The following is a 46791-nucleotide window of genomic DNA, read 5'->3' on the forward strand; positions in this document are numbered from 1 at the left end:
AGATGGCGTCGGCGTGGTGCGCGAGCTCGCCGCCTCGGCCGGCCAGCACCTCGGTCATCGCGAACCGGTTGATGCCTCCCGCGAACATCGCGAGCACGAGATCCGACGTCGGGTCGGTCCGACCTTCCTCGCGGCAGGCCAAGTCGTCGACCAGGCGAACCAGCGAGTGGAAGCGGTCGACGGTCGCAAGGTAACGGTCCCGCGCCGCCCGGCCCGCCGCGAGCACTTCGACGAGCGCGAACTGGCTGAACGCCGGCTCGGCCGCCAGCACCTCGAGATAGGTCCTGACCAGCGAGCGCAACGTCTCCCGCCAGCCGACATCGGAGGGCAGCTCCGCGAGGGCGGACGCGATGATCTCGCTGAGCGCCTCGACCCCTCGGTCGTAGGTCGCGAGGAAGCAGTCCTCGAGGTTGTCGAAGAACTCGTAGAACGTGCGCCGTGACACTCCGGCTCGGGAGATGACGTCGGCGACGCGCGTGTTCGCGTAGCCGGTGTCGACGCACGCATCTGCCATGGCGACCAGCAGCCGGTCGCGTTGCGAGGCGGCGGCCTGCGCCCGCCAGGTTGCGGTTTCGTGTCGCGGAAGCAGTGTCGGCGCCACGACCGAGACGCTATCGTACCGACGATAAACATCTATGTCTCTGAATGGCGCGCCCGACTCGTCGCCATGCCGGCCCTGCCGATGGTGCTTGCGCTGCTCACGGCCGCCTGGGTGGTCCCGGCCGCCGCAGCGCCGCCCCGCGCGCTCAGCGCATCCGGGCTGGCAAACTGCTTGCTGCCCGACGTCACCGCGTCCTCGACGTCGGTGGGGGAGCGTCGCCCGCTGACCTTCGGCGTCACCGACAACCACCCGACCGCCGCGACGCTGCCGTTGCTCGAGCGGCTGAAGGGGACGCTCGAGCACCTCGGGGTGCATGACTACACCGGACCCGGCCGCAGTGCGGCGTACTTGCGCCAGGTCTACCCGCAGCTTCACAGGCTGGCCCGACACGGGTACCCGGTGACCCTGGACATCGGGGTCGGCAGCAGTCCGCACGAGTCACCACAGGCGTTCGTCGGATTCGTCCGGCGGGTGGTGCGGACCGACGGACCATGGCTGCACGCGGTGGAGATCACCAACGAGCCGGATGTCCCGAGCCCGACGACCAGCGACGGCGCCGACCCGCAGATCGTGGCCTCACTGGTCGAAGGAGTGGTCGCCGCGAAGTCCCTGGCGAGGGCCCTTGGCCTTCGGTTGCGGGTCGGGTTCAACGTCGCGTACGCCTACGGCGCTGATGCGTCGTTCTGGGCGCGTCTCGCTCTGCAGGCGAGCGCTGCCTTCCGCCACGACGTCGACTGGGTGGGGCTGCACACCTATCCGAATCTGCTGAGTACGGACACGCCCGTCAACGGGACCGACCAGTCGATCGAACGGCTCGCGATGGCCACGACGCGGGCCTGCATGACGGCTGTGGGTCTCGGTGCGCGGGTGCCGATCGTGATCACCGAGGTGGGCTATCCCACCAGTCGAGGTCCGGCGGAGTACGACGCGCAGCGCGACTATTGGCGACGAGTGCTGACCACCGTCGGCAGGTACGGACCGCGCTATGGCGTGACCGGGTTGTTCGCGTTTCTGTTGCAGGACGCGCCCTCGACCGCCGCCGTCGGTGGGGGATACGGCCTGTTCGACCAGCACGGGCGGCCCAAGCCCGCGCAGCCGACCGTTACGAGACTGTTCGAGCGATACGGCAGCGCAAACGGCGGCCGAAGGCATCCGCCACCGTTCGTTCCGGTCAGCTACCGGCGCATCGACCTGCCGCACCGGGTCCAGCCGTGGGGCATGACCTGGACGCCTGACGGACGGCACATCCTGTTCGAGAACCAGCTCGACGGCTATCAGGCGTGGGTGGTGCGCGCCGACGGCAGCCGGCTTCGATGCATCACCTGCGGCATGTCCGACGCACCGAGGATCGGTGGCGACGTCGGGGCGATGATGTACGCCTTCCCCGGCGACCGGCGACTGTTCATCTCTGACGACACCGGGTCGACGCCGCCCGCCGACCCGCCGTTCGGCGCGAGTGCCTACGTCGTCGAGTGCCGCCCGAGCATCTTCCGCTGTCATCGCCACGACGAACTGCCGGTCGACATGTCAGCCGACGAGGTCGGCGTGCACCCAGTCCTGCTGCGTCGTACCTGGCATCTCGCTCCCGACGGCGTCCACCTCGGCTGGATGGACGTGCGAACCGACGGGACGATGCTCGTCGTCGGGCGTCTGGTGCGGGAGCGCTCGCAGTACGACGTCACGGACCTGCGCGTCGTCAACCCGGCGGCGCCGGCTGGCCTCACCGACGACGACGCCGCGCGACGGGCGGCGTCGGACGAGGTGTTCGAGCTCAAGTCGTTCGCCGACGGTGGGCGTGACGTCGTCGTGGTCGGCGAACCCGACGCGATCAATCCCGACCAGGAGCTCGTCGATCTGCGTACCGGCAAGGTCACCCGGCTGACCGCGAACGTCGACTGGGACGAGGACGGCGGGCTCTCGCCGGACGGCCGGTACGACCTGGATGCCTCCTACCGAGGCATGCACGGCACCGACGTGTTCGGGGCCCTGCCCGAGATCCACCCGTTCATCGACTTCCCGGTGACCGCCGGGCTCGCCGGCTACTACGTCGGGGGCCACGAAGGCTTCCAGTGCGACCTCACCCCGTGGTTGCTGCCGGCGGCGGGTGACGACGGCGGCCGGCTGATGGGACAGCCGCTCGGCCCGTATCGCGGCGGCCCGTCCTACGTCGCCAACGACTTCCTGGGCCAGCAGGTGTGGAGCCCGGACAGCACAGAGGTCCTCCTCCAGCAGCGGGTCTACGGACCAGCCCGTGGCACCACCCAGCAGGCGGACATGGGAACCTCGCCGTCCCAGATCCTCATCGCCCACCTGCGCATCCCGCCCAGGCGACCGATTCCGGTGGTGTCATCCGTGGTCGGTTCCTGGGCGAAGCCGCCGCTGACCTTCGACAGCGGGATGGACCAACCGGGTGGGTACGTCGTTCACGGCGCGGGTCGCGGGACCGCGACCGTGACCTCCGTCGCGACCGTGCTCAGCAGCGTCGCCAGCCTGACGTACCGGCACTACTCGGATGACGGCAAGAGCTTCGTGTCCGGGACAGAGACGGTGTCCAACCCGTTCTACGTGGGCGCGCCGGTCCACTGGACGATGCACGTCACGCTCAGCGGTGCGCAAACCGGGTCCGAAGACGTCGACCTCGACATCGACGGCACCAAGACGCACGGCAGCGCGACGACGGTGGTCGACGGTGCGACGCTGCACGGCCCGCCGCGGCTCGGCGCGTGCCCGCGGCGGATGCCGCATGCGACTCCACTTCGGGTGCGGGTGCGCCGGGTGGTGACGAGACAGGGCCGGAGGCTCGTCGTGGCCGTGACGGCGAGCATCCCCGGCGCCGGGCGCACCGAGCGGCTCGTCGACACCCGGCCGGTCGAGGGAGCGCTCGTCGAGGCCGCCGGCGTGCGCGCCCGCACCGGCCGTCGCGGGGTTGCCAGGTTGCCGCTCGCCGTACGCAATCCCGGTGTCGTGCGGGTCAGCGCCGGGGCGACCTTCAGCGCACGAACGATCCGGTTGCCGCGGTCGTGGACTGCCCGCGCAACCGGCACAGGTGGTCGCAGCGTCCGCAGCGAACGTCTTCCTACCGACGACAGGGAACCCACGGGATGAGAACCAGCCGGCACCGATTCACTTCGCGACCTGCCACGCGGTCAGGCGCCCGTCATCTCGGCGCCGTCGGCGTCTCGGTCCTCGCCCTCGTCGCGGCAACCGGAGCGTCGGCCGCCTCCGCCGCGGCGCGCGTGCCGTCCGGTGACCCGATCGGATCGATCCGGGTGAGCAGCGGTCACGGCATCGTGGTCCAGGCCGTCAAGGTGGTGGGGCCGCGGCAGCTGCAAGCGACGATCCGGCCGGCGGCGCTCGCACCGAAGACGATCGACGTCCAGATCCTGCTGCCGGTCGGCTACACGCCGGACGCCGACCCGCGCTACCCGGTGCTCTACCTGTTCCCCGGCACCAGCGGGCACAGCACGGACTGGATGACCGCCGGCAAGGCGCCCCAGACCATGAAGCCCTATCGGGTGATCACCGTCAGCTCCGACATCGGTTTCGACGGCGACGGTGGCGGCTGGTTCACCGACTGGGTCGACCAGCACACCGCCCTCGGGAAGTCGCAGTGGGAGACCTACGACATCCACGAGCTCATCCCGTGGATCGACGCCAACTTCGACACGATCCGCTCGCGATCCGGCCGTGCGGTCGCGGGACTGTCGCAAGGTGGCTACGGCTCGACGGAGCTTGCCGCGCGCCATCCCGACCTGTTCGTCCAGCAGGCGTCGTTCTCCGGAGCGCCCGAGATCGACCGCGACGTCGAGGCCCGGCTCGGTGCGGAGGCCATCATCGGCGCGACCATGGTCGGTCTCAACGGGGTCGAGGCCAACGCGCCGTTCGGCAACCACATCAGCGACGAGATCAACTGGGAAGGCCACGACCCGGCTCGCCTGATCTCGAACCTGCGCCCGGTCAAGCTCTGGTTCGCCACTGCGGACGGGCTGCCGGGCCAGTACGACGACCCGGTGACGAACCCGGTCGGCTACGTGGCGGGCGGCGGCATCGAGAGCATGACGCACATCTCCACCGACCTGTTCCTCCAGCACCTGCACGCTGCGCACATGACGGCCACGGTCTACGACTACGGCAGCGGCACCCACATCTGGCCGTACTGGGCGCGCGACCTCCAGAAGTTCGCGCCCGCGATGATGCGGACCTTCGCGGATCCGCCGGCGGCGCCGAAGCGGACCAGCTACCTGACGATCAACCCGCAGTGGCGTCAGTGGGGGTGGACGGTGCGCATCAGCCGCCCCGAGGCACTGGCGTTCGCCAGGATCAGCCGCGCCGACGACACCGGCTTCGACCTCAGCGGCGACGGGGTCGCGACGGTGGTCACGCCGCGCTACTTCGCCCCGAAGGCGTCGTTGGCGGTGACGACGGCAGGCGTCACGCGGACCGTCGTGAGCGACCGGCAGGGCCGGCTGCATCTGACGGTTCCGCTGGGCGCGAAACCTCGCACCGTCGCGGTGCGCATCAAGGCAATATTCGCTGGCGCGGCAGGGTGACGCGGGTAGCGTGACCGGGGCGATCGAACGGGGTTCCTTTGGCACGGGCACGCAAGGCGCCGGCGGCCGAGCCGGCGGTCACGGTACGCGGGTTGGAAAAGCGCTACGGCGACCTCGAGGCGGTCCGTGGGATCGACCTGGACGTCACGGCGGGAGAGCTGTTCGGCTTCCTCGGCCCCAACGGCGCCGGCAAGTCGACGACGATCAAGATGCTCTGCACCCTGGTCAAGCCGACCGCAGGCAGTGCGAGCATCGCCGGCCTCGACGTCGACAAGGAGCGCACCGCGGTACGCCGTCACATCGGGTTGGTCTTCCAGGAGACCACCCTCGACGACTACCTGACCGCTGAGCAGAACCTGCGCTTCCACGCCGCGATCTACGGCATGTCTCGTCGCACCGTGGGCGCCCGCATCGACGCCGTCCTCGAGCTGGTCGGCCTTGCCGAACGCAAGACGTCGGCGGTTCGCACGTTCTCCGGTGGCATGAAGCGCCGGCTGGAGATCGCGCGCGGTCTGCTCCACTCGCCTCGGGTGCTGTTCCTCGACGAGCCGACGATCGGTCTGGACCCTGAGTCCCGCCAGGTGCTGTGGCGCTACGTCGACGAGCTCCGCCGCCGCGAGGACATCACCGTGTTCCTCACCACGCACTACATGGATGAGGCCGAACGCTGCGACCGGATCGCCTTCATCAACAGTGGCGAGATCGTCGCGCTCGGTACGCCGGCGGAGCTCAAGGGCGGCGTCGGGGACGACCAGGTCAAGGTCGTCACCGCCGACAACGACGCGGCGATCCTGGCCATCAAGCGGAAGCTGAAGATCGACGCGGTGCCCGACGGCAACGCGCTGCTGATCGGCGTACCCGACGGTGAGGCCTTCGTTCCGAAGCTGTTCGGGATCGGGATCGCCGTCCATTCGGTCAGCGTGTCGCGGCCGACGCTGGATGACGTGTTCCTGGCGCACGCGGGTCGCCGGATCGGCGACGACGGACCGGCCGCACCGAGGCGCTGGATGGGGATGGGGCGATGACGGCACAGACGTTCTCGGGCGGCCTCGAGGTCGTCCCGGTGAGCTCCCCGATCGGTGGCTTCGCGCACGAGGTCCGCGCGGTCAGCATCGTGTGGCAGCGAGAGATGACACGGATGCTCGGCGACAAGGCGCGGATGATCTCCACGCTGCTTCAGCCCCTGCTGTTCCTGTTCGTGCTCGGCGCGGGCCTGTCGGCTGCGGTGAGCGGGTCGTCCGGCGGAGCGAACTTCAAGACGTTCCTGTTCCCCGGGGTGCTGGTCACCGGGATCTTGTTCACCGCGGTGTTCTCGGCGATCTCGATCGTTTGGGACCGCGAGTTCGGCTTCATGCGGGAGATGCTCGTCGCCCCGATCTCCTCGTCGAGCATCGTCGTCGGCAAGTGTCTCGGCGGCGCCACGATCGCCACGATCCAGAGCGTGCTGATCATCGCGCTGGCGGGCGCAGTGCACGTGCCCTACCGGGCGTTGCTGATGCTCGGCCTGCTCGGCGTCGTGTTCATCACGTCGTTCACGATGACCGCGGTCGGGTTGGTGCTCGCAGCACGGGTGAAGAGCGTGCAGACGCTCATGCCGCTGGTGAACATGATGCTGATGCCGCTGATGTTCATGTCCGGCTCGCTCTACCCGCTCGGTCCGCAGTCCCCACGCTGGCTCGACCTGGTGTCGCGCTTCAACCCGCTGACCTATGCGGTCGCCTCGGCCCGGTCGTTGGTGATCCACAGCCTGGCGGCTGACAACCCCACGAGGCACCTGTTCTTCCCGCCGACCTGGGACGGGTGGGCGGTCCCGGCTTGGCTCGACGTGCTGGTGGTGTTCGGCGTCGGCGTCACGCTGCTCACGGCCGCCTGCCTGATGTTCGCCCGCACCGAGTAACGGCGCGTGTCAGAATCCAGGCGTGGCGATCGCTGAGATCCGCACCGCCGGCAACCCGCCGGCGACCCCCGTGGGGCAGTCCGCGGACTACTCCGCGGCCGGCCTGACGCTCGGTGGCGCCGCCCGGATCTTCTGGCGGACGTTCAACGCCCGAGTGCTCGCGCTCGCCTTCCTGGCCTCGCTGGTCTGCCGCGTCGTACTCGGCGGCTGGCGGTGGTGGGATCTCGCCATTGCGGGGATCGTCCTCGGGGTCCAGCCGTTCACCGAATGGCTGATCCACGTGTTCGTCCTGCACGCCAAGCCGCGTCACGTCGGCTCGGTCACCTTCGACGGACTGCTCGCCCGCAAGCACCGCGCTCATCACGCCAGCCCGAAGGTGATCGCCCTGGTGCTCGTGCCCCGGCGGGCGCTCGTCACGTCGGTCGTCGTCGCCGTACCGCTCTACTGGCTGATCGTCGGGATGAACTGGCGGCTGGCGCTGAGCTGGCTGGTCGTCGCGTACGGGATGTTCCTGACCTATGAGTGGGTGCACTTCCTGATCCACTCCAGCTACAAGCCGAAGCGGGCCTACTACCGCTACGTCTACAAGGCGCACCGGCTGCACCACTTCCGCAACGAGAACTACTGGTACGGCGTGACGGTGCACCTCGCCGACCACGTGCTGCACACCTTCCCGGACAAAGACGACGTGCCGGTCTCGCAGACCGCGTTCACCCTCGGGGTGGACGTGGCCGGCATCGAACCCGCCGCATAGGAGCGCCCCGTGACCGAAGCCACCGTCAGCACCACCTGGAAGCATCCGGACAAGATCCGGCCGGCGGCGCTGCCGGGCGCCGGGCGGCTCGGCGCGGCCCTCGACCGGCTGCAACGCCCGCGCCCGCTCGCCGTACCGCCGGCCGGCTCGGGACTCCAGCCGGTGCCCGGCAACAAGGGATTCCCGCTGGTCGGCTCGACGTTCAGCTTCATGTTCAGCGGCCCGGACTTCTCCCGCCGGATGTACGACCGCTACGGACCGGTGACGTGGATCAAGTCGCTGGGGCTGGATCTGCTGATGGCGCTCGGGCCGGACGCGACGCAGTCGGTGCTCGTCAACGCCGACAAGGCGTACTCGCAGTCGGGCTGGGAGTGGTTCATCGGCCCGTTCTTCCGGCGCGGGCTGATGCTGCTGGACTTCGACGAGCACCTGCTGCACCGCCGGATCATGCAGGAGGCCTTCACCCGGCCGCGGCTCACCGGCTATCTGGAGCGCACCGACGAGCTCGTGGCCAAGGACGTCGCCGGCTGGCCGGCGGCGGGCAAGATGTTCGCGTACCCGACGCTGAAGCGGCTCTCGCTCGACATCGCCACCCACATCTTCATGGGTGACTCCACCGGCGAGGACGACGCGAAGCTGCAGACCGCCTTCATCGACACGGTGCGTGCCGGCACGTCGATGATCCGGGCGGACGTCCCCGGCCTGCGGTGGCACCGCGGCCTGGTCGGCCGACGGGTGCTCGAGGAGTACTTCCGGGCGAAGCTGCCCGCCAAGCGGGCGACGGAGACCGAGGACCTGTTCTCGGCGCTGTGTCACGTGGAGACCGACACCGGTCAGACGTTCACCGACGACGACGTCGTGAACCACATGATCTTCCTGATGATGGCGGCGCACGACACCTCGACGATCACCACCTCCGCCGTCCTCGCCGCCCTGGCGGCGCATCCGGAATGGCAGGAGAAGGCGCGCGAGCAGTCGTTCGCCCTCGACGAGCTCTCCATCGACGCGCTGGACGAGCTCACGGTGCTCGATCTGGTCATCAAGGAGGCGTTGCGGCTGACCGCGCCGGTGCCGTCGATGGTCCGCAAGACGATCAAGGACACCGAGCTGCTCGGCCACTACGTGCCGGCGAACACGTTCGTGTCGGTCTCGCCGTGGTTCAGCCACTACATGCCGGAGGTGTGGTCCAACCCGCAGGCCTTCGACCCGGAGCGCTTCTCCGAGGAGCGGCACGAGGACAAGGTGCACCGCTACGCGTGGGTGCCGTTCGGCGGCGGGGCGCACAAGTGCATCGGCATGTACTTCGGCACCCAGGAGGTCAAGATCCTGGTGCACCACCTGCTGCGCCGCTACCGGTGGACCACGCCTGCCGGCTACGTCGTGCCGTGGGACCTGCTGTCGCTGCCCATGCCGGCGGACGGCCTGCCGTTGGAGCTTCATCCGCTGACCTAGTGGTAGGCCCGTTGATCTTTGGGCATAGCGTCAGCACCGGGGACCGACGAGGGAGTCCGAGTGAAGGCGTGCACGGTAAAGCCAGGCGATGTCTCGACGGCGGGCGTCGAGGAGATCCCGGAACCGCCGGAGTCCGACGGCGAGGTGCTCGTCGAAGGCCTGTACGTCGGGATCTGCGGCACGGACGTCGAGGTGTCCGTCGACGGCTACGGCGAGGCCCCGCCCGGACACGAGCGGCTGGTGCTCTTCCACGAGTCGCTCGGTCGCGTGCTGGAGGCACCCGACGGGTCGGGGCTGGCCAAGGGTGACCTCGTCGCGGGCGTGGTACGCCGCCCGGATCCGGTGCCGTGCGAGCCGTGTTCGAAAGACCAGTGGGACTTCTGCCGCAACGGGAAGTTCACCGAGCGGGGAATCAAGCAGCACGACGGCTACGGCTCGCAGCGCTGGCGCGTCGCGCCGAAGTTCGCGATCAAGCTCGACGCCTCGCTGGACCGCCTCGGGGTCCTGCTCGAGCCGACGTCGGTCGTCGCGAAGGCGTGGGACCAGGTCGGCAAGATCGCGGCGCGTTCCAGCTGGACACCCGCGACCGCGCTCGTCACCGGGGCCGGACCGATCGGCCTGCTCGCCGCGATGATCGGCCGGCAGAAGGGTCTGGACGTCACCGTCCTCGACCGGGTCACCGAGGGTCCGAAGCCGGGCATGGTCGCAGAGCTCGGCGCGTCGTACGTCACCTCGCTCGACGACCTGGCCAGCCCGCCGGACATCGTGATCGAGGCGACCGGGATCGGGCAGGTCGTGTTCGACGTGGTGGGTCGTGCCGCGCCGGATGCGATCGTGTGCCTCACCGGCATCTCCTCCGGCACCCGCGAGATGTCGCTGGCGGCCGACGCGGTCAACAAGGCGATCGTGCTGTCCAACGAGGTCGTGTTCGGCTCGGTCAACGCCGGGCTCGCGAACTACCAGCAGGCGGCGCAGGCGCTGGCGGCGGCCGACAACGACTGGCTGGCGAAGATCATCACGCGCACGGTCCCGATGGCGGAGTGGGCCCAGGCCCTCGAGCGAAAGCCTGACGACATCAAGGTCGTCGTGGACCTGCAAGCGGCCTGACCGTCGCGGTGTCGCTCGCCCTGCTCGACTGGCGGCGTCGGGTCGCCGCGCTCTATCGCGACGTCCGCGCCACTGCCGACCCGGTGGCCGCCCATCGCCTCTGGAGCGAAGGGCGGCAGTGGCTGTTCTCCGCTCATCCCGAGTCGGCGGACCGCGCCGCCGTTCTGAGGGTCGCCGACTACGACCCGGTCTGGTGCTTCGAGGTCGAGATCGCACCCGCCCCGGTGCAGCGGATCGAGATCGCGACCTCGACCGACGGCGTCGTGCCGTTCACCCGCATCGGGCGGGCGGAGCTCGCCGGCCTCGGCGCCCTCGACGTGTGGTGGCTCGACTCCTACGGCGGCGGCGTCTGGCTGCCCATGCGCGACGCCTCGGCGGACACCTACGGTGGCGGGCGCTACGTCCTCGACACCGTCAAAGGCGCCGACCTCGGCGGGACCTATGACCCGGTCACCGGCGCCGGCCGGCTGGTGATCGACCTCAACTTCGCTTACAACCCGTCCTGCGCCTACGACGAGCGGTGGGCCTGCCCGCTCGCTCCCGAGGGCAACCGGCTCCCAACCGCGATCGAGGCCGGCGAGCTGCTGCCGGCGTAGCCCGCTAGTGCCGCGGGTCGTGCGACGTCGGCGGCGTGATGCCCTGGGCGGCGGTCGGAGTGGCGGTGGGCAGCGCGGGAGCAGTGGCCGAGGCGGTGGGGCGCGGGTGGTGCGACGGCGCGCTGCTGGGCTTGCCCGACGGCTTGGGCGATGCGGTCTGCGGCGGCGAAGGAGTGGCGACCGAGGTCGGCACGTAGGGGCCGGTGACCGTCACCAGCGTGCCGTAGTCGATCAGCCCGTAGACGGTCTTCGCCGTGTCGATCGGCAGCTCCAGGCAGCCGACGGACTGCGGGAAGCCGTACGACGCCCGCGGGAAGCCGTGCACCGCCGAGCCGCCGGAGAAGTAGTTGACCCACGGCACGCCCGGGTCCTTGTACTTGGAGCCGTCGGGGTTCGTGCCCTGCATCGTCGTGGCGGTGTAGCGCAGGTAGACCGGGTAGGTGCCGAGTGGCGTCGGGGCGCCGGCGACGCCGCCGTTGACCGGCGAGGTCAGGACCGTCTTGCCGTCGACCCAGACGCTGAGGGTCTGCGGCTCGTAGAGGTTCGCCGAGACGTAGCTGTACTTGTCCGGGTCGACGGTGTGCGCGAGGTCGGCCGCCTCGAGCTTGCGCCACGTCGCCGGCCCGATCGCGCCGTCCTGGGTCAGGTGTGACTGGTGCTGGAAGGCGATGACCGCACCGCGCAGCACGACGTTGTCCCGGCCGGTCTTCCAGTCCTTCTTGATCGTCGCCGGGGTGTCGTGGAAGCGCCACGTCAACCGTCCCGGCGGCGGGTCGTAGACGGCGGCTGCCTCGGCGGCCGCGTCGGCCGGGGCAGCCGCAGCCGACGTCAGTGGCAGATAGCCCAGCCGGGCGAGGATCTGGTCGGCGAAGCGCAGCGAACCGTTGACCGACGTCGGTCGCGCGATGGTCGCGGCCGGGTGCCCGCTGCGGCGTACCAGCTGGACCTTGAACTTCGTGCTCGGCGGGTACGCCTGCGACGGGACGAACGTCGCGGTGCTTCCGCTGCGGGTCCACGTGCCGGGTACGGCGGGGGTGAGGGTCGGCAGTGCCGAGTCGCTCGGCAGCGCGCTGCGGAAGGTCACGACGAGCGGGGTGGTGCCGGTCAGCGTTGCGGGCAGCACCGACACGACATGCAGTGGTGCGGCGGGGGTGCCGGCCGAGCCGGGGGAGTCGGGGCTCGAGCCGCCGCTGCAGGCGGCGAGCAGGCCGGCGATGAGGGCGAGCGCGGTGAGCCGAAGGGCCCGACTCCCGTGCATTGCCGCCTCTCGCTCCGTGACCGGTCCCCGCAGATCCACTGTATGCGAGGCGGCCGGTTGATCTGCGCGGTTACATCACCACTACAGACCGAAGCACACCTCCATCGCTCATCTTGGTGAACGCGGCCTCGACGTCGGCGATCCCGATCCGTTCGGAGACGAACCGGTCGAGCGGGAGCCGCCCGGCCAGGTAGGCGTCGACGAGCAACGGGAAGTCGCGGCTGGGCAGGCAGTCGCCGTACCACGACGACTTGAGGGCGCCGCCGCGGCCGAAGACGTCGATCAGCGGAAGCTCGATGGTCATGTCCGGGGTGGGCACCCCGACCAGCACGACGCGGCCGGCCAGATCCCTGGCGTAGAAAGCGGCGCGGTAGGTCTCGGGCCGGCCCACCGCCTCGATCACGACGTCGGTCCCGAGCCCGCCGGTCAGTTCCCGGACCGCGGCGACGATGTCGGTGTCTCGCGAGTTGACCGTGTGCGTCGCGCCGAACGTCTTCGCCCATTCCAGCTTGCGGTCGTCGACGTCGATCGCGATGACCAGCCGCGCCCCGGCGATGCTCGCGCCGAGGATCGCCGCGTCGCCCACGCCGCCGCAGCCGATCACCGCGACGGTCTCGCCGCGGCGCACCGCGGCGGTGTTCAGCGCCGCTCCCAGCCCGGCCATCACCCCGCAACCGAGCAGGCCGGCGACCGCGGGGTCGGCGGCGGAGTCCACCTTGGTGCACTGACCTGCGGCGACCAGGGTCTTCTCAGCGAACGCGCCGATGCCGAGGGCGGGCGAGAGCGGTGTGCCGTCCTCCAGCGTCATCCGCTGCGTCGCGTTGTGGGTGGCGAAGCAGTACCAGGGCTCACCGCGCGAACAGGCGCGGCACTGCCCGCACACCGCCCGCCAGTTGAGGATGACGAAGTCACCGGGAGCGACATCGGTGACCCCGGGCCCGACCGCCGCGACGGTCCCCGCCGCCTCGTGGCCGAGCAGGAACGGGAACTCGTCGTTGATGCCGCCTTCGCGGTAGTGCAGATCGGTGTGACAGACGCCGCACGCCTGCACGTCGACGAGCGCCTCGCCGGGACCCGGATCCGGCACGACGACCGTGGCGAGCTCGACGGGGGCGCCCTTGCCGCGGGCGATCACTCCCTGGACCGTGCTTGCCATCGACGTCTCCTTCGTGTGGTCGTCCCTGCGCGAATACCACTCGGATCGTCGGTCGAGGCCGCGTTACGATCAAGCGTGAGCGAGCAGACCGGCCCGGTCGAGGACGACGCAGTCGGGTACGACCCGATCGGCGTGGTCGACAAGTGGCTGCCGGTCTGGGACGAGCTTCGGGTCCACGAGGCGCGCGACGACGGCCGGCCACGCACCTACGTCGTCGACATGTTCCCGTATCCGAGCGGCGACCTGCACATGGGTCACGCGGAGGCGTTCAGCATCGGCGACGCGGTCGCCCGGTTCGCTCGGGCGCGTGGCAACGACGTGCTGCACCCGATCGGCTGGGACTCCTTCGGCCTGCCGGCCGAGAACGCCGCGCTGTCGCGCAACCTGGACCCGCGAGACTGGACCTACGCCAACATCGAGGTGCAGGCCGAGTCGTTCCGGCGGATGGGGATGTCGTTCGACTGGCGTACCCGGCTGCACACCTCCGATCCGGAGTACTACCGCTGGACGCAGTGGCTGTTCCTGCGCTTCTACGAGAAGGGCCTGGCCTACCGCAAGTCCGCACCGGTCAACTGGTGTCCCAAGGACCAGACCGTGCTGGCGAACGAGCAGGTCATCCAGGGCAAGTGCGAGCGGTGCGGCAGCGAGGTCACCAAGAAGAACCTGACGCAGTGGTTCTTCAAGATCACCGACTACGCCGAGCGGTTGCTCGACGACATGGCCGACCTCGAAGGCGTGTGGCCGACGCCGGTCCTGACGATGCAGCGCAACTGGATCGGCCGCTCGACCGGCGCCTACGTCGACTTCGAAGTCGTCGGGCGCGAGGAGCCGGTGCGGGTCTTCACCACCCGGCCCGACACGTTGTTCGGCGCGACGTTCTTCGTCGTCGCCGCCGACTCCGCGCTGGCTGACGAGCTGTGTGCCTCGCAACAGCGCGAAGCCTTTTCGGCGTACCTGGACGAGGTCCGCAAGGCCACCGACATCGAGCGGCTCGCGGAGGCGCGCCCGAAGACCGGCGTGCCGCTGGGCCGGACCGCGATCAACCCGGTCAACGGCGAGGAGATCCCGATCTGGGCGGCGGACTACGTGCTCGCCGACTACGGCACCGGGGCGATCATGGCGGTGCCCGCCCACGACCAGCGTGACCTGGACTTCGCGCGTCGCCACGGACTGCCGGTGCGCATCGTGGTGGACACGGGTGGGCCGGACCCGGTCGAAACCGGGATCGCTACGCCCGGCGAGGGCACGATCGTCAACAGCGGCAAGTACGACGGCATGACGAAGGCCGATGCGATCCCTGCGATCGCGGCCGACCTGGCGGCTGCCGGCACCGGCGAGCTGGCGGTCACCTACCGGCTGCGCGACTGGCTGCTGTCCCGGCAGCGCTACTGGGGTTGCCCGATCCCGATCGTCCACTGTCCGGCCTGCGGCGAGGTGGCGGTCCCGGACCAGGCACTGCCGGTCGAGCTGCCGACATCGGGTTACGAGCTGCGGCCGGAGGGTGGCAAGTCGCCCCTGGAGTCGGCGACCGACTGGGTGGCGGTGGCCTGCCCGCAGTGTGGCGGTGACGCGCGACGCGACACCGACACGATGGACACCTTCGTCGACTCGTCCTGGTACTACCTGCGCTACCCGTCCTCGACCAGGGACGACGTGGCGTTCGACCCGGCGTCGACAGCGCAGTGGCTGCCGGTCGACGAGTACATCGGTGGTGTCGAGCACGCGATCCTGCACCTGCTCTACTCGCGGTTCTTCACCAAAGCGCTGCACGACATGGGCCTGCTGACGTTCACCGAGCCCTTCACCCGCCTGACCAACCAGGGGCAGGTGATCATGAACGGCTCGGCGATGTCGAAGTCGAAGGGCAACCTGGTCAACCTCCAGGCGGAGCTCGCGAAGTACGGCCCGGACGCGGTCCGGATCACGATGCTGTTCGCCGGTCCGCCCGAGGACGACATCGACTGGGCCGACGTCTCGCCGACCGGCGCGGTGAAGTGGCTGGCCCGGGTGTGGCGGCTCTGCCATGACATCGCTACGACGGGCCTGGGCAGCGACCCGACCACCGCCGAACCGGGACTGCGCGCGGCGGTCCACCGGCTCATCGCCGATGCGACGAGCCAGACCGAGAGCAAGCGGTTCAACGTCACGATCGCTCGGCTGATGGAGCTGACCTCGCTGCTGCGCAAGGCGGTGGACGGCGCAGCGCTCGACCGGCCCGCCGGCGCTGCCGCGGTGCGCGAAGGCGCTGAGGCCCTCGCCGCGATGCTGTCGATCTTCGCGCCGTTCACCGCGGAGGAGGTCTGGTCGCTGCTCGGCCGGGAGGCTTCGGTGGTGTTCGCCGGTTGGCCGTGCCACGACGAGGCGCTGTTGGTCGAGGACACGGTGACCTGCGTCGTACAGGTCGCCGGCAAGCTGCGGGACCGGCTCGAGGTGTCGGTCGACATCGGTGAGGACGAGCTGCGGGAGCTGGCGCTCGCCAGCGACGGCGTCGTCCGGGCGCTCGACGGGCGCGGCATTCGTACCGTCATCGTGCGTGCGCCGAAACTGGTCAACGTCGTCCCTGCCTAGTCCACACCGGACCCGGCAGGCACGCCGCCTCCACATGGTGGGTGCGGCCCCGGTCGCGACGATGGCAGGTTCCTAGCGTCGCGGCGTGCCAGGCCACGGCGAGGAGACTGCGCGCGCAGCCGCCGACCGGCTGAGCGCGATGGGCCTGGCGGCCAGGCCCTCCGGATGGGTGCCGGACCAGCCGCCGGAGCTGCGTCGGCCCGACGGCTTCGCCGGCGAGCCACCGGCAGCGCTTGCGGTCCCGGCCGACGCACCACGCTTGCCGAGCCGGCTCGATCTGGTGCGGCTCGCGGCCGCGGATCGGCTGCCGGCTGCCCTCGGCGACCGGTTGCGGGCGATGTCGTCGCAGAGCCTGGTGAGTCTCCTCGTCGCGGTCGTCGCGGTGGCGATCTCGGTCGGGCTCGTCGTCCACGACCATCGGCGGCCGGCGTCATATGCCCAGAGCTATCCGGCGCCGCAGGAGGACGTGTCCCCGTCGACGGTCGGCGCCACGGTCGAGGACGGCAGCTCGATCGTCGTCGACGTCGCGGGTGCGGTGCGCCATCCCGGACTGGTCACGCTGCCGGTCGGCGCGCGGGTCGACGACGCCATCACCGCCGCGGGCGGACCCACCCGCCCGGCGGTCCTCGCGCGGACGAACCTTGCCGCGAGGGTCAGCGACGGCGAGCTGCTCGTCGTCGGGCGCGCCGCCCGGCACGGCGGCTCGGCCTCGGGTGGGTTGATCTCGCTCAGCACCGCGTCCATGGCGAAGCTGGAGACGTTGCCGGGCGTCGGTCCGGTGACCGCGCAGAAGATCGTCGACTGGCGCAACGCCCACGGCGGGTTCAGCAGCGTCGAGCAGCTGCAGCAGGTGTCCGGCATCGGGCCGACGCGCTATGCCGAGCTCTCACCGCTCGTCTCACCGTAGCGGCGTGCGGCCGCCGCCCATGCTCGTCGCTGCGACCGCCGCCTGGTCGGCGGCCGCGGCCGGAACCCTGCTGCTGGTCCCGCTGACTGCGGCCTGCGCCGTGGTGGCAGCCGCGGTTGCGGTCGCGGTCGCAGTCGCGGGCGGCCGCCGGCGCGGTGTGCTCGCCGCCATCGGCGTCGGGGTGGCGCTGGCCGCGACGTCGGCCGCGCTGCACGTGCGATCGCTGCACTCAAGCCCGCTTGCCCGCCTCGCCGCTCATCACGCCGCCGTCGACGTGGTCGCCCGGCTGGTGCGTGATCCGCAGCCGGCCGACACGGCGAGCGGCGCCTCGTTGACGATCGTCGACGCCACGGTCGTGGAGCTGCTGGGAGCACACCCGCGACGTCTCGCCACGCCGGTGCTGCTCTTGTCGTTCGATCCCGGGTGGAGCGGGCTCCTGCCCGGTCAGCGCGTCGAGATCACGGGCCGCAGCGAACCGGCGCGCCCGCACGACGACGTCGCGGCGGTGATCGACGTGCGCGGCACGCCTCGGCTGCTCGGCGTCCCGTCCTGGGAGGAGCGCGCGGCAGGACACGTCCGGGCCGCGCTGCTCGCCGCGAGCTCTGGCCTGCCGCGCGACCCGCGCGGCCTGCTGCCGGGTCTGGTTGACGGGGACACCTCGCGGGTGCCGGGCAAGCTGCAGGACGACATGCGCGCCACCGGCCTGACCCACCTGGAGGCGGTGTCGGGAGAGAACCTTACGATCGTGCTCGGCGTCGCGATGGCGGTGGTGCGCGCCGCCGGCATCCGTCGTCGCGGCCGGGTGGTGCTCGCCGGGTTCGTCGTACTCGGCTTCGTCTGGCTGGCTCGCCCATCGCCGAGCGTGCTGCGCGCCGCCGTGATGAGTGCGGTGTCGTTGCTCGCGATGTTCACCGGCCGGCGCGCCTCGGCGATGCCGACGCTGGCGCTCGCGGTGCTCGTCCTCGTCGTTGTCGACCCGTTCCTCGCGCGGTCGGTCGGGTTCGTTCTGTCGGTCGTCGCGACCGCTGGGATCGTCGTCATCGCACCCGCCTGGACCCGCCGCCTCGAACGCTCGATGCCGCGACCGGTCGCCGTCTCGCTCGCGGTTCCGGCGGCGGCTCAGCTCGCGTGCACGCCGGTGCTGCTCCTCGCGTTCGGGCAGCTGACGCCCTACGCGGTCGCGGCGAACCTGCTGGCCGCGCCTGCCGTCGCCCCGGCCACCGTGCTCGGCCTCGCCGGGGCTGCCGTGGCCTCGGCATCGGTCCCGCTGGCACGTCCGGTCGTGTGGTTCGCCGCCGTGCCGACGGCTGCTGTCGCGTGGACGGCGCACGGGTTCGCCGCCTTGCCCGGCGCGGCCGTCGTGGTGTCCCGACCGGTTGCCGCGGTGCTCGCCGTCGGCGTGAGCGCGTGGTTGTGGCGAATCGTCAAGCGCGGTCTTCGCACGAGCTCCCGTGAGATTCTGTAGCCGTGCCCAGCGCAACTGTTGCCGTCGGAGAAGACGGCCTGCTCGCCGACCGTGCGGTCGCCCGGGCGGTTGCCGCGGTGGGACCCGGCACGTCGATCCACGACACCACCGGCGCCGAGCTGACGCCGGACCTGCTCGCCGAGCTCGCCTCGCCGTCGTTGTTCGCTGAACCGCGGGTGGTGGTCGTGCGCGGGCTGCAGGATCTCGCCAAGGATGTGTGGGACCCGCTCGCCCGCACCCTCGAAGACGACTCGGTCGAGCTCACGCTGGTCGGCCATCACCTAGGCGGTGTGAAGGGCAAGGCGCTGCTCGACCTGCTCGAGGGGGTCGGTGCGGCGATCGTGCGGCTACCCCGGATCTCCTCGGTCCGCGACCGGGAGCAGTTCGTCGTCGACGAGGTGAAGGCCGCCGGCGGACGCATCGACCGGGACGCGGCGGTCGAGCTGGTCGCGGCGATCGGCAACGACCTGCGCGAGATCGCGACCGCGTGCGGTCAGCTCGTGGCTGACGTCGGGCCCGCGATCGGGCTCAGCGACGTCGCGACGTACTACCGCGGCCGGGCGGAGTCGAGTGGCTTCGCGGTCGCCGACCGTGCCGTCGAGGGCAACGCGGCGGCGGCGATCGAGACGCTTCGGTGGGCCTACGCGACGGGGCTCGACCCGATCCTGGTGAGCAGCTCGCTTGCGGCCAACCTCCGGCTGATCGCCCAGGTCGGCGCTGCGGGCGCCGGGTCACCCGACGCCGTGGCGGGTCGGCTCGGCCTGCCGGCGTGGAAGGTGCGCCGTGCCCAGGACTGGCTGCGCCGGTGGCGTCCCGACGCGCTCGCCCGTGCGGTCCGTGCCGTAGCGGCGGCCGACGCCGACCTCAAAGGAGCCGCCGACGATGCGGCGTACGCCGTCGAGCGGGCCGTCCTCGCCGTCGCGGCAGCCGCGAACTCACCGGCATGAGCGACCGGCCGACCGACCAGCCGAGCGACGTGCCGCCCGCGCATCCGCCGTTCCGGATGCGCTCGCGCAGCCGGCTGCTGCTGCCCGACCTCGCGCCGCCCACCAGAGCGGAGCTTCGCTGGGCGGCCGAGCAACGGCGGGTGAACCGGGCGGCGCGTGAGGCGGCTCGACGAGCCGAACGCGAGCAGCGCAAGGCGAAGGGCGAGGCCCAGTCCGCTCAGCGCGCCGCCGACCAAGCGGCCATCGCGCGGCTGGCCACCGAGGCGCTGGAGCCGGTCCCGGAGCTCGCGCAGCCGATCGCCGACGTTGCGGTGCCGGTCGACCAGGACTGGCTGACCGCTCCCGAGGTCGGACCCCTCGCCGTCGCGGCGGAACCCGCTCCCGAGGCAGAGCCCGAGCCGGAACCAGAGCCCGAGCCGGAACCCGAGCCCGAAGCCGAAGCTGTCGCCGAGCCCGAGCCGGAACCAGAGCCTGAACCGGAACCAGAGTCCGAGCCGGAACCGGCCAAGCCGCGGGCCCTGGACCCGGTCGAGGACGTCGCAGTGCCGACCTTCGCGCGGTTGCGCTCGCCGCGGGTCGCCACACCGCGGCCACAGTGGCTCGACCGCGGTCCGCTCTTCGACGACGCCGACGAGGTCGAGCTGGTCGAGGTCGAGCCCGATCTGGACCTGGACTTCCACGATCTCGACCCGGCGGTCCCGGTGCGTGACGCGGTCGAGTTCGTCGACGTCTGGGAGGACGTCGCCCGCACCGACTTCGACCCGACGCCGCGTGTCGAGACGGCCTCGGAGGCGGTGTACGACCAGGCCGCCGTCGACCTGGCGCCGTGGCGGCCCGAGGGCGAAACGGTCGAGACCGCCGTCGTGCCGAGGGCCTTCGAGCCGGTCGAGGACCGACTGCCCGAGCTCGACGACTACTTCATCGAGCATTCCGTGCTCGACGCCGAGGATGTCGACCTCACCGAGGACGTCGAAGAGCTCGACGACGACGCCGACGTGGCGCCCACGGCCCCGACGCCGGGTCCGGTCGGGGTGCTGCCGGAGTGGGACGCAGTGCCGTCGAGCGCTCGGACCCCCGTCGTCGCGACGCTGCCACCGGAGCTCGAGCAGCGCTACGAGCCGGCCCCCGCCGTACCGAAGATCTGGGACGGCCGTCCGGCGCCGATGTTCTGGCGAGTGCTACGGCTGCGCTACGTCCGCCCCAACGGCTGGCTTCGAGCGCTGTTCTTCGAAGGGTCGGTGGCGCTCGCCGTCGTCCTCGTGCTCGCGGGTGCGGCGAGCGTCTGGACGATCGTCGTGTTGCCGTTGGTCGTCGCGATCATCGTCAAGGCCAACGACGTCCTGGTCGGCAGCCTGCGGCGAAACCTTGGGCCGCCCGCGTTCGAGCCAGCTCCGGAATGGCCGGAAGAGGAGGTCGCGGCGATCCGCGACGACGAGCTGGCGAGTGTGGGCGACTAGCTCGACTTGTTGGCGCGAAGCGCCATGGCCGACTTGCGGTTGGCCGCCTGGTTGGCGTGGATGACGCCCTTGCTCACGGCCTTGTCGAGCAGCCGCGACGCGCTGCGAAGGGCGGTGCCGGTCTGCTCCGCGTCACCCGCGTCGGCGGCGTCGCGGAAGCGGCGTACCGCGGTCTTGAGCTCCGACTTGACGGCCTTGTTGCGCAGCCGGGCAGCCTCGTTCTGCTTGTTGCGCTTGATCTGGCTCTTGATGTTGGCCACGCGGGGACTACCTCGGCAAAGTCGGATTGGCGGAAACGTGCGTCGATCAGGCTAGCAGCCGGGCCGCGACGACGACCAACTCGCGATCTCGTCGTGCGACGATGGAACGTGCCCACGCCGGACGCGACGGATCCGAAGCGGATCCGCAACTTCTGCATCATCGCGCACATCGACCACGGCAAGTCGACGCTCGCCGATCGGATGCTCGAGCTCACCGGCCTCGTCGACTCGCGGCAGATGCGCGCTCAGTACCTCGACAAGATGGACATCGAGCGCGAGCGCGGTATCACGATCAAGGCCCAGAACGTGCGCCTGCCGTGGACCGTCGACGGCGACGACCACGTGCTGCACCTGATCGACACCCCCGGCCACGTCGACTTCTCCTACGAGGTCAGCCGCAGCCTCGCCGCCTGTGAGGGCGCGATCCTGCTGGTCGATGCGGCGCAAGGGATCGAGGCACAGACGCTTGCCAACCTCTACCTCGCGATCGAGAACGACCTGACGCTGATCCCGGTGCTCAACAAGATCGACCTGCCGGCGGCGCAGCCCGACAAGTACGCCGAGGAGATCTCGCGGATCATCGGCTGCGAGCCCGGTGACGTGTTGCGGGTCAGCGCCAAGACGGGGGAGGGGGTACGCGACCTGCTCGACCAGGTCGTGGCCCAGGTGCCGCCGCCGGTGGGCGATCCGGACGCACCGGCCCGTGCGCTGATCTTCGACTCGGTCTACGACATCTATCGCGGCGTGATCAGCTACGTCCGGGTGGTCGACGGCCGGCTCACCACCCGCGAACGCTGCCTGATGATGTCGACCGGCGCCTCTCACGAGACGTTGGAGGTCGGGGTCGCGGTGCCCGACCCGACCCCGACGGCAAGCCTCGGGGTGGGTGAGGTCGGCTACGTGATCTCGGGTGTGAAGGACGTCCGGCAGGCCCGGGTCGGCGACACCATCACGAGCGCCGCGCGGCCGGCGACCGAGTCGCTGGGCGGCTACCGCAGCCCGAAGCCGATGGTCTACTCCGGGCTCTACCCGATCGACGGCAGCGACTACCCGCTGCTGCGCGACGCACTGGACAAGCTGCAGCTCAACGACGCCGCGCTGGTCTACGAGCCGGAGACCTCGACCGCGCTCGGCTTCGGCTTCCGCTGCGGCTTCCTCGGCCTGCTGCACCTGGAGATCGTTCGCGAGCGCCTGGAGCGGGAGTTCGACCTGGCGTTGATCTCCACCGCACCCAACGTGGTCTACCGGGTCGATCTCGAAGACGGCGGCGAGGCCATCGTCACCAACCCGGCGGACTGGCCGAGCGCGAAGATCGGCGAGGTCTACGAGCCGGTCGTGGACGCGATGCTGTTGCTTCCCAACGACTACGTCGGCGCGGTGATGGAGCTCTGCCAGGCGCGGCGCGGCTCGCTCAAGGGGATGGACTACCTCTCCGAGGACCGCGTCGAGCTGAAGTACACGCTGCCGCTCGGTGAGATCATCTTCGACTTCTTCGACCAGCTGAAGTCACGGACTCGCGGTTACGCGTCGCTGGACTACGAGCCCGCGGGGGAGCAGGTCGGCGACCTGGTGAAGGTCGACATCCTGCTGCAGGGCGAGGCGGTCGACGCCTTCAGCGCGATCGTGCACAAGGACAAGGCCTACGCCTATGGCACGTCGATGGCGACGAAGCTGCGCGAGCTCATCCCGCGCCAGCAGTTCGAGGTCCCGATCCAGGCGGCGATCGGCTCACGGGTGATCGCGCGCGAGAACATTCGCGCGATGCGCAAGGACGTGCTCGCGAAGTGCTACGGCGGTGACATCACCCGCAAGCGCAAGCTGCTCGAGAAGCAGAAGGAAGGCAAGCGGCGCATGAAGATGGTCGGCCGGGTCGAGGTCCCGCAGGAGGCCTTCATCGCCGCGCTGTCCACCAACGCCACCAACGACTGACCCGCCGTACCCGCCGTACCCCCCCTCTTCGCCCCCATTTTTGCCCGAAGTAGCACACAACCCGGCTCGAAATGTGCAAGTTGTCGCACGGTGTCCGGTTTCCCGGGGCGGTTGTGTGCTACTTCGGAAGACGGGCCGGGGCGAGCGGGGCGAGAGGGCTCGAGGGTTCGCTGCCGCAGACTTGACGGGTGCCGTCATCGCTGCCTGAGGGGGAGCCTGCGCCGGCTGACGGCATGCTGCCGGCCGCCGCGTACGACGAGCTCGCGAGCCGGCCATTCGGGGTGTACCTGCACGTGCCGTTCTGCGCATCACGGTGCGGGTACTGCGACTTCAACACCTATACCGCGGCTGAGCTCGGCGGCGGCGCGTCCCAGCGGGACTACCCGGACACCGCGGCACGTGAGATGGAGCTTGCGGCACGAGTGCTCGGCCGGGATCGGCCACGCGCCTCGACGGTGTTCTTCGGTGGCGGTACGCCGACCCTGCTGCCTGCCGCCGATCTCAACGCGCTCCTCGGCTGCGTCCGCACGATGTTCGGCCTGGACTCCGACGTCGAGGTCACGACCGAAGCGAACCCGGAGTCCGTCGACCGCGCCTACCTCGACGAGCTGCGAGCCGGCGGTTTCACCCGGATCAGCTTCGGCATGCAGTCGGTCGCGTCCGGCGTGCTCGCCGTGCTCGGCCGTCGCCACACCCCGGGCCGGGCGGCGCAAGCCGTCGCGGAGGCCAAGGCGGCCGGCTTCGAGCACGTCAACGTCGACCTGATCTACGGCACGCCGGGAGAGACGGACGCCGACTGGCGGGCCTCGCTGGATGCCGCCGTCGACAGCGGAGCCGACCACGTGTCGGCGTACTCGCTGATCGTCGAGGCCGGCACCAGGTTGGCGGCGCGGATCGGTCGCGGGGAGCTGCCCGCGCCCGACGACGACGTGCTTGCGGATCGCTACGCGATCGCCGACGAGCGGCTGGCTGCGGCCGGCTTCGAGTGGTACGAGGTCTCGAACTGGGCTCGCACGCCCGAGGCCCGGTCGCGGCACAACTTGCTCTACTGGACTGACGCGAACTGGTGGGGGATCGGGCCGGGCGCGCACAGCCACGTCGGCGGGGTTCGCTGGTGGAACGTGAAGCATCCGCGTGACTACGCCGCTCGGCTCCTCGGCGGCGCCTCACCCGCTGCGGCGCGCGAACGGCTCACCGCGCAGGACCGCCGGGTCGAGCGGATCATGCTCGCGATCCGGCTGCGCAGCGGTCTGCCGCTGAGCGACCTGGACGCGCACGCGCGCGGCGCGGCGGCGGACGCGGCGGACGACGGGCTGCTGGACGCGGCGGCGCTCGGTGACGGCACGGCGGTGTTGACCTTCCGCGGTCGGTTGCTCGCCGACGCCGTGGTCCGTGCAATGGTCGGTACGTGAAGCGGGCGCTCGCACTCGGCATCGTCGCGGTTCTCGCTGCGCTCGGCGCTCCGGCGGCCGGTGCAGCCGGCGGTGCCGGCGAGCGCCCGGCCCCGCCGCGGTCGGCGTACGCCGCGACCGGTGACCGGCCGATGAGCTTCCTGCACGTCGGCGGTGTCGGCAGCAACGGGCTGCGCCAGATCGTCGACTCGCACGGCCGGACGGTGCTGCTCCGGGGCGTGAACATCGACGGTCTGGTCGACTACTGGCAGCCCTCTCTCGAACCGCCGTACCCGACCTCTCCTGCCGCCTACCGCGACCATCGCTGTCCTCGCGACGACCCGCACGTCGAGGGCGTGCCGATCTGCTGGTTCGACCTGCCGCAGATGCGCCGGCTCGGCTACGACAACATCCGGCTCAACGTGTCGTGGTCGCTGCTCGAGCCGCGACCGAGCCACATCGACCGTCGTTACATCGCGCGCATCGCTCAGGTCGTCGGGTGGGCACGCCGCCAGGGGATCTGGGTGACGATCGACATGCACCAGGACGCCTGGAGCAAGTACGTCTTCACACCGGCCGGCGCCAAGTGCCCGCCGCCGACCGGCCCTACGGTCGGGTACGACGGGGCGCCGAAGTGGGCGACCCGCTCCGCGCTCCCGGCGTGCACGGTCGACAACATCCGTGAACTCGACCCTGCGGTGATCGGTGACGCGCAGGCGTTCTGGTCGGACTTCACCGCACCCGACGGCGTCGGCCTGCAGGAGCACTACGCGCGCGTGCTGGCGGTGCTCGCCAAACGGTTCGCCGACGATCCGGCCGTGGCGGGCTACGACCTGATGAACGAACCCGAGCCCGGCACGTTGCCCGAGGCCGAGAACACCGTCGAGATGCTGCCGTTCTGGGCCAAGGTCGCGCGCACCATCCGCAAGGCGGTCCCCACCTTCCGGCAACTGCTGTTCTTCGAGCCGGGCGTCGAGCGCAACACCACGTCACAGCGCGCCTACTTCACCCCTTGGTCGGCGGTGTCGAGCTACCCGAACGCCGTCTACGCGCCCCACATCTACACCGACGTGTTCAGCCTCGGCGCGGAGACCGGACTGCCGGAGATCGCAACGTTCGCCTCGGACTACGCCGCGGCGATGGGGGATGCGAAGGCGCTCGGGTTGCCGTTGTGGGTGGGGGAGTTCGGCGGTCCGCCGGCGAGCGACGGGACGGTCCTTGCTCAGCAGTACGCGCAGCAGGAACAGCACCTGCTCGGCGGCACGATGTGGCTGTGGAAGGAGAACGCCAACGACACCGAGCCGAACACGTTCTGGGGCGTGTACGGCCCGCCGTTCTACGGCAGGTCGATCCGCGGCACGGCCCAGCCGAAGCGGGTGCGTCGTACGTCGCGGGTCTATCCGGTGCTGACCGACGGGACGCTGCTGACGGCGACCAGCGACCCGTTCACCGGTACGGCGAAGGTCGTCGCGACCGCCCGCCACGCCGTCACGGCCGGCGACCGTACGGCGGCAACCCTGGTCGAGGTCCCGGCGGTCTTTCGGGGGGCGATCTCGGTGAGCGGGGCGTCCTACCGGGTCCAGCGCCGGGGGGCCGACCGGGAAGTCTGGCTCTTCCCGCGAGGTGGCCGGTATTCGCTTCGCGTCAGCACGCCAGGGCCGGGATGATGCGGCCATGAGCGAGCGCGTGGCCCAGCGTGAGGAGGCGATCAGGGGCGCGCTCGCGGCACAACGCCGTCTTGTCGCTGACATCAAGGGTCTGACCGACGAGCAGGCCCGCTCGGCGTCGCTGCTGCCCGACTGGTCGGTGGGTCACGTGCTGACGCACATCGCGCGGAACGGCGATGCGTTCGTCCGGATGATGAGCGCGGCGATCGACGGCCGCGCAGTGACGCAGTACGAAGGCGGTCTCGAAGGTCGCGCCGCCGCGATCGAGGAAGGGTCGTCTCACTCCGCGGCCGACCTCATCGCCGATGTCACCGCGAGCTGCGCAGCCGTCTCGCAGGTGTGGTCGCGGATGACGCCCGAGGCCTGGGATGGTCACGGCCTCACCGCGTCGGGGACGACGTGGCCGTGCGACGCGATGCCGTTCCATCGTTGGCGTGAGGTGATCGTCCATCACGTCGATCTCGGCTTGGGATTCACGACGGCGGACTGGCCCGAGGACTACGTGGCGCGAGAGCTTGCGGTCGTCCTTCGGTCGCTGCCGGAACGGCTCAGCGCCGACGAGCGGCTGCGCGCGCTCACCTGGCTGCTCGGTCGCGGCCCGCAGCCGACCCACCTGGCGCCCTCGTCCTGGAAGTCACGGTCGGATCACTACCTGCGCTGACCGAGCGCCTCGCGAACTTCGTCGGCGGCGCGCTCGCCGGAGCGGACCGCGCCGTCCATGTAGCCGGTCCAGACGGTCGCGGTCTCGGTACCGGCCCAGTGGATCCGGCCGACCGGTGCGCGCAGGGCACGGCCGTAGTCCGACCAGACGCCCGGCCCGAAGTAGCCCGCGTAGCAGCCGCGGGTCCACTGTTCGGCGGCCCACGACTTCTCGACGTACGCCGTCGGCTTGCGGGCCTTCTCGCCGTAGTAACGGGCGAAGCTGTCGATGACGCCGCGCCGGCGGTCCTCGATGGTGGTGCTCAACGCCCGTCGGCCCTCGGACCCTTCGATGAACCCCATCAGGACCCCCGGGCCGTGCGAGTCGGTTGCATCGGGCGGTGAGTTGTCGAACGTGATCTTCACCGGACCGGTGTCCGAGGTCGCCTGCCCGGCCAGGCCGGCTGAGCGCCAGAACGGCTCGTCGTACACGCACTGCACCTTGATGACGGTTCCCATCGGCATGCGTTGCGTGAGCTGGTCGCGCAACGCGGGCATCGCCGGCGAGTAGTCGATCCGGCCGGCCAGCGTGGGCGGGATCGCGACGATGACACGCGCCGCGCGCACCTCGAAGTCGGCGCCGCGCACGGTCACGCCGTGCGCCGTCTGCTCGATCGCGTGCACCGGTGAGGACAGTCGCAGCCGCTCGCCGAGCGCACGTGCGGCGCGGATCGCGATGAGCTGTGAACCGCCGTGCAGCCGGTACATCTGCGCGCCGTTGTCGGTGTTGACGAGCGAGCCGAAGCTGCCTGCAGCGTGGGTGTAGAACAGCGCGTGCAACATGGAGATGTCGCGTGGCTCGGCGGAGAAGACCGACTCGACGGCCAGCTCGACCAGCTGCCGCCCGTCCTTGGTGACGAGGCCGGCGAACGGCTGCCCGGCGAACGTGTCGCCGTGGTCCATCCAGGACTGGATCGTCATCGCGTCCCACTCGGCGGCGTTGGGCGCGTGCCACGGTTCGTCGAGCGGAACGGTGAGGCACCGCTGGTCGATCGCGAGGATCGCCTCGGCGGCCTCGACCGCGCCGGTTGGCGTGTCGAGCGGGATCCGGCCGGAATAGGTGGCGCGGCGGCCGTTGCGGTAGTCGACGTACTTGCCGTCGTTGTACGTCGGGTACGCCGCGACGCCCACCGTGCGCGCCAGCTGCCAGATGTGGCTCTGGCCGGTGACCGCGTCGTCGGTCGGGTAGTCGGCAGGATCCGACAGCCCGCGGTTCGGCAGGTTCACCTCGGGTCCGAGCCATTGCCCGCCGACCTCGACGATGTGTGTCGAGTCGATCGGGTGGTTCAGCGTCCGGCCGCCGACGCGGTCGCGGGCTTCGACAACGACGACATCGACGCCGTGCGACATCAGGTGTCGGGCGGCGCTGATCCCGGCGAAGCCGGCTCCGACGACGACGACGTCCGCGTGGCTCGTCCCGCGCGCCGGCGCGGCAGCGAGTGGTTGTTCGGCGGTCCACGGCATCACCGTCGCGGCCGCTCCGACCGCTGCGCCGGTCAGCAGATGCCGTCGGGTGAGCTCGGTCATCTGGGTTCCTTTGCGGGTGCGAGGTCGGCGTAGACCGCGGTCTCGACGTAGTCGTCTTCCTGCGACGACCCGGATCCGGCGGCGAGTCTCGCACCTTCCGTGCGCAACGCTGCTCGCGAACCGCCCGCTTGCACCCAGGGCGCGAGCGCCATGAACTGCCGCTTCGCGCCGGCGTACACCGCCGCGGAGGCGGGATCGCCGTCGTCGCGATCGAGGCGCGCGTCCCCGACGTAGTGACGTGGCGGCCCGCGGTAGCCGCGGGCGAGGATGGCGGACTGGCCGTCGAAGTCGAGATCCAGCAGGTTGCCGACCAGCATCGGGTTCACGGCGTACCGGAACCGCACCGTCGGATCGGCGACGGCGCGCCATGCCGACCCCATCCAGTCCAGCGGCTGCCAGTCACCGGCGCCGCCGTTGCCGGCCCACCGTCCCGGGTTGGCCTCGGCCTGGATGACGGTGTCGACACCGAGCTTGCTCATGCACGCCATGTAGGAGACGGCCAGATCGGCGCACGGCCGGAAGTGCCGTGGCCGCCTGCCGAACGGGTAGCCGTAGGCGAAGGCAGGCAGGCTCGTCGCGAACCCGAGCCGGTGCCCCGCGACGACGTACCCGGCGGCGTTGCGGATCGCCGCGGGTCCGCTCGACGGGCCGGGGTCGAGATCGAGGATGCTCGACTCGAGGCTGGTCAGCGGGACCTTCTCGTTGCGGAACAGCAGGTTGCGCTCGCCGGCCGGCGCGTGAGGATGCACGTCGTGCGGCCCCCACAGGAAGGTCGTGTTGTAGACCTTCGAGCTCGTCGCGACGTAAGCCGTGCGCAATCCGGGAATCGCCGGATCGCCGAAGAGCCGGACCAGCGCCGGGGAGTGGGTCTCGCGATAGGGCGCCTGGTTGTTCGACGCGACGAGGTAGACCCCGAAGCGCTTCGCGATGGCGCTGAAGGTCAGGTCGAAGGCGCGCACCATCGTGTCGGTCTCCGCGACGAGCACCTCTTTGCGCGGGTCGATCGGCCCGAACATCGCCTGGTAGGCGGCGACCTGCGGCGCGTACGCCGCGTTGAGCTCGCCGAGCGCGACCGCGGCCCCCACGGGTTCGGTGTCGCCGGCCGGCGCCCGCAGCGGTGTCGCCTCCTGCGCCCGGACGAGCGCGCCGCGGCTGCCGGTGGCAAGCGTCATCAGCCCGATGTCTTCGTTGAAGACCACGAGCGTCGGCTCGCCCGGTCGCTCGTGGGGTACGACGAACTCGCGCATGAGGCAGGTCATCGCGTGGCGGAAGGTCGCGTAGCTCGTGACGTCGGCGACCTGCTGGTCGTACTGGATGCCGATGACCCGAAGATCGCCGTGCTGCGTCGTACCGGTCGCCGGATGGAACCGATGCGGCCGCAGGCATTCGCTCGCCGAGGTGACCGCGCCCGCCGGCACCTCGCCCGCGATCGCACCCGCGAGCGAAGCGGGCGAGACAAACGAAACGAGTAAAGCCAGCGAAGCCAGCGAGGCGAGCCAAGCCAGCGAGGCGAGCCAAGCGAGCCGACGCACCCGCAAACCGTACGCAAGGACACACAAACGTTGCAGGAATCACGTTCTCGGTACGCCGGGCGGTGCCGGAAGGCGGCTTCCGCAACGTTTGTGTGTCGTTAAGGACGCTGTCAGGTCGGTGGCGTCCTTGGTGTCGCGGAGGGCGACGAGGGTACGCAGCGCCAGGGCTATGACGGTTTCGGCGTGACGCAGCTCGGGACGCAGGAACGGCGGGCCGCCGTCGCGGCCGATGACGAGTACCATCCCCAACGCCGCGAGCGGGAACTGCGCCCAGGCAACCTCTCCGGCGCTGCCCGCCATCGCCCGCACCGGCATCCGGTCCGGCGCGAGCTCGTCGTGTGCGGGTACGCCCTCCGGGTAGCGCGCCGGTGACGACCGGTCCGGCTCCCGCAGCTGCGCCCAGTCGGCGTCCAGCGCCGCCGGCGCCATGTCGACGAGGGTCTCGACGCCGCGCCCGGGCGCGGTCAGCAGATAGCCGAGCAGATCGAGGTCCGCCCGCTCCGCCATCAGGCGCCGCGAGCTCCGGCAGCTGATCACCTCGATTCCGCGTTCGGCCGCGACCGCCTCGAGCAGCGGCTGGAAGTCGGTGTCGTCCGGCCAGCGCAGCCCGAAGTCGTCGATCGCCCGGCCGCCTTCGGACTCCAGCACGCAGACCCACAGCACGTCGGCCCCGCTCGCGGCGATCGCTCGGCTGATGCGTGCCAACGTGCCCGGCTGATCCGGCAGGCTGACGCGCAGCTGGACGCCCATCGGGTCCTCCCTTCGGTGGCGGCATGCCCGAGGTCAGACTCGCGCGGCTGCGTTACGCCGCTGTGTCGGCCGTGTCACGGTCGGCACGAGCGGTCGGCACGAGCGGTCGGTACGCCGTACACTTGGCACTCGACCGCCGTGAGTGCCAGACGGGTGAGGAGGCGCGCACCGTGATCGAGGACCGCAAGCTCGACGTGCTGCGCGCGATCGTCGAGGACTACGTCGCGACCAACGAGCCGGTCGGCTCGAAGGCGCTCGTCGAGCGGCACCCGCTGGGCGTCTCGCCCGCGACGATCCGCAACGACATGGCGTCGCTGGAAGAGGACGGCTACATCACCCAGCCGCACACCAGCGCCGGCCGGGTCCCCACCGACAAGGGGTACCGGCTGTTCGTCGACAAGCTGTCGACGGTCAAGCCGCTGAGCGGTCCCGAGCGCCGCGCGATCGAAGGGTTCCTTGCCGGCGCGGTCGGGCTCGACGACGTGGTCAACCGCACGGTGCGGCTGCTTGCCCAGCTCACCCGCCAGGTCGCCGTCGTGCAGTACCCGTCGCTGACCCGCTCCGCCGTGCGCCACCTCGAGATGGTGCGGCTGTCCGAGACGCGCCTGATGGTCGTGTTGATCACCGACACCGGCCGGGTGGAGCAGCGGGTCGTGGAGCTGCCCGGCGCGCTCAGCGAGAACGACGTCGCCGAGCTGCGGGCCCGGATCAACTCCCTCATCGCCGGCCATCAGCTGGCGGAGGCGCCGACGTTGATGGCCGACCTGCCCGACTCGTTCGCGCCGGACGACCGCGCCAACGTCAGCACGGTGGTCGCGACCGTCCTCGAGACGCTGGTCGAGCAGGTCGACGAGCGGGTCGTGATGGCGGGCACCGCCAACCTCGCCCGCGGCAGCGCGCTGGACTTCGCAGGGTCGATCCGCCCGGTGCTCGAGGCGCTGGAGGAGCACGTGGTGCTGCTGCGGCTGTTCGGCGAGACCGCCGAACCCCAGACGGTCCACGTCAGCATCGGCGAGGAGAACCCGCACGAGGGCCTGCGGACCGCGTCGGTCGTCTCGACCGGCTACGGCCTCGACGGGGTCGGCGCGTTCGCCTCGCTCGGCATCGTCGGCCCGACGCGCATGGACTACCCCGGCGCGATGGGCGCGGTGCGCGCCGTCGCCCGCTACGTCGGTCACGTGCTGGCAGAGGGCTGAGCGCACCGTGCCACCGACGCGCGACTACTACGCGATCCTCGGGGTGTCCCGCACCGCGACGCCGGAGGAGATCAAGAAGGCCTACCGCAAGCTCGCCCGTGAGCTTCACCCGGACGTCAACCCCAGCCCTGAGGCGCAGGACCGGTTCAAGGACGTCACCGCCGCCTACGAGGTGCTCTCCGACCCGCAGAAGCGGCAGCTGCACGATCTTGGCGGTGACCCGCTGTCGACGAGTGGTGGTGCGGGGCCGGCCGGACCGTTCGGCGGTTTCGCCGACATCATGGACGCGTTCTTCGGCGGCGCGGGTGGCATGGGCTCGCGCGGACCGCGCTCGCGGATCCAGCCCGGAGCCGACGCGCTGATCAGGATCGAGCTCGACCTCGCGGACACCGCATTCGGTACGACGCGCGACCTCACGCTCGACACCGCGGTGCGGTGCAGCAAGTGCAACGGCGCGGGCACCGCGCCGGGCACTCATCCCGAGACCTGCCAGACCTGTAGCGGTCGCGGCGAGGTGCAGTCGGTGCAACGGTCGCTGTTGGGGCAGATCGTGACGGCTCGGCCGTGCCCGGACTGCGGGGGCTTCGGGACGAAGATCCGCAACCCGTGCCCGGACTGCGGCGGCGACGGCCGGGTGCGGGCGCGTCGGACCGTCACGGTGAAGGTGCCGGCCGGAGTCGAGGACGGGATGCGACTGCGGCTGGCCGGCGAGGGCGAGGTGGGCCCGGGTGGCGGTCCGGCCGGAAGCCTCTACGTCGAGATCCACGAGCGCACCCATCCGTCGTTCGTCCGCGACGGCGACGACCTGCACTGCAAGGTCGAGGTCCCGATGACCGCGGCGGCGCTCGGCACCGAGGTCAAGCTGACGACCCTCGACGGCGAGGAGCGGCTCGTCGTCAAGCCGGGCACGCAGTCCGGAAGCGTCACAACGCTACGCGGTCGCGGCGTACCGCATCTCAACCGGGGCGTCGGGCGAGGTGACATCCACGTCCACTACGAGGTCGTCACGCCCACGAAGCTCGACGCGGAACAGGAACGGCTGCTCCGCGAGCTGGCGAAGGCACGCGGTGAGGAGCACCCGGAGATCACGGTGAGCAACCCGGCGGCCGGCAACGGCGGCGGGCTGTTCTCCCGGCTCCGTGACGCGTTCAAGTAGTCAGCCATGATCGAGGGGTGACCCCTCCTGTCTTCCGCGTACCGGACGGTACGGCCGGCGCGGATGGCCAGGGCGTTCTCACCCTGCGCGGCGCCGAGGGGCATCACGCCGCCGACGTACGCCGGCTGCGGGTCGGTGAACCGGTGTGGCTGACCGACGGGGCCGGCTCCCGCTGGGAGTGTGCCGTGTCGGGCGTGCGGCGCGGCGAGCTCGACCTGGCGGTCGGCCGCGTCGTGCACGTCCCGCGTCCGCAGCCGCGGCTGGTCGTCGTCCAGGCGCTGGCGAAGGGCGGCCGTGACGAGGACGCCGTCGAGGCGATGACGGAGGTCGGGGTCGACGAGATTCTGGGCTGGTCGGCCTCGCGCAGCGTCGCGAAGTGGACCGACCGTACGGCGGGGAAGTGGGAGGCGACGGCGGCCGCAGCCGCCCGGCAGTCCCGCCGCACCTGGTGGCCGACGGTCGCGGGTCCGTTGTCGACGGCGCAGGTGGCGGCGCGACTCATGACCGCGTCGCGGGCGCTCGTCCTGCACGAGTCGGCCGTGCACCCGCTGACCGTGGACGCGGCCGCGGCGAGTGGCCAGGAGGTCGTCGTCGTGGTCGGGCCCGAAGGCGGCATCGCGGACGACGAGCTAGCCGCGTTTGCCGCGGCAGGCGCGCAACCGGTCCGGCTGGGGGACGCCGTCCTTCGCAGCTCCACGGCAGGAGTGGCGGCGCTGGCCGCGATCTGTTCGCAAACCCGCTGGCGCTGACCCGTACGCTCGCGCCATGAGCGATCCGGATTGCATCTTCTGCAAGATCGTCGCGCGTGAGATCCCGGCCGACATCGTGGCCGAGTCGGACACGGCGATCGCGTTTCGCGACATCGCGCCGCAGGCACCGGTCCACGTTCAGGTCATCCCGAAAGACCACCATCGCAACGTGGCCGAGGTGGCGGCGGCCGGCGACGTCGATGTTGGCGACCTGTTCCGGCTGGCCGTCGAAGTCGCGCAGGTCGAAGGCGTGGCCGACGGCGGCTACCGGCTGGTGGCCAACACGGGCGAGGCGGCGTTCCAGACGGTGTTCCACTGCCATATCCATGTGCTCGGTGGCCGCCCGATGGGTTGGCCGCCCGGCTAGCCTGGAGTGCAGACATGGCAACCCGGCCACAGGCAAGTACGACGACGACGCGCATCGTCGTGCCCGGCGCTCGCAGCATGGTGTCGCTGCTCGGCTCGAGCGACGAGCTGCTCCACCTCATCGAGCAGTCCCTCAGCTGCGACGTCCACGTCCGCGGCAACGAGATCACGCTGTCCGGCCCGCCCGAAGAGGTTGAGCTCGGTGCGCACCTGTTCGAGGAGCTGCTGACGCTGCTCGATCGCGGCGGCGTGCTGACCTCCGACGCGGTGTCGCGATCGCTGGCGATGCTGCGCCAGGAGACCGACGAGCGACCCGCCGAGGTGCTCAGCCTCAACATCCTGTCCAGCCGCGGGAAGACGATTCGGCCCAAGACGCTGAACCAGAAGCGCTACGTGGACGCGATCGACGCCCACACGATCGTGTTCGGCATCGGCCCGGCCGGGACCGGCAAGACCTATCTGGCGATGGCGAAGGCCGTCCAGGCGTTGCAGGCCAAGCGGGTCAACCGAATCATCCTGACCCGGCCGGCGGTCGAGGCGGGGGAGCGGCTCGGGTTCCTGCCGGGCACGCTCAGCGAGAAGATCGACCCGTACCTGCGGCCGCTCTACGACGCGCTGCACGACATGGTCGACCCGGAGTCGATCCCGCGGCTGCTGGCGTCGGGTGTGGTGGAGGTCGCGCCGCTGGCGTACATGCGAGGCCGGTCCCTCAACGACTCCTTCATCGTCCTCGACGAGGCGCAGAACACCAGCGCCGAGCAGATGAAGATGTTCCTCACCCGGCTCGGCTTCGGGTCGAAGATGGTGGTCACCGGAGACGTCACCCAGGTCGACCTGCCGACCGGCACGCAGAGCGGTCTGCGGACCGTCCAGCAGATCCTCGACGGCATCGACGACGTCGACTTCTGCCGGCTGACCTCGCAAGACGTGGTTCGCCACAAGCTGGTCAGCGACATCGTCGACGCCTACGCCCGCCACGACGCCGAGCAGGCGGCGGCTTCGGCGCCGGCCGCGCACCCGCCGAAGCGCCGTGCGCCGCGCAACGGCAGCTGATCGAATGAGCATCGAGGTCGCCAACGAGACCGGCGCGGACGTCGACGTACACCGCATCGAGCGGGTGGCGAGGTTCGTCCTCAACGAGATGGGCGTCAACCCGCTGGTCGAGTTGGCGATCCGGCTCGTCGACGTCGAGGCAATGACGGCGCTGCACGTGCACTTCATGAACGAACCAGGCCCGACCGACGTCCTCGCGTTCCCGATGGACGAGCTCAACGACCAGCGCGACGACCTCGAAGGCGACGTGCCGCCGACCCTGCTGGGCGACGTGGTGCTGTGTCCCGCGGTCGCCGAGGCCCAGGCGAAGCAGGCGGGCCACTCGACGGCGGCGGAGCTGGAGCTGTTGTGCACTCACGGCGTGCTGCACCTGCTCGGGTACGACCACGCCGATGAGGCCGACGAACGCGAGATGTTCGGGTTGCAGGCCCGACTGCTCGACGGCTGGAAGACCTCGAAGGACGCCCTGCGCTCGACGGACAACCAGGCGCCATGACCACGACGGACGCCTGGGCGCTCGTCCTCGCGGCTGTGTTGCTTCTCGCCTCCGCGGTGCTGGCCGTGGCCGAGTCCGCGCTCGCTCACGTGTCACGGTTGCGGGTCGAGGAGCTGCTTCGCGAGGGCCGACGCGGCACCGAGCGGCTCGAACGCGTCGTGCGCGAGGCGCCCACGAACCTCAACGTGCTCCTGCTGGCGCGAACCGTCGGGGAGATGCTGGTCGCGACACTGGTCGCGGTCGTCTGCGTGCGGGAGCTCGGCTCGATCTGGCAGGCCGTGCTGGTCGCGGGCGTCGGTGTCGCGCTGCTGCACTACGTGGTCGTCGGCGTCGCGGCACGCACCATCGGGCGTGAGCGTTCGGAGCGGATAGCGCTGCTCACCTCACGGCTGGTGCTTGCGCTGCGGGCGGTCAGCATCGCCGTGACGCAGGTGCTGATCGCGATGGGCAGCGCGCTGGTGCCCGGCAAGGTCGCGCGCGACTCGGGCTTCACATCGGAGGCGGAGCTGCGCGACCTCGTCGACCTCGCCGAGGAGCGTCAGGTCATCGAGAGCAGCGAGCGGGAGATGATCCATTCGGTCTTCGAGCTCGGCGAGACGCTGGCTCGCGAGGTCATGGTCCCGCGCACCGACATGGTGTGGATCGAGCGGTCCAAGACGGTTCGCCACACGATCTCGTTGGCGTTGCGCAGCGGGTTCTCCCGCATCCCGGTCATCGGCGACAACGAAGACGACGTCGTCGGGGTCGCCTATCTCAAGGACCTCGTCCGCAAGGCCTATGACGGCGAGGCGCAGACCGCGGTCCGGGTCGACGAGGTGATGCGCCCGGCGTACCTCATCCCGGACTCCAAGCCCGTGGACGAGCTGTTGCGGGAGATGCAGGCGAAGCAGGTCCACGTGGCGATCGTCATCGACGAGTACGGCGGTACGGCGGGCCTGGTCACGATCGAGGACATCCTCGAGGAGATCGTCGGTGAGATCACCGACGAGTACGACCGCGAAGGTCCACGCATCGAGGAGCTCGAGGACGGCAGCCTGCGGGTCAGCGTGCGCGTGCCGATCGACGACCTCGAGGAACGCTTCGACGTGTCCTTCGACCTCGAGGACGTCGAGACGGTGGGCGGCCTGCTCGCCGCGGAGCTCGGCCGGGTGCCGATCGCCGGCGCGACGGTCGAGCTGCATGGCCTGCGGTTCACCGCCGAAGGTGGCAAAGGGCGTCGCAACCAGGTGGGCACCGTGCTGATCGAGCGGCAGGAACCGGCGCCCGCCGCGAAGCGCAAGCGCTCATAGGGTGGCTGACGTGGACAGTGAGGACGAGAAGCTCGTCACCCTCGCGCGTTCGGCACGGGCGCGCAGTGGCGCCGCGGAGGGCGCCGCGGTCCGCGACGACATCGGGCGCACCTACGTGGCGGCCTCCGTCACGCTGCCGGGGTTGGTCCTGACGGCGTTGCAGGCGGCGGTGGCGGCGGCGGCCTCCAGCGGGGTGAGGCGCCTCGAGGCCGCGGTGGTCGTGACCGCACAGCCGAACGTCGACGACACGGCGCTGGCCGGCCTCGGTGATCCGGTGCTGCACGTGGTCGCCGAGTGACGGCACAGCCCGAGGCGGGGTTCCGGTCCGGCTTCGCCTGCATGCTCGGCAGGCCGAACACCGGCAAGTCGACGCTGACGAACGCGCTCGTCGGTTCCAAGGTTGCCATCACCAGCGACCGGCCGCAGACCACCCGGCACGCGATTCGTGGCATCGTCTCGCGCCCGGAGGGGCAGCTCGTGCTGGTCGACACTCCCGGCTTCCACCGGCCCCGCACGCTGCTGGGTGAGCGGCTCAACGACTTGGTGCGCGCGACCGTCGCAGAGGTGGACGTCGTCGTGTTCTGCGTGCCGGCGACCGACAAGATCGGTCCGGGGGACCGGTTCATCATCGACCAGCTCCGCGCGATCGCGGGGCAGACGCCGGCGCTGGCCGTCGTCACCAAGTGCGACCTCGCCGGCAAGGACGTCGTCGGCGAGCGGCTGATCGAGGTGTCGAAGCTGGCGGACTGGGACGAGGTGGTGCCGGTCAGTGCGGTCGACGGCTTCCAGGTCGACCTGCTGGCGGACCTCCTGTTGGCCCGGCTCCCGCAGGGCCGTCCGCTCTATCTCGACGACGAGCTGACCGATGCGCCGGAGTCGGTCATGGTCGCTGAGCTGGTCCGCGAAGCGGCGCTGGGCGGCGTACGAGACGAGCTGCCGCACTCGATCGCCGTCGTGGTCGAGGAGATGGTGCGCAGCGACACCCGGATCGACATCCACGCGGTGATGTACGTCGAGCGCGAGAGCCAGAAAGGCATCGTGATCGGCACCGGGGGTGAGCGGCTGCGCGCGGTCGGCACCGAAGCCCGCCGTCACATCGAGGCACTGCTGGGAGCGCAGGTCTACCTCGATCTGCGGGTCAAGGTCGCCAAGGACTGGCAGCGCGACCCCAAGCAGCTCAACCGGCTCGGCTTCGCCTAGCGCCGTCTGCTCTCGCGGTCAGCGGGTGACCGCGAGCCCGTCGATGCCGACCGTGGTCCCCGACGAGAACGTGCCGCGGACACCGGTGCACTTGAAGGTGAAGGTGCGCGTCTTCGCCGGCGTGTGAATGCCGCCGAAGAACGGGATCGTGGTGTGTCCCGGCGCGGAGCTGAACAGGTCGTAGGTGCCGATGCGCTTGGGACCCTGGAAGATCGCGAGCTTGCCGTACGTCGGGCCGGTGCGGACGAGCAGCTCGTACGTCGTGCCGCGCGCGGTTGCCACGGCAGTCGCGCCCTTCGCGGAGGTCTCGATGTGCGATCCGGCGTAGTCGGTCGCCCCGGGCACGGTGCGCCACGAGCCGGTGAGCCGCATCGTCGTGTCGTCGTACGGCACGGCGAGGACCTGCCGCACGGCCGCCGCGTGCTTGCCCGCAGCGTCGTACTCGGTGACCTTCACGACATAGGTGCCGCCGGTGACCGCGGTGAAGCGGTAGGACCCCGTGGCCGGCGCGGTGTTGGACGTGTACACCGGCGCCGCCGCGCCGACGTGCGTGATCGTCACCGACGCGCTCGACGCCAGCAGCGCGCCGACGCCGGGGTTGGCTGGGTGCCAGTGAACGACGACGTTGGTGGCGCGCTTGCGGACGTGCGGGTCCGCCAGTGCGATCGTCGCCTGCGCCGCCGGGGCTTTCGGGGAGAACACGTACGGCGCGAGCGACGGCCACAACGGCGCGCCGAGACCGCTGACCGTGTCGAAGCCCTTCATCGCCCTGACCGGCAGGTCGGTGCGGGCGCGGTCGGCATCGGACTGCGCGCCGTTGCTGCCGGAGGTCACATCGCGAAACGTCGCCGGCTTGCCGGCGTACGCCGAGTACAGCGCGCTGTGGATGTCCCCGACGCCGCTCGTCGCGCCGTGGGCGGACAGCATGTTGGTGAACAGCGCCGCCGCGACCGGCGCCGCAAGGCTGGTGCCGCCGACGGTGAGCGTCGCGGGGTTCGACGTCGGGTTGCAGAACAGCGGCAGCTGGTTCTTGCAGGTCGCGTTCTGGTCGGTCGTGAGGATCTCGAAGCCGGACGCCGGGTCACCGTTGACGGCGATGTCGGGCACGAGGCGGCGTGCCTGCTTGCCGAAGTCGCCGGTTGTGCCGGTCGCGGTCTTGAACGGCTCCCGGCCGATCCCGCTGCTCTGGTAGGCCGGGATCGGGAACGTGTCGGACTCACCACCTCCGGAGCCGCCGCTGCCCGAGCTCGCCTGACAGGAGGTCGGGTCGGTGCAGGTCCAGCCCTTGTCCACCCAGTTGGTGCCGTCGTTGGCGGCCTTGCCCCCGACCGCGACCAGCCGGGTGGCGCCGACACCGACCACCTCCGGCGAGCTCGCGGGGTAGTCCACCGCGACCTTGGTCGAGGTCTTGGATCGGCCGCAGTCGTAGATGCCGTCGTCTCCGGAGGCCGCGAAGATGGTCACGCCCGCGGCGTCCAGCGACTGCAGCAACGACTCGATCGCCTTGATCGAGTCCCCCGGGAAGTTCGCGGTGAAGTCGTCCTCGCAGGCGCCCCAGGAGGTGGTCAGCGCCACGATGTGGGGGTCGCCGCCGTCGGCGGACTTGCCCTGGCCCTGCGTCACGTCGGCGAGGACCTGGCTCAACGCCTGGACGTAGCCGCCGCTGCTGTTCGTGTCGAAGTAGGCGCGCTGGTTGGCGTGCGGGGCGGTCGACAGCAGCGCCTCCTGGTCGAGGTCGACCTCCTCGTCGAGGTCCGGCGTGGCCGGCGAGATCTTGCTCGACGCCACGGCGAACTGCTTGTACTGACCGCTTGCGACCGGATCGGGCGCGATGTTCACCGACGGCTGCGCGGCGTACTTGCTGAGGTCGACGTCGTTCCAGTTCGCGAACTGCAGCGAGGCGATGGTGAGGGGGCCGTTCTTGTCGCGCCCCTCCGACGGCGACTGCAGCGGGGCTGCATACGCGTTGCGGAAGTCCGGACCGGCGAGGGTGTCCTGCGTGCGGAACAGCGGGGTCGCGTCGGAGTCGTCGAGCACCGCGGAGGCGACGCCGGCGATGCTGGTCGGAAGGTCGGCGACGACGTCGTGCGCCGTCGAGTGGGTGACCCCGCCGAGCAGACCGAAAGTTGCGGCCACGACCGAGGCCGGCGCGGACGCGTTGATGGTCCACGCGGTCTGGTGGCCGATGGCGAACCCGGCGGAGGTCAGCGCGGTACGTACGGTCTGGTGCGCGGCCGCGCCGGGCAGCACCGCGTCGAGGCGGCGGACCCGCTCGGCATGGTGGGCTCCGGCCGCGGTGGCGAGCCGTGCCAGGCGCGCCGGGTCCGGCGCCTTCAGCAGGACGGTCACGGTCGTCGTGGCTTCCGACGCATGTGCGGCGGGGGTGCTCAACGCCGCTGCGGCGAGCAGTGTCGCGCCGACCAGCGCTGCGGCGCTGTGGAGCCGGCTGGAGATCGGCCGAGTCACGGTGTCAGGCCTCGCTTGCGACGGGGTGCTGGGCTTCCAACCGTACCTGCGCAACCTCGACTCGCCCGTCGTACAGTCGCGCAACGCGCGGATGGCCGGGGAGAATCAAGGCGTGCCGCTGTACCGCGACGAGGCCGTCGTCCTTCGCACCCAGAAGCTGGGCGAGGCCGATCGCATCGTCACGCTGCTGACTCGGCGGCACGGCCGGGTTCGTGCGGTCGCCAAGGGAGTACGCCGCACCGGGTCGAAGTTCGGTGCGCGGGTCGAGCCGTTCATGCACGTGGATCTTCAGCTGCACACCTCCGCGATCGAAGGCGCCGGTGGCCTCGACATCGTGACGCAGGCGGAGACGCTCGCGCCGTTCGGTGAGGCGATCGCGACGGACTACGCGCGCTACACCGCGGGAACCGCGGTGCTCGAGACGGCGGAGCGGCTGACCGCCGAAGAGCGGGAGCCGTCACTGCGGCTGTTCCTGCTGATGGTCGGAGCGCTCCGCGCGCTCGCCGACGGCGACCACACGCCCACGTTGGTGCTCGACGCCTTCATCCTGCGCGCGCTCGCGATCTCCGGCTACGAGCCGGTGCTCGACGGCTGCGCGTTGTGCGGTACGCCGGGCCCGCACCGCGCGTTCGTGGTCGGCTCCGGTGGTGTCGTTTGTGGCGACCATCGACCGCCGGGTGCGCCGATGGTCTCCACCGACACCTTGCAGCTGATGGCTGCTCTCCTCAGTGGGGACTGGACGGTCGCAGACGCGGCCTCCGCGAAGACCCAACGCGAGACGAGCGGCGTCGTCGCGGCGTACCTGCAGTGGCATCTCGAACGAGGTCTGCGATCGCTTCGCCTCGTGGAACGCGGCTGAGCCCGGTCCATCCGGACCGGGCCCAGCGGCGAGGCTCAGCTCGTGACGTGGATCGTCATGTGCACTGTCGCGTTGCCCGGGATGACGTGGACGAAGCCGCTCGCATCGGCGTAGCTGCCCGTGCCGCCGGTGATCGACCAGTCGAACGGCGCCGGGCCCTGCGGGCTCGACGTGACGGTGCCGACCGCGACGAGGGAGCCGTTGGGCAGGTCCAGGGTCTGGGTGCACAGCTCATGTGCCGTCGGCTTGGTCACGAACGTTGCCAGACAGACACCGTCGATGCTCCCGTAGGCCTGACCGTTCATCGTGAGCTTCGCGGTTGACAGGTCTTCGTCGCCGACGCTGAAGCCCTTGTGTCCAAGGTCGATGTCGTGGTCGTGGTTGTCGTGTGCGACCAGCGCGATCACGGCGGTCGTGGGGTCGCTGCTGTCGGCGAGGGCAAGGCCGGCACCGCCGAGCGTCGTGGCAACGGCGGTCGCGATGACTGTGGCGAGCACGGTACGCATTGGTGGTCCCTTTCGTGGTGGCCGGTGCGGCCGTGGATTGCTGACGGCGGGACGTTACGAACCGACGAGTGCTCGTCGCCTCCGTCGCGAGGTTGGTCGAGCGCGGTCATGGGCGGAACCGCGGTCCGACAGATTCCCCCTGTGGTGGGACCCGGCTTCCCCCGCAAGGCGGAGAAGATTGCAGCCGGCAATGGTTACGGTCATGGCGTGACGCTCGCGCTGCGACTGTTCCGCAACCATGTCCTTCGCGACTGGGCGTGCGCGGTTGCCGTCGTCGTCATCGGACTCGGTGACCTGGCGGCGAACCCGCACAGCGAGAACTTCCCGGGCGCTCCAGCGGGACACGTCGCGTTCCTGCTTGCATCGTCGCTGCCGTTGGCCTTCCGGCGACTGTGGCCCGCATCCTGCGCTGTGAGCGCGATTGCGCTGGTCACGGTTTGGGACATTGCGCTGTACCCACCGAAGAACCAGGCCAGCTTCGAGGCGTTCCTCATCATGTTGGCCGCGTCGTACATTCTCGGCGCCGATGTTCGCGGTGCACGTCAGGCGTGGACCACGGCTCTCATCGCGCTCGTCATTCTGCCCGGCTGGCTGTTCGCGCTCGGTGCCGGTCAGTCGCCGGGCGACGTTCTCCCCGCGCTGGTGTTCACCGTGTTGGCCTGGACCGTCGGTTACACCCTGCGCCGCCGCAAGGAGCAGGCGGCTCTCGAGCGAGCGCGGGCCGACCGGCTTGCCTTCGATCAGGGCCGGTTGGCCGCCGAGGCGGTGATCGAGGAGCGATCGCGGATCGCGCGCGAGCTGCACGACGTCGTCGCGCACAGCTTGTCGCTGATGGTCGTGCAGGCCTCCGCCGAGCGCCGGGCGCTGGCCGTCGGCATGAGCGACCCGGACAGCACGCGCTCAGTGTTGGAGTCGGTGGAGTCGACCGGCCGGGAGGCACTCGTCGAGCTTCGGCGGCTGCTCGGCCTGATCCGTCGTACCGATGAGGTGGCGTCCCGCCAACCGCAGCCGACCCTGCGGCATCTCGACGCGCTCATCGAACAGGTGACGGCAACCGGCGTACGCATCGACTTGACCGCGACCGGTGACTTCGAGGGCCTGCCGCCTGGTGTCGATCTGGCCGCGTACCGGGTGGTGCAGGAGGCCCTCACCAACATCGTCAAGCACGCATCCGCGAGCGTTGCGCAGGTGCGGATCGGGTGGTGCGGCGGTGCGCTCGACATCGAGATCGTCGATGACGGTGCGGCCGGACCCGCGTCGCTGCCGACCGGTGGGCACGGCCTGGCGGGAATGCGCGAGCGGATCGCGATCTACGACGGAACGCTCGAAACCGGACCTCGCGAACCGGGGCCGGGCTTCCGGGTGCACGCGCGACTGCCGGTCAACCGGCCGTCGGCGGTGATGGTTCCGTGACGCTTCGACTGCTGATCGCCGACGACCAGGCGCTGGTGCGCGCCGGCTTCCGCAAGCTGCTCGACGCCGAACCAGGGCTGGAGGTGGTCGGTGAGGCATCGGACGGCGCGGAGGCCGTGTCGGCCGCCCGCCAGTTCGCGCCTGACGTAGTCCTGATGGACATCCGCATGCCGCGGGTGGACGGGATCGAGGCGACCCGGCGAATCACCTCCGCCGGCGGCCGGGTCTCGGTCCTCATCCTCACGACGTACGACCTCGACGAGTACGTCTTCGACGCGTTGCGGGCCGGCGCGAGCGGGTTCTTGCTCAAGGACGCGCCGCCAGAGGATCTGATCGCGGGTATCAGGCTGGTCGCCCGAGGGGACGCGCTGCTGGCTCCGTCTGTCACGCGTCGGCTCATCACCGAGTTCACCAGCCGGCCGCGCGAAGGGTCGCCGGCGGACCTGCCCTCGCTGAGTCAGCGTGAGTCGGAGGTGTTGCGGCTGGTCGCGCGCGGGCTGTCCAACGCCGAGATCGCGGCCGAGCTGTTCCTCGGCGAGGCCACAGTCAAGTCACACGTCGGCTCGATGCTGGCGAAGCTGGGCTGCCGCGACCGGGTTCAGGCGGTCGTGCTGGCCTACGAGTCCGGGCTCGTCCAGCCAGGAAGGGACGCCGGGCCGGGCGGCGCGCAGTAGCGTTCGCACCGTGGTGCGCCCGCCGTCCCCTCATCCGTCGGGAGCGAAGCCGCCGACGCTGCCGCCGGGCCTCGTGCCGAACCACGTCGCGATCGTGATGGACGGCAACGGCCGCTGGGCGAAGGAGCGTGGCCTGCCGCGGACCGCCGGGCACGAACAGGGCGAGAGCTCGCTGTTCGACGTCGTCGAAGGCGCGATCGAGGTCGGTGTGAAGTGGTTGTCGGCGTACGCGTTCTCGACCGAGAACTGGCGTCGCTCGCCGGACGAGGTCCGCTTCCTGATGGGGTTCAACCGCGACGTCATCCGGCGCCGGCGCGACGACATGCACGCGATGGGCGTACGAGTGCGCTGGGCCGGCCGGCGCCCCCGGCTGTGGAAGTCGGTGATCTCCGAGCTCGAAACCGCCGAGGAGCTGACCAGGAACAACCGCGTCCTGACGCTGACGATGTGTGTCAACTACGGCGGCCGAGCCGAGATCGCCGACGCCGCCGCGGGGCTCGCGCGCGACGTCGCGGCGGGACGGGTCGATCCGTCGAAGGTCAACGAGCGGACCCTCGCTCGCTACCTCGACGAGGCGGACATGCCGGACGTCGACCTGTTCGTGCGCTCCTCCGGCGAGCAGCGGACCTCGAACTTCCTGTTGTGGCAGTCGGCGTACGCCGAGCTGGTCTTCCAGGACCGGCTGTGGCCTGACTACGACCGGCTCGACCTGTGGGCCGCCATCGAGGAGTACGCCCGTCGAGATCGCCGCTACGGCGGCGCGTTGTGACCGAGGGAGAGTCGACCCGGATGCGGCTGCATCACGTCAACCTCGTCGTCAAGCCCGGCGAGACGGCGCAGGTCGCCGGCTTCTACACCGACGTACTCGGGCTGACCGCGGCGGTGAAGCCGACCGAGGGCACGTCACCGGGCGGGGCGTGGTTCGACATCGACGGGCACACGCAGCTGCACATCTCCGAGCGCGCGGACGCGGTGATGCACGACGACATGCACTTCGCCCTCGTGGTCGACGACTTCGACGCAACGGTCGCGCGCCTCACGGCGGCGGGGGCGCAGTGGCGTGAGCAGCCGGACCTGTTCGGAGGTCGGCGAGGCTCGACGCGCGACCCGCTCGGGAACCGGATCGAGCTGCTCGAGAGGGCCGGGTCGCTGGCCTGAGCGTCCGGTCAGCCGGTCAGCCGGTCAGCCGTGGACGAGCTTGACGACGGCGACCACGGTGATGACGACGATCACCGCGACGCGAAGCGGTTTGCCCTGCGGACGTACCTGGTCCCAGACGGCGTAGCTGACCGCGACCAGCATCGCCACGGTCACCAGCAGGATCGCGCCGCCGACCCGGCCCGGGACGAACAAACCGGCGAGAAAGATCGCCAACGCAACGAGTCCCGCGAGCACATTGACCAGCCGCCGGTTCACGCCGGACATAGTCGCACTACTCTGAGTTCTCCTCGCCGACCGCCAGCCGGATGGAGTCGCCCGCCTTGGCCAGCAATCAGTCCCACGACGCCGCGCGCATCGAAGACCTCGTCAGCCTCTGCAAGCGACGGGGAATCGTCTTCCCGTCGTCGGAGATCTACGGCGGCACCCGGTCCGCCTGGGACTACGGCCCGCTCGGCGTAGAGCTCAAGGAGAACATCCGCAGGCAGTGGTGGCGTGCCACGGTCCAGACCCGCGACGACGTCGTCGGGATCGACTCCGCAGTGATTCTCGCCTCGGAGGTCTGGAAGGCCTCAGGTCACCTCGACGCCTTCGTCGACCCGCTGATCGAGTGCCAGTCCTGTCACAAGCGGTTTCGCGCCGACCACCTCCAGGAGGAGTTCGCCGAGCGCAAGAAGATTGACGATCCCGACACGGTCGACCTCAAGGTCGTGCCATGCCCGAACTGCGGCAACAAGGACACCTGGACCGAGCCACGGATGTTCAACGGGCTGCTGCGTACCCATCTCGGCGCGACCGAGGACGAGGGGTCGCTGCACTACCTGCGCCCCGAGACGGCGCAGGGCATCTTCGTGAACTTCCTCAACGTGATGACCGCCGCGCGCAAGAAGCCGCCGTTCGGCATCGCCCAGACCGGCAAGTCGTTCCGCAACGAGATCACGCCGGGCAACTTCATCTTCCGGACCCGTGAGTTCGAGCAGATGGAGATGGAGTTCTTCGTCGAGCCCGGCACGGACGAGGAGTGGCACGAGACCTGGCTGTCGACGCGCTGGGACTGGTACGTCGACCTCGGGCTCGACCCGGCGGACATGCGCTTCTACGAGCACCCCAAGGAGAAGCTGTCCCACTACTCCAAGCGCACGGTCGACATCGAGTACCGGTTCCGCTTCGGCGGCTCGGAGTGGGCGGAGCTCGAAGGCATCGCCAACCGCACCGACTTCGACCTGACGACGCACTCCAAGCACTCCGGCGTCGACCTGTCCTACTTCGACCAGGACAAGGGCGAGCGCTGGACGCCGTACGTCATCGAGCCGGCCGCCGGGCTGACCCGCTGCGTGCTCGCGTTCCTGCTCGGCGCGCTCACCACTGACGAGGCGCCGAACTCCAAGGGGGAGATGGAGAAGCGCACCGTCATGCGGCTCGACCCTCGGCTCGCGCCGGTCAAGGCCGCGGTGCTCCCGCTGTCGCGAAACGCCGACTTGTCGCCGAAGGCACGTGACCTCGCGGCGCTGCTGCGGGCCCGGTGGAACGTGGAGTTCGACGACGCCGGCGCGATCGGGCGTCGCTACCGTCGCCAGGACGAGATCGGTACGCCGTACTGCATCACCGTCGACTTCGAGACCCTCGAGGACGACGCGGTCACCATCCGCTCCCGCGACACGATGGCCCAGGAGCGGATCGGCCTCGACGCCGTCGAGCGCTACCTGCTCGACCACCTCCCCGCCTGCTGACCCAACCGGC

General features: G+C 70.5%; 40 protein-coding genes and 2 pseudogenes. 32 read left to right on the forward strand and 10 right to left on the reverse strand.

The genetic code is table 11. The features are described from left to right. Window positions 1-601, reverse strand: a 601-nt coding sequence (locus VG899_02095) for a TetR/AcrR family transcriptional regulator (protein ID HWA65146.1), incomplete at its 3' end; no start/stop codon positions are given. A 66-nt stretch (window positions 602-667) separates the two neighbouring features. On the opposite strand from VG899_02095, the gene VG899_02100 reads away from it, so the two are divergent. From VG899_02100 to VG899_02135, 8 genes are read left to right on the forward strand one after another with little or no spacing between them, the layout of a single operon-like run. Beyond that, a complete protein-coding gene (locus VG899_02100) occupies window positions 668-3706 on the forward strand; it encodes a hypothetical protein (GenBank protein HWA65147.1) in 3039 nt (1012 codons plus the stop codon). Continuing rightward, window positions 3703-5151 (forward strand): alpha/beta hydrolase family protein, encoded by a 1449-nt coding sequence (locus VG899_02105; protein ID HWA65148.1) that lies wholly within the window; start codon window positions 3703-3705, stop codon window positions 5149-5151. The genes VG899_02100 and VG899_02105 overlap by 4 nt, the downstream gene beginning before the upstream one ends. A gap of 38 nt (window positions 5152-5189) precedes the next feature. Beyond that, entirely contained in the window at window positions 5190-6176 is a 987-nt protein-coding gene (locus tag VG899_02110; GenBank protein ID HWA65149.1) for an ABC transporter ATP-binding protein, read from the forward strand. Then, complete coding sequence (locus VG899_02115) at window positions 6173-7048, forward strand: ABC transporter permease (GenBank protein ID HWA65150.1); 876 nt, start codon at window positions 6173-6175, stop codon at window positions 7046-7048. Before VG899_02110 ends, VG899_02115 begins: the two co-directional genes overlap by 4 nt. A gap of 22 nt (window positions 7049-7070) precedes the next feature. Next, window positions 7071-7802, forward strand: a complete 732-nt coding sequence (locus tag VG899_02120) for a sterol desaturase family protein (protein ID HWA65151.1) — start codon at window positions 7071-7073, stop codon at window positions 7800-7802. A gap of 9 nt (window positions 7803-7811) precedes the next feature. Further along, window positions 7812-9254 carry a cytochrome P450 gene (locus VG899_02125; GenBank protein HWA65152.1) on the forward strand — a complete coding sequence of 481 codons (1443 nt, stop codon included), beginning with the start codon at window positions 7812-7814 and terminating at the stop codon, window positions 9252-9254. Between the two features lie 60 nt (window positions 9255-9314). Next, entirely contained in the window at window positions 9315-10361 is a 1047-nt protein-coding gene (locus tag VG899_02130; GenBank protein HWA65153.1) for a glucose 1-dehydrogenase, read from the forward strand. Between the two features lie 8 nt (window positions 10362-10369). Next, on the forward strand, window positions 10370-10957 hold the full coding sequence (locus tag VG899_02135; protein ID HWA65154.1) for a DUF1684 domain-containing protein: 588 nt from the start codon (window positions 10370-10372) through the stop codon (window positions 10955-10957). A gap of 4 nt (window positions 10958-10961) precedes the next feature. On the opposite strand, the gene VG899_02140 is transcribed toward VG899_02135, so the two are convergent. Both VG899_02140 and VG899_02145 read right to left on the reverse strand, forming a co-directional pair. Next, the gene (locus tag VG899_02140) at window positions 10962-12215 is read right to left on the reverse strand and encodes a L,D-transpeptidase family protein (protein HWA65155.1); all 1254 of its coding nucleotides are present in this window, start codon (window positions 12213-12215) and stop codon (window positions 10962-10964) included. A 70-nt stretch (window positions 12216-12285) separates the two neighbouring features. Then, window positions 12286-13371, reverse strand: coding sequence for an S-(hydroxymethyl)mycothiol dehydrogenase (locus VG899_02145; GenBank protein ID HWA65156.1), 1086 nt, complete (start codon window positions 13369-13371; stop codon window positions 12286-12288). 75 nt (window positions 13372-13446) lie between these two features. Here VG899_02145 and leuS point away from each other — a divergent pair, with 75 nt between their 5' ends. The 5 genes from leuS to VG899_02170 all read left to right on the forward strand — a co-directional run bounded on the left by leuS (window position 13447) and on the right by VG899_02170 (window position 20715). After that, the gene (leuS, locus tag VG899_02150; protein HWA65157.1) at window positions 13447-15939 is read left to right on the forward strand and encodes a leucine--tRNA ligase; all 2493 of its coding nucleotides are present in this window, start codon (window positions 13447-13449) and stop codon (window positions 15937-15939) included. An 85-nt stretch (window positions 15940-16024) separates the two neighbouring features. Next, window positions 16025-16846: a ComEA family DNA-binding protein gene (locus tag VG899_02155; protein HWA65158.1), complete on the forward strand. Its 822-nt coding sequence runs from the start codon at window positions 16025-16027 to the stop codon at window positions 16844-16846. Window positions 16847-16850: 4 nt separating this feature from the next. Continuing rightward, window positions 16851-18311, forward strand: a complete 1461-nt coding sequence (locus VG899_02160; GenBank protein HWA65159.1) for a ComEC/Rec2 family competence protein — start codon at window positions 16851-16853, stop codon at window positions 18309-18311. A 2-nt stretch (window positions 18312-18313) separates the two neighbouring features. Further along, window positions 18314-19258, forward strand: a complete 945-nt coding sequence (locus VG899_02165) for a DNA polymerase III subunit delta (protein HWA65160.1) — start codon at window positions 18314-18316, stop codon at window positions 19256-19258. Further along, window positions 19255-20715: a hypothetical protein gene (locus tag VG899_02170; GenBank protein ID HWA65161.1), complete on the forward strand. Its 1461-nt coding sequence runs from the start codon at window positions 19255-19257 to the stop codon at window positions 20713-20715. Before VG899_02165 ends, VG899_02170 begins: the two co-directional genes overlap by 4 nt. Here the strand turns inward: VG899_02170 and rpsT are convergent. Continuing rightward, on the reverse strand, window positions 20712-20975 hold the full coding sequence (gene rpsT, locus VG899_02175) for a 30S ribosomal protein S20 (protein HWA65162.1): 264 nt from the start codon (window positions 20973-20975) through the stop codon (window positions 20712-20714). The genes VG899_02170 and rpsT overlap by 4 nt on opposite strands. A gap of 138 nt (window positions 20976-21113) precedes the next feature. On the opposite strand from rpsT, the pseudogene lepA reads away from it, so the two are divergent. The 4 genes and pseudogenes from lepA (at window position 21114) to VG899_02195 (ending at window position 26623) form a co-directional block, all read left to right on the forward strand. Then, window positions 21114-22904 (forward strand): annotated as a pseudogene (gene lepA, locus VG899_02180) (translation elongation factor 4). Between the two features lie 233 nt (window positions 22905-23137). Then, window positions 23138-24316 (forward strand): radical SAM family heme chaperone HemW, encoded by a 1179-nt coding sequence (hemW, locus tag VG899_02185; protein HWA65163.1) that lies wholly within the window; start codon window positions 23138-23140, stop codon window positions 24314-24316. Next, a complete protein-coding gene (locus VG899_02190) occupies window positions 24313-25962 on the forward strand; it encodes a cellulase family glycosylhydrolase (GenBank protein ID HWA65164.1) in 1650 nt (549 codons plus the stop codon). Before hemW ends, VG899_02190 begins: the two co-directional genes overlap by 4 nt. Window positions 25963-25969: 7 nt before the next feature. Further along, the gene (locus VG899_02195; GenBank protein ID HWA65165.1) at window positions 25970-26623 is read left to right on the forward strand and encodes a maleylpyruvate isomerase family mycothiol-dependent enzyme; all 654 of its coding nucleotides are present in this window, start codon (window positions 25970-25972) and stop codon (window positions 26621-26623) included. Here the strand turns inward: VG899_02195 and VG899_02200 are convergent. From VG899_02200 to VG899_02210, 3 genes are read right to left on the reverse strand one after another with little or no spacing between them, the layout of a single operon-like run. Then, entirely contained in the window at window positions 26611-28188 is a 1578-nt protein-coding gene (locus VG899_02200; GenBank protein ID HWA65166.1) for a flavin monoamine oxidase family protein, read from the reverse strand. The two genes, VG899_02195 and VG899_02200, sit on opposite strands and share 13 nt — an antisense overlap. After that, window positions 28185-29720, reverse strand: coding sequence for a hypothetical protein (locus VG899_02205; GenBank protein HWA65167.1), 1536 nt, complete (start codon window positions 29718-29720; stop codon window positions 28185-28187). Before VG899_02205 ends, VG899_02200 begins: the two co-directional genes overlap by 4 nt. Before the next feature lie 39 nt (window positions 29721-29759). Further along, on the reverse strand, window positions 29760-30470 hold the full coding sequence (locus VG899_02210; protein HWA65168.1) for a hypothetical protein: 711 nt from the start codon (window positions 30468-30470) through the stop codon (window positions 29760-29762). A 23-nt stretch (window positions 30471-30493) separates the two neighbouring features. Between VG899_02210 and hrcA the strand changes: the two genes are divergently transcribed. The 9 genes from hrcA (at window position 30494) to era (ending at window position 37975) form a co-directional block, all read left to right on the forward strand. Continuing rightward, on the forward strand, window positions 30494-31666 hold the full coding sequence (hrcA, locus tag VG899_02215) for a heat-inducible transcriptional repressor HrcA (GenBank protein HWA65169.1): 1173 nt from the start codon (window positions 30494-30496) through the stop codon (window positions 31664-31666). A 7-nt stretch (window positions 31667-31673) separates the two neighbouring features. Then, complete coding sequence (dnaJ, locus tag VG899_02220) at window positions 31674-32822, forward strand: molecular chaperone DnaJ (GenBank protein ID HWA65170.1); 1149 nt, start codon at window positions 31674-31676, stop codon at window positions 32820-32822. 17 nt (window positions 32823-32839) lie between these two features. Beyond that, a complete protein-coding gene (locus tag VG899_02225; GenBank protein ID HWA65171.1) occupies window positions 32840-33571 on the forward strand; it encodes a 16S rRNA (uracil(1498)-N(3))-methyltransferase in 732 nt (243 codons plus the stop codon). Window positions 33572-33587: 16 nt separating this feature from the next. Next, window positions 33588-33938, forward strand: coding sequence for a histidine triad nucleotide-binding protein (locus VG899_02230; GenBank protein HWA65172.1), 351 nt, complete (start codon window positions 33588-33590; stop codon window positions 33936-33938). Between the two features lie 77 nt (window positions 33939-34015). Beyond that, window positions 34016-34990 carry a PhoH family protein gene (locus VG899_02235; protein ID HWA65173.1) on the forward strand — a complete coding sequence of 325 codons (975 nt, stop codon included), beginning with the start codon at window positions 34016-34018 and terminating at the stop codon, window positions 34988-34990. Window positions 34991-34994: 4 nt separating this feature from the next. Continuing rightward, window positions 34995-35486 (forward strand): rRNA maturation RNase YbeY, encoded by a 492-nt coding sequence (gene ybeY / locus VG899_02240; GenBank protein HWA65174.1) that lies wholly within the window; start codon window positions 34995-34997, stop codon window positions 35484-35486. After that, window positions 35483-36775: a hemolysin family protein gene (locus VG899_02245; GenBank protein HWA65175.1), complete on the forward strand. Its 1293-nt coding sequence runs from the start codon at window positions 35483-35485 to the stop codon at window positions 36773-36775. Before ybeY ends, VG899_02245 begins: the two co-directional genes overlap by 4 nt. A gap of 1 nt (window position 36776) precedes the next feature. Further along, window positions 36777-37073, forward strand: coding sequence for a cytidine deaminase (locus VG899_02250; protein ID HWA65176.1), 297 nt, complete (start codon window positions 36777-36779; stop codon window positions 37071-37073). Next, window positions 37070-37975 (forward strand): GTPase Era, encoded by a 906-nt coding sequence (era, locus tag VG899_02255; protein HWA65177.1) that lies wholly within the window; start codon window positions 37070-37072, stop codon window positions 37973-37975. Before VG899_02250 ends, era begins: the two co-directional genes overlap by 4 nt. An 18-nt stretch (window positions 37976-37993) precedes the next feature. Here era and VG899_02260 read toward each other — a convergent pair whose 3' ends face one another. Next, the gene (locus VG899_02260; protein ID HWA65178.1) at window positions 37994-40324 is read right to left on the reverse strand and encodes a hypothetical protein; all 2331 of its coding nucleotides are present in this window, start codon (window positions 40322-40324) and stop codon (window positions 37994-37996) included. Window positions 40325-40553: 229 nt separating this feature from the next. On the opposite strand from VG899_02260, the gene recO reads away from it, so the two are divergent. Further along, on the forward strand, window positions 40554-41300 hold the full coding sequence (gene recO, locus VG899_02265; GenBank protein HWA65179.1) for a DNA repair protein RecO: 747 nt from the start codon (window positions 40554-40556) through the stop codon (window positions 41298-41300). Window positions 41301-41335: 35 nt separating this feature from the next. On the opposite strand, the gene VG899_02270 is transcribed toward recO, so the two are convergent. Beyond that, window positions 41336-41806: a hypothetical protein gene (locus VG899_02270; GenBank protein ID HWA65180.1), complete on the reverse strand. Its 471-nt coding sequence runs from the start codon at window positions 41804-41806 to the stop codon at window positions 41336-41338. 207 nt (window positions 41807-42013) lie between these two features. On the opposite strand from VG899_02270, the gene VG899_02275 reads away from it, so the two are divergent. Genes VG899_02275 through VG899_02290 form a run of 4 tightly spaced genes read left to right on the forward strand, consistent with a single transcriptional unit; the run spans window position 42014 to window position 45051 of the window. Next, window positions 42014-43219 carry a histidine kinase gene (locus tag VG899_02275; GenBank protein ID HWA65181.1) on the forward strand — a complete coding sequence of 402 codons (1206 nt, stop codon included), beginning with the start codon at window positions 42014-42016 and terminating at the stop codon, window positions 43217-43219. Beyond that, window positions 43216-43893 (forward strand): response regulator transcription factor, encoded by a 678-nt coding sequence (locus VG899_02280; GenBank protein ID HWA65182.1) that lies wholly within the window; start codon window positions 43216-43218, stop codon window positions 43891-43893. Before VG899_02275 ends, VG899_02280 begins: the two co-directional genes overlap by 4 nt. Window positions 43894-43903: 10 nt before the next feature. Next, complete coding sequence (locus tag VG899_02285; protein ID HWA65183.1) at window positions 43904-44662, forward strand: isoprenyl transferase; 759 nt, start codon at window positions 43904-43906, stop codon at window positions 44660-44662. Beyond that, on the forward strand, window positions 44659-45051 hold the full coding sequence (locus VG899_02290) for a VOC family protein (GenBank protein ID HWA65184.1): 393 nt from the start codon (window positions 44659-44661) through the stop codon (window positions 45049-45051). The genes VG899_02285 and VG899_02290 overlap by 4 nt, the downstream gene beginning before the upstream one ends. A gap of 24 nt (window positions 45052-45075) precedes the next feature. Here the strand turns inward: VG899_02290 and VG899_02295 are convergent. After that, window positions 45076-45342, reverse strand: a pseudogene (locus VG899_02295) (DUF6703 family protein). 32 nt (window positions 45343-45374) lie between these two features. Between VG899_02295 and VG899_02300 the strand changes: the two are divergent. Beyond that, on the forward strand, window positions 45375-46781 hold the full coding sequence (locus tag VG899_02300; protein HWA65185.1) for a glycine--tRNA ligase: 1407 nt from the start codon (window positions 45375-45377) through the stop codon (window positions 46779-46781). Window positions 46782-46791: the final 10 nt, after the last annotated feature.

The sequence above is a fragment of the Mycobacteriales bacterium genome, from assembly GCA_035550055.1.
In the GTDB taxonomy this organism is placed as follows: domain Bacteria; phylum Actinomycetota; class Actinomycetes; order JAFAQI01; family JAFAQI01; genus DASZTV01.

What these genes read in the sequence shown, in the direction of transcription:
- VG899_02105 (HWA65148.1), top strand. Translation starts at nt 3,703, where the DNA reads ATGAGAACCAGCCGGCACCGATTCACTTCGCGACCTGCCACGCGGTCA.
- hrcA (HWA65169.1), top strand. Translation starts at nt 30,494, where the DNA reads ATGCCCGAGGTCAGACTCGCGCGGCTGCGTTACGCCGCTGTGTCGGCC.
- VG899_02270 (HWA65180.1), bottom strand. Translation starts at nt 41,806, where the DNA reads ATGCGTACCGTGCTCGCCACAGTCATCGCGACCGCCGTTGCCACGACG.
- VG899_02200 (HWA65166.1), bottom strand. Translation starts at nt 28,188, where the DNA reads ATGACCGAGCTCACCCGACGGCATCTGCTGACCGGCGCAGCGGTCGGA.
- ybeY (HWA65174.1), top strand. Translation starts at nt 34,995, where the DNA reads ATGAGCATCGAGGTCGCCAACGAGACCGGCGCGGACGTCGACGTACAC.
- VG899_02235 (HWA65173.1), top strand. Translation starts at nt 34,016, where the DNA reads ATGGTGTCGCTGCTCGGCTCGAGCGACGAGCTGCTCCACCTCATCGAG.
- VG899_02230 (HWA65172.1), top strand. Translation starts at nt 33,588, where the DNA reads ATGAGCGATCCGGATTGCATCTTCTGCAAGATCGTCGCGCGTGAGATC.
- VG899_02100 (HWA65147.1), top strand. Translation starts at nt 668, where the DNA reads ATGCCGGCCCTGCCGATGGTGCTTGCGCTGCTCACGGCCGCCTGGGTG.
- VG899_02115 (HWA65150.1), top strand. Translation starts at nt 6,173, where the DNA reads ATGACGGCACAGACGTTCTCGGGCGGCCTCGAGGTCGTCCCGGTGAGC.
- VG899_02210 (HWA65168.1), bottom strand. Translation starts at nt 30,470, where the DNA reads ATGGGCGTCCAGCTGCGCGTCAGCCTGCCGGATCAGCCGGGCACGTTG.
- hemW (HWA65163.1), top strand. Translation starts at nt 23,138, where the DNA reads ATGCTGCCGGCCGCCGCGTACGACGAGCTCGCGAGCCGGCCATTCGGG.
- VG899_02170 (HWA65161.1), top strand. Translation starts at nt 19,255, where the DNA reads ATGAGCGACCGGCCGACCGACCAGCCGAGCGACGTGCCGCCCGCGCAT.
- VG899_02195 (HWA65165.1), top strand. Translation starts at nt 25,970, where the DNA reads ATGAGCGAGCGCGTGGCCCAGCGTGAGGAGGCGATCAGGGGCGCGCTC.
- VG899_02140 (HWA65155.1), bottom strand. Translation starts at nt 12,215, where the DNA reads ATGCACGGGAGTCGGGCCCTTCGGCTCACCGCGCTCGCCCTCATCGCC.
- VG899_02145 (HWA65156.1), bottom strand. Translation starts at nt 13,371, where the DNA reads ATGGCAAGCACGGTCCAGGGAGTGATCGCCCGCGGCAAGGGCGCCCCC.
- VG899_02245 (HWA65175.1), top strand. Translation starts at nt 35,483, where the DNA reads ATGACCACGACGGACGCCTGGGCGCTCGTCCTCGCGGCTGTGTTGCTT.